Raw genomic sequence first — 43,076 nt, forward strand, 5'->3', positions numbered from 1 at the left:
TTACCTCCAGCGCTTCTTCATCATCAAGGGACGGTAAAATCCCCGGTAGGCAACGCGCCAACATGGTTTTACCAGCCCCGGGAACCCCAATAAAACTCAGGTGGTGACCCCCGGCGGCCGCAATCTCTAATGCTTTTCGAGCAAGAAAAGCTCCCCGTACCTCCTGTAAATCTGGGGGATCATCTGGGATTGCCTCTGGATACAGATTCGGCCGCGCTGGCGCTGTTGTGGCTCTAATTTGTGCGACCCGCGCCTTCATTTTTCGCATACCCAAGTAATGTAGCGCCTCTACCAGGTGCGATACTCCGATAATCTCTATTCCCTCAATCAGGGATGCCTCTGCGACCGCCTCGGAGGCCACCATTACTTTTTTGAAGCCCGCGCGGCGTGCCGCCAAAACCTGCGGCAAGATTCCTTTTACCCGATAGACCCGTCCATCCAGGCCCAGCTCCCCGCAAAACACCATTCCAGCTGCGCGTTTTTGTACCCCGGCACAGCGCGAAGCCACTACTGCCAGTGCAATCGGTAAATCGAAACCGGAGCCAGTCTTAGGTAATTCCGCGGGTGAAAGATTAACCGTTAACCGGGTAGGTTCGAAGCGCAGACCCGTAGAAGCGATCGCGGCCTCCACCCGGGAGCGGGATTCTCTAAGTGAAGCATCCGGTAATCCTACCAGCGCAAAAGCCGGTAAACCTTGGGTGTGGTGCGCCTCTACTTTAATCAGGTGGCCACTTAATCCCACCATGCCTAGGGCAAAACAAGTTCCGATTTGTGGCATTTTAAATCCCCTGACAGTGGGTAACTACCGGCACTTTTCCTCCGGAAGCATCGATCGCAATCATATCGATGCGCACTCCACCCCTTGACCGCACCTGGGGATGACTGCTGAGCCACAAGCTGACTAACTGGCGCAGGCGGCTATATTTTCCCCGCCCTATTCCCTGCTTCGCACCCCCATATTCGCGGGTAGTCCGGGTTTTTACTTCCACAAAAACTAGACGGGTAGATTGAGGATCCCGACAGATAATATCGAGTTCCCCAAAGCGACACCGCCAGTTACGCTCGATTATTTGATATCCGCTGTCCTTAAGCATGCGGGCGGCAAGCGCTTCCCCGGCCGCACCGATTTCGCGGTTTTTCGTTCCCATTCCTTAAGGATTACCCGCTAGAATCGGGAACTAAACTTTTTATTTACCGGTCAAGGAAAACCAATAACTACCTTGCCTGTGGACAAGCACACCTGCCGAGTCAGGCTCTAGCACCCCCGGTTAGGTACTTAGGTTGTCGTCTACTAAAATCAGAGCCTAAACTATTCAGCTTGTTCCGGACTGCGTATCAGATAGTCAAAAGCACTCAATGCCGCATTAGCACCGGCACCCAAGGCAATCACAATCTGCTTATGGGGGGTATTAGTACAATCCCCAGCCGCGAAAATCCCCGGCGCCGAAGTCGCGCCCCGGTTATCTACCTTGATATAGCCATCTTCCAACTCAACAGTTCCCTGCAACCAATCGGTGTTAGGAATCGATCCGATCTGCACAAAAATGCCATCCAACTGCAATTGCTGTGTCTGTCCCGCGGCGTCACGGTATTCGAGACCGGTTACGCGATGACCATCTCCCAAAACCCTGGTGGCATTGGCAGATTGGATAACTTTAGTATTAGGAAGCCCCCGGAGTCGATCAACCAGTACCTTATCGGCTTTCAGCTGGTCTGATAGGTCAATCACGGTAACTTCACGAGCTAGAGCCGCTAAATCAATCGCTGCCTCCAGCGCTGAGTTTCCGCCTCCCATCACCGCTACTTTCCGATCAGCAAATAGCGGAGCATCACAGTGGGGACAGAAAGTAACTCCTCGGTTTAAGTATTGTTCTTCCCCGGGGATGTCTAGGCGTCTAAAATTGGTTCCTACGCTGATCACTACCGCGCGCGCCCGCAGCAGAGCCCCGCCCTCGGTAGTGACTGGAATTAAGCCGTCCTCGCCGCGCTCCCCGATTTTTTCTATCCGAATTCCACTGATCTGATCCACCGCGTAATCACGCAGGTTAGCCTGGAAAGTCCCCGCTAACTCTTCCGGTTGAACGCGCTCGAGAGTAATAAGGTTCTCGATCTGCCCGCTCTCTAGGACTTGACCGCCAATCCGGTCAGCCACCATCCCGACTCGCAACTGTTTGCGCGCCGCATAAACTGCCGCGGCAGTCCCCCCAGGCCCGCCCCCGACTACGAGCACATCGAAGGGCTCCAGGGCATTCAAGCGTTTGAGTCGCAGCCCGGTCATTCCCCGCCCAATCTTGGACACAATCTGCTCGAGGGTTACCCTGCCCTGCAGGAATACTTCCCCATCTTTTATCACTGTGGGCACTGACTGCAGATGGTGATGTTCGAATTCTTCCCAGAAAGTCCCGCCATCGACAGTGGTGTGTTTAATCAGGGGATTAAGCACCGCCATCGCATTTAAGGCCTGTACCACATCTGGACAGTTCATGCAGGAAAGCGAAACGTAGGTGATGAACTCGGTGGGCTCGTCGATCTCTTTAATCGCGGCAATAATATCCGCATCTGCTTTTACCGGATGCCCGCCTACCTGTAGCAGTGCTAACACAAAGCTGTTGAACTCGGTTCCGGTCGGTACCCCCGCAAATCGTACACTGATATCGGAATCCACGCGCCGGATGGCAAAGGAAGGTTTGCGCGGATTTTCTTCCCATTTGACCTGGATTAGATCCGATAATCCCGCAATCTGGTGCAAGATTTCGGAAGTCTGCTTGGATTGTTCACTGTAGTCCAGCGAGGTAGCCAGTTCAATCGGGTATTTAATCAACCCGATAACTTGTTTTACCTGATCAAGTATCTTTTCTTCTAACATGTTTATAGCTTCCCGGACAGATCAAAAGTCGGGGTGATGGTACTTTCACCCAAATCCCAATTAGCGGGGCATACTTCATCGGGGTGATCGTAAATATACTGCGCCGCCCGCACTTTCCGCAGTAGTTCTCCCGCGCTACGCCCGACTGCGTCGGAGGTAGTCTCTACGTATTGAATAATCCCGCTGGGGTCAATCAAGAAAGTACAACGATAGGCACACCCAGACTCTTCATCTAAAGCTCCAAAACCCCGAGAAATCTTGCCAGTAGGATCAGCCACCATGGGGAAAGAAATCTTTTGAATCCGTTTTGAGCTGTTATGCCAGGCTTTATGGGAATGATGCTTATCGGTAGAAACCGAGTAGACCTCCACCCCCATCCGTTGTAGCTGGGCGTAATTGTCCGCCAGATCCTCTAGTTCGGTGGGGCAAACATAGGAAAAATCTGCCGGATAGAAGAAAACAATCGCCCATTTATCACGATAATCTTCACTGGATACATCGACAAAGGAATCATTGTAGAACGCTATCCCGGACCAGTCCGGCGCTACAGCATTAATCTTGGACACTGTCAGCCTCTTTCGCCTTTAACCATCATTAGCTGTCTAGTAGTTCTCTTATATGGTAACAGCCAGCTGCTACCCCGGTTTGGTAAATGCCGAAAGCCGACGAGGATTTTAGATAGTTATTTCCGATTCGGGCAGCTTTTCAACGTTAATATCTTTGAAAGAGTAAACCTTCACCCGATTAACAAAGCGGGAAGGACGATAAATATCCCACACCCAGGCATCTTGCAAAGTTACCTCGAAGAAAACGTCCCCACCATTGCTGTGCATCTGCACATCTACCTGGTTAGCCAGGTAGAAACGGCGATCGGTTTCCACTACGTATTTGAAGATGGAAACCACGTCACGGTATTCGCGAAACAGGGCAAGTTCCTGATGATTCTCGTACGCCTCTAGATCTTCAATGCCCAATGTCATCCCTTCTGCGTGCTGAATACTAGCGGAGGCTGCACCCGTTTTTCCCGGCGGATCCGCCAGGCTCTAGCGAAAGCTGCGGAGGATACCCCCTGCAAATGCCAACTGAGACGATGAGACGAATCAAGTCCCAATTGCGCGATTGCCTGCAGATGTTGCGCGGACGCATAGCCCTTGTTTTTTGCCCAACCATATCCGGGATCGGATAGGTCGCTCATTAGTCTATCTCGAGTCACTTTTGCTAGCACGGAGGCGGCGGCGATAACTACCGATTTACCATCACCTTTCACCACGGTGGTAACTTCCCGCGGGATTTCTGCTTGTGAGGACGCGCTTACCGCCGATGCCGACTGATCCGCATTAGCGTCCGCAAATAAATCTGTGGGAGCGGACAGATAGTCAAAACTGCCATCTAAAAGCAACAGTCGCGGAGAAAAGCCCTGTTCCCCCAGAGCTTCTAAGGCGCGAAAGGCGGCTAGCCTCAGAGCGGGGGTTAGTCCTTCTTTATCGATTTCCTCGGCACTGGCCATTCCGACTGCCCAGGCTGCTGGCCAGGCAGAAAGCTCGTCAAACATGGCTTCTCGCCGCCGGGGCGTTAACTGTTTTGAGTCGGTTAAACCGGCAGGCGGCTCTCCTTCGGTGCCATCGATGACTGCTATCCCTACCGCGAGTGGGCCGGCGATTGCTCCGCGTCCGACCTCGTCAATACCGCCAACGCAACGCATTTGTAAGGGAGGGACTGAGGCAAGTGGATCTGGTAAAACCGAGCCCTGCCCATAGCGGTTCTCAGCGTCTTTCAGCAGAGATAATTCTAGGTCGCGGGAAGGTATGGTTGCCATTTTAGGGAGCGGGCGGAACTGCCGCGAAGGCATCGGTATTTTTGATTGTCGACAGGTGGTTTAGCGGCCACATAATGGCGAATGCCCGTCCGGTGACTTGGTCCAGGGAAACGAACCCCTGGGAGGGTTCTTTCATATGGAAACGCGAATCCTCTGAATTGGAACGGTTATCGCCCATCACCCAAAGTTTTCCGGCCGGGACAGTAACATCGAATTTGATTAATGAGGGGGCGCTGCCAGGGTTGATATACCCGCTTTCGTCTACGCTAACTCCGTTAACTTTCAAGCGCCCATTGGTGTCGCAGCATTGCACTCTATCCCCGGGTAGGCCTACGATCCGTTTAACGAGGTGGTTTTGGGAGTCGTCGGGACGCAGACCTACCCAAATCAGTATTTTCCCTGGCAGAGAGGGACTCGGGGTGTCCGCATTCCGTTTCAGCCAGTTATCGTCATCTTGGAAAACGATTACGTCCCCGCGGTTAAGTTGCCGGTAGTCAGGCACTAGTTTGGAAACGATAATGCGGTCATTGATTTGCAGAGTTTGTTCCATCGAAGAGGACGGAATCTGGAAGGCTTGCAGTAAGAAAGCTTTGATTATCGCGGAGATAGCTAATGCCACGAACACCATCATTAGGGTCTCTCGCAGCACCAACCACCATTTGGAGGGGGTTTTACGCGCGCGCCGGCCACTTTTTGGGGCGGGGGAATCTGTTCCCGACATCCCTAAATCGTTTGACTCTCGCGCATCTTTCATCCGTTTATCTCCCGCCGTCAATCAACATTTCCATCATGCCATATATAGCAAATCGGCTCTGCCTACAAGCAGAGCCGATTACTAATTAGCGTTATTAGGAGTCGCGACGCTCTTTAATGCGAGCCGCTTTCCCGTGACGTTCACGCAGGTAGTAGAGTTTAGCACGCCGCACATCGCCGCGGGTTACTACCTCGAGAGATTCGATAGTCGGCGAGTTTACCGGGAAGGTACGTTCTACCCCGATCCCGAAACTAACTTTCCGCACGGTGAAAGTAGCGTTCGGCTGGTTCTTACCGTGACGGGCGATTACTACCCCCTGGAATACCTGAATACGAGTGTTTCCACCTTCGGTGACCCGCACGTTTACTTTTACGGTGTCTCCGGCGCGGAAATCAGGTAGATCCGAGCGCTGGCTCTTCTGATTAATCTCATCGATGATATTCAATGTAGTTTCCTCATATTGCTTTCGTTCCGCAGGTAACGTCAGCTATCGGGCCGGTCTAGCCGGCGTATCTAGCATTGCCAAGCGGCATTTGCGGCCCCCTGCGGCAGGTTTCGCAGCCTACTTATGCAACCTTGCTTATTGTGCCACGTTTTGTGCCCAAGACGGAACTTGGCGGGTTGTGAAATCCCTAACCGCTATGACATCTCGGTTTTCAATTCCCCCCACTAGGAAGGTGCGGCGCCCGCATTTGCGGTATCCGTGGTGGCGGTAGAACTTTAAGGCCCGCCGGTTTGACTGGTTAGTCCCTAAACCAATCTTGGTTAGATGCGGGAAGCGCTCTTGTAGGTATGCGTGGGTTACTTCGATCATGGCGCCCGCCAGCCCCGAGCCTTGCCACTGGCTATCGAGATAGCATTTAGACAGGTAGGCACAGTTTTCACCTACTGCTTTCACCAGGTTTTCTTCGGGTGGCACAAAGCCGGGGTCTCCCACCTGGGTTAGGGTGTAGCCGGCAGCTTCCCAAGGGGTTTCCTCTTGCGAGGCAGCGGGAGCTACTTCCGCCAAGATAATTACAGTACCCGGATCAGCTAGATAGGCTTTAAACGCCGCCTCATTTAGTTCTTCTTCTACAAAGCGGCTAATGGCATCTGCGGGTAAATAATCCGGGCAGGCCTGCGGGAATAGCCGCGAAGCTAGCGTCGAACAGGTGGCAGCCTCACCCAGCTGCGCCCGGCGAAAACGTACCCGCTGGCGATAGGGGGCAGGCAGGAATCCGCTAGCAGCGAGGATTTCGCGATCAGATTTTCCGAGGGCGTCGGGCGTTAGCTCCCAGATTAAATCGGGACGCCGCTGGGTAGTTAACATTAGGGACTGCTGACGGCGCCAATTATTTACTTTCTGGTGATTCCCGCTGAGCAAAACTGCAGGAATATCGAGGCCGCGCCAAGTAGCCGGCTGCGTATAGGCAGGATACTCTAACAAGCCCGACAGTTCATAGGATTCTTCCACCAAAGAACTGGGATTGCCCACAAAGCCATCCAGGAGGCGGCAGGTAGCTTCTACCAGGGCAACGGCGGCGACTTCCCCGCCGTTTAGCACATAGTCACCCAGAGAAAAAGGTAGCACCTTTACGTCCGGTAGCTGCTGGTAGTACTGGCTGACTCGCTGGTCGATGCCTTCATAGCGCCCGCAGGCCACCACCAGATGCTCGGTGTTTTCTGCTAAATCGCGCACCTGTCGTTGGGTCAGCGGAATTCCTGCAGGAGTAGGAATCGCCAGCACCGTTTTAGCGGCACCTGCCTGGTCAATTACCTGGTCGATGGCTTTGCCCCACACATCGGGTTTCATCACCATCCCCGCGCCCCCGCCCGCGGGGGCGCGGTCCACGCTGCGATGGACATCTTCGGTCCAGTCCCGCAAATCCCAAACGTGGGTTTGTAAAATCCCGCTGGAGCGGGCTTTGCCCATGAGGGAAACATCTAGGCAATCAAAGAACTGGGGAAAAATCGAAATAATATCTATCCGCATCTGGGAGCCTTTCCGCTGTCTTAAAACAGTCCCGCGGGGGCATCCACGGTAATTACCCGATTTTCCAGGTCAATTCCGGTTACTAAGGCTTTCACAAAAGGCACTTCCACTGTTTGCCCGGCACCAGTACTCACCTGCAGGCGATCTTGGAATCCCCCGATTTCTAGCCCGGTGCACTCCCCCAAGGTTTCTCCCTCGGCACTGATTACCGAAAATCCTTCTAGCTGGCTAGGTGAGTATTCCCCTTCGCGAGAGATTTCGGGGGCAAATAATTCGGTTCCTCTAATATCTTCGGCGCTCTCCCGGGTATTGATATGGGAAAAAGTTAGGCAGCAGCGGTTTTTTATTTCTCGATAGGAAGCCACCGTCCATTCTTCCCCGGTCGCGGTAGTAAGAGTTGCCCCCGCTTGGAAACGTTCGGCGGGATAGTCGGTAAAGGGACGCACTAGTACCTCTCCTTTAAGACCGCGCGCCGGACCTACCTGCCCAACTTTTACCATTTCCATGTTTTCTCCCTTAGATACATCCCTGAATATACCTGCAGATAAAGCGCGAGCCCCATGAATCTTCATGGGGCTCGCCTTTAAAAACTGTCTCTACCGGCGCGAACGACGATCCGTGTCGACTACATCAACCCGAACCGGGCCGCGAGTGGACAGCGCACCCATAACTTTGCGCAGTGCTCGCGCGGTGCGACCTCCCCGGCCGATTACGCGTCCGAGATCTTGCGGATTAACCCGCACTTCTAGCAGCTTGCCGCGCCGCATATTGCGTTCATCCACCCGCACATCGTCCGGGTGATCGACAATTCCACTAACTAGATGTTCTAGTGCATCCGCCAACATGTTTAGGCTTCCTCACTCTCGGGAGCAGCTTCTTCAGCTTCTGCGGTTTCTGCAGCTTCCTGTGCTTTAGTTTCTTCGGCTTCTTTAGCTGCTGCTTCTGCCTCAGCCTTAGCTTTTTCTTCGCTGACTTTAGCTTTGCGTTTTTGTGCCTCGTCCGCGGCGGCCTTCACGTTCTTTTCGCGAGCCTGGTCGGCGGTGAGAGTTTCTTTGGTCTTAATCCAGCTTTCAACGTTTTCTTTACCGTTGAAACGGGCAATATCCCCCGAAAGTACCAGCAATCGGCGAACTGCGTCCGAGGGCTGTGCCCCTACGCCGAGCCAGTACTGGATACGGTCAGACTTGACCTGAATAAAGGACGGTTCTTCGTTGGGGTTGTACTGTCCAACCTCTTCGATTACCCGGCCGTCACGCTTCTTGCGGCTATCCACCACTACCACCCGGTACACCGGGTAGTGAATCTTACCAACACGCTTTAAACGAATACGAACTGCCACTTTTGTGGTTTCTCCTGTTCTATTGACTGTTGAGTGCCCGCCCTTGCCGGTGGGATTCGGCCTGGATCAAGCTCTCGAGACAAGGCCGCCACACAGAGAGGGGGTGTCTTGGCCCGGTACAACTAGCTATTCTGCCAGAATTTAGCTGCTAGTTTCCACTTTAAAAGCCGGCGATTAGGCATCTTTGAGCAGTTTCACACCAGTTTTGCTTTGGGAGGCAGAAAACCTAGTAAAAAGACCCTAGTTTTTGTTTTCCCGGTGCCACGTCCTCGGCGCAGTCGGAACCCTCTCATTTAAAAGCACGCAGGAAGTGTTCTACCGCCGCCCGAGCCGTGAGGGGATCAAGATCGCGGGCACTGGCCACAAAGGCGCCTCGCAAATGCTCCGGATCTTCCCGGTTACGGGCAGTTTCATAGGTATGTACCTGCCCCCCGGCTACTCGCACTAGATGGATCCCGGCAGCCACATCCCACGGACGCATCGCGGTTCCGAAAGCCACCGCAGTATGTCCTGCCGCCACATGCGCCAGATCTAAGGCTCCGGCACCGGGAGAATGCACTGTCGCGTACGCGTTAGCCAGCTTGCCGGCCAATTGCCAAGATTTTTCCACTCGCTGAGGATCTTTATCGCGGAAGGGGAAATATCCGGTAATGATTCCTTCATTTTCAACCCGGGCACTAGCGGCACGCATCGGGGTGGCGCGCTCCCCCTCGTAGAGGGTTGCCGTATGTGCGTCGGCAATAAAAAGCTCGCGTGTATAAGGCACATAAATCACCCCGGCCACCGGTTTCCCGTCTAGTTCTACCCCGATTGAAGTGTTGAAATAGGGGATCCCGGCGGCGAAGTTGGCAGTCCCATCGATGGGGTCGACAATCCAGCGCACCCGAGATCCCAGATTTTTGACCGTCTCTTTTGCCTGAGCAAGTTCTGCTGCGCCCACTGCCTCTTTACGCTGAGAGGGCTGGGCTTGTTCCCAGGCGAATTCGTTGGTCAGAACCTGCTTAGACCCCTGGCGACGCGATTGATCCAGGCTAGCGCGCTGTACCTGCTCTAAAGTTATACTCCCGGCGCCGGCCACTTTTTCTTTATCGAGGACGTGCTCCCCGGTTTCCTCCCCCAAGATCCGGGAAGAGGGAACCGCTCTGCCCAGCAGATACTGCAACCTAGCTTCTACGTAGCGGTCATGGATAGTGACCGGATCATGAATACCAGCTTTTAAGAACACTTCTAGAGGGGCACGAAAAACTTTGCGCAGGTAAACCCCTACCTGTTGTGCTCCCTCCCCCGCAATTATCATCAATGCGTGGTCAAGGCTCATTCCCGAAGTGCTCATAACTTCCATTATTACCCTTTTTAGGCTGTTAGTCCTAGCTAACCGCAACTGCGGGGGAAAGCTCTTGCCCGAGTAACGCCACTTTTTCGGGTTTAGTTGCCCGCGCTAGGTCGCCAGCAGGGTTTGAGGAATAGCGCAGGTAGTCGGCACGCGCTCCCGGTTCAATGGCACCAATCCCCAGATAGTCGCGGGCGCGCCAGGTAGCAAAATCAATAATCTGGTGAGGGGAAACCCCTCCGCGTTCCCACAGGGAGAGTTCTCGTCCCAACTCTCCATGGGGTTGATATCCGCCAGAATCGGTACCGGGCAGCAGCTGCACTCCACTTTGGTGCAGCATTGCAAAATGTTCGCGCCGTCCTTCCCACATTTGCTGCATAGTCGCCGCATACACCGGATATTTCTTCCCCGCTTGGGCTGCGAACTGGTTAAACAGCTCCACCTGCAGCAAAGTGGGGGTAACTGGAATCCCGCGCCGGACACATTCTTGTGCCTGGTCACTATCGATCCCACTGCCATGTTCGATACAGTCAATCCCGGCGTCTAGCAGTCCCGCGATCGCTTTATGGGAAAATGCGTGCGCGGTTACCCGCGCTCCCTCTTGGTGGGCGGCCGCGATCCCCTCTTTCAAGATTTCGGTGGGCCACAGGGGATCCAAATCAGAATCTGCACCATTTGAGCGGTCAATCCAGTCGGCCACAATTTTTACCCAGCCGTCACCTTGCTGCACTTGGCTCGCCATCACCTGCGGTAAATCACTCAGATTCTCTACCTCTATCGGTAACAAGCGCATATAACGTTTAGGACGGGCGATATGGCGTCCGCAGCGAATAATCGGCGGCAGGGCGGGATTCCCCAAAATCCCGGGGGCATATTCCAGGTTTCCGCAGTCGCGAATGGCTAAAATTCCGCAGCCTCGATCTGCCTCAGCCTGCGCTAACGCTTCTTGTGGGGTAGCTATCTGTCCTACCGCCGCGAACCCAATATGGCAATGCACATCGCAAAATCCGGGCAGAAAATAGTCGCCACCAGTGCTGTTATCTTCCCTAAACGCCCCGAAGTGTCCGTCCTCGGTAATCGATAACTGCCCCCGCACCCAGCGGGGAGCCTTACTAGCTTGCTTACGGTAATAAAAATTTCCGCTCAGCAGCTTCATCGCTGCCCCAACATCCGTTTCAAGTCATCGGGTAAGTCATCCAAAGTGGGAGCAGCGGCCGGGGCGGCCGGTTGGGCAGCTCCCATCCCGAAAGCGCTGCCAGCAGCGGGCGCCGGTGCCTCCCCTTTCGTTGCTTGCTGAGCCTCCCACTGTTTTTGCTTCGCCGGGTTGCCGAACTTGCGGCGATTCTTCTTGCCTGCCTTCCGCTGCTTCTTGGTAGCTCCTCCGCGGCCACCCGGCATCCCAGGCATAGCGGGCATTCCGGGGATACCGCCTCCATTGGACATGCGTTTCATCATTTTCGAAGCCTGCGTAAACCGCTCTACCAGGCCGTTAATCTCGGTTACCGTGGTGCCGGAACCGCGCGCAATCCGGGCACGCCGCGAACCATTCAGTAGGGACAAATCGTCGCGTTCTGCCGGGGTCATGGAGTTCACAATGGCTTCGATCCGGTCAATACTCTTTTCATCGAAGGCATCCAATTGGTCTCGGTACTGATTCATGCCGGGCAGCATTCCCATCAGTTTCTTCATCGACCCCATCTTGCGGAGCTGTTGCAGCTGCGCCATAAAGTCAGTCAGGGTGAACTGGCCTTTTTGCATCTTGCGAGCCAGCGCCTCGGCCTCTTTTTGGTCATAAGTTTTTTGCGCTTGCTCAATCAGGGTGAGCATATCGCCCATATCGAGGATGCGTCCGGCCATTCTCTCGGCATGGAAACGCTCAAAATCACCCAGGTTTTCGCCGGTAGAGGCAAAAAGAATCGGTTGCCCGGTTACTCCGCGCACCGATAGCGCCGCCCCGCCACGCGCGTCACCATCAAGTTTGGAGAGCACCACCCCGGTAAAGCCCACTCCGTCACGGAAGGCAATCGAGGTTTGCACCGCGTCTTGACCCACCATTGAGTCCAATACGAAGAGGATTTCGTGGGGATTAATGGCGTCACGGATATCGCGCGCCTGCCGCATCATTTCCTCGTCAACGCCCAGGCGACCCGCAGTATCGACAATGATTACGTCATAGCCTTCGGTAATCGCCAGGTTTAATCCTGAGCGTGCTACCTCGACCGGATCGCCTTGCCCGTCCCCGGATTCGGGAGCGTGAATATCGACTCCTGCCTTCTCAGCGACGATACTTAGCTGGGTAACCGCACCGGGACGCTGCAGGTCACAGGCAGCTAGGAGGACGCGTTTGCCTTCTTCTTCGCGCAGCCACTTGCCGAGTTTGCCCGCGAGGGTGGTCTTACCGGCACCTTGTAGACCTGCCAGCATAAACACGGAGGGGCCGCGCTTGGCATAACGTAGCTGACGGGTCTCGCCCCCCAGAACCTCAACCAGTTCCTCGTGAACAATCTTGACTACCTGCTGGCCGGGATTGAGCGCTTTCGAACGCGCTGCCCCATAGGCTTTTTGCCGCACCGCTTTGGTGAACTGGCGGACTACCGGTAGCGCTACGTCAGCCTCTAATAGGGCGCGCCGAATCTCGGAGACGGTAGCGTCAACATCCGCCTCGGTCAGCAAGCCTTTAGAGCGCAGACGCTTAAAGGAATCGGCTAGGCGATCAGACAGGCTATTGAACAAAGTGGTTTCCTCCTGGAGATAGTTTCGCCGTCTAGTTTACTTCAGCAGCGCGTCTACGAAGTCCTCGGGCACGAAAGGCGCTAAATCATCTGGCCCTTCTCCCAACCCCACCAGCTTGACCGGCACAGATAGTTCGCGCTGTACGCTAACTACGATTCCGCCCCGAGCCGTTCCATCGAGCTTGGTAAGTACAATCCCACTGACATCTACCACTTCGGAGAACACTTTCGCCTGTTGCATACCGTTCTGCCCGGTAGTGGCATCTAGGACCAGCAGAGTTTCGGTGACGGGGGCGCTCTTTTCGATTACCCGTTTGACCTTGCCTAACTCGTCCATCAAGCCGGCTTTGTTTTGCAGACGTCCGGCAGTATCTACCAGCACCACATCCAGGCCTTTTTCCTTTCCATATTTGACCGCGTCAAAAGCTACCGAGGCGGGGTCGGCGCCCTCTTTATCGGAGCGCACCACTTCTACCCCGACCCGGTTTCCCCAGGTTTCTAGCTGGTCAGCGGCGGCCGCCCGGAAAGTATCGGCAGCTCCCAGCACAACTGACTTGTTTTCTGCCACCAAAATGCGGGCAATCTTGCCCACGGTAGTGGTTTTCCCAGTGCCATTTACGCCTACGGCGAGAACGATCCCCGGCTTGGTACCATCCGCCTGCTCTAGATTTAGGCTGCGATCTAGATCCGGGTTTACCAGTTCGATCAGTTTTGCGCGCAGAATTTCCCGGATCTTCTCCGGATCGGAAGTGCCCAGCACTTTCGCCTGGGTGCGCAGATCTTCCATCAGTTCATCGGTAGCGGCAATCCCCAAATCCGCCATTAGCAGGGTATCTTCTATTTCTTCCCAATCCTCAGCGCTCAGGTCTCCGCGACCGAGCACTCCGAGCAGCATTTTGCCGAAGGAACCGGATTTGGCTAGCCGGGAACGCAAGCGCTGCATTCGCCCTTGGGCGGGTTCGGGGGTTTCGAGGGCGGGCTCAGCGTTTTCCTCTTCCAGCTTGGTCGGTTGAGTTTCCTCCTTCCGTGCCGGAGCTTCGCTCGCTTGCGCGGCTGGCGCTGGTGTCGCAGCTGCTTCTGCCTGATCAGATAGCTCTTCCGGTTCCATCGCCGATACCGTTACTTCTGCAGTTTCCGCGGCCGCGTCCTCTTCAGCAAGCGTTTGCGCACTCTCTTCAGCGATAACTGCAGGTTCTTTTGCCTGGTCAGCTCCTTCACTTTCTGGCTCTGCGGTGGCGGTTACCGCTTCCTTCTCACCGGTTTCATCGGCACTAGCTTCCAGTTGTTTGGCTTTGGAGGCCTCTAGCTGCTTTTTAGCTTTCGCCGAGCGCGCTGCCAGCGCGCCGCCAGTTCCCACTAACGCCAGAACTACAACTACAACCACAATCCCGAGGGGTGTAAAAAGAAAATCCATGCCTCTATTGTCACCTATTGGCGCGCCCAGGTCATATTAGCCTGGATCCTAAAGCAGAATCCTGCTATTTAGGCAGGTAGATTGGTATTTATTCTGCGTGTACTCGCTGCCAAGTAATCTTATCTACCTGGAAGCTGTCCTCTGGGGGTAGATCATTTTCGTCCTCGGGGGTCTCACTTTCAACAGGATCCGGAGTGAACTGGCGTGCCCAGCGACGTAGAGGTTTGGCAGACTCGGAGCTATCCTGCTCCGATTTTGCGCTCTCCGAAGCTTGATTAGTTGCCGCTGACTCCGCCTGCTGTTGAGTATCAAGGGGCGAGATTGCTGCTGTCCCGCTAGGAACTACCGGGAGATAACTGGTGGCATCTTCGGGATCTTTCGTAACCGAAACCTCTACATTTTTAGGGAGGCGACGCCGCCGCGCGGGAGCGAAAGTGGGAGGTAGCTGCCCGCCAGGAACCTCATCAACTTCCGGTAAGTTCGCCGCTCCATTTGCCCGCGAGGATTCCCTCTCTGCGCGGCGCGCGCGAATCGCGCCCACTTCTTCTCCCCACATTTGCTCGGCGGCACTGCGTAAACTCTCGACTTCGGCGAGGGGATTTGCCGAATCACCGGGGGAAGCCTCGGCTAACAACGTATCTAAGCGAACCCGCTCCCCGTTATGTTCACCCCGGGAGCGATAGTCGTTTTCTTGCCAGGAGTCGGCGGACTCGCGTATCCAATTGCGAATCCCCCCACCGGGGCGACGGGTACGAACCATTACCGCTACCACCAGCACTCCGATCAACACAGCGATGCCAATGCCTACGAATAGCAAGATCAACGGTTCAGTCACGTTTCTATTATGCCCAGAGTTAAAGAATTTACCGATCTTAGCTCTTGACCGATACCAAACTGTTACCAGATTTGGGTGTGATTTTAGCTATCTCCTGGCGCTACCCGTTGGGAAATCACCCGAGAAACCCCATCACGCATAGTAACCCCGTAGAGTACATCCGCCACTTCCATCGTTCGTTTCTGGTGCGTAATGATGATCATTTGGCTTACTTCTCGCAACTGTTTAAACAGTTCCAACATCCGCGACAGATTCAAATCATCAAGGGCAGCTTCTACCTCATCCAAAATATAGAAGGGCGAAGGGCGCGCCTTGAAAATCGCGATTAAAAATGCCAGCGCCGCCAGGGAACGCTCCCCACCAGACAGCAGCGACAGGCGCTGCACATTCTTTCCGGCCGGTCGGGCGTTAACCTCTACTCCGGTAGTGAGCATATCGCTACTATCAGTCAGCTTCAGCGAACCGGTCCCGCCGGGGAACAGCCGCGCAAATACCTCGGTAAATTCTCGGGAAATATCCGTAAACGCCTGCTCAAAGGCTTCTTTTACCCGGTTATCAACTTCCCGTACCACTACCAGCAAGTCAGCTTTGGAGGTACGCAGATCTTTGAGCTGTCCCATTAAGAACTCGAAACGTTTTTCGAGGGCGCTGTGTTCCTCCAGTGCCAAGGGATTTACTTTTCCCAGCCGCGAGATCGCGCGATTAGCTTTTTCTAGCAACGCGCTCTGCTCGGCGCGATCATAGGGACGCCAAAGTCCCTCATCTTGCTCAAGGGAACTTTCGCGGCCTTGCTCCGTCTCCCTCTGCTCGGTGTCGGTATTTGGCGCCTCCTCGCTCTCGTTTTCGCCTCGTTCCGCTTCCTCTGTTTGTGAGGCAGTGGCGGCTGTTTCTTGCGCATTGGCTGCTTTGCGCGCCAGCAAATCCGGGTCGGGAACCAGCTGCTGCGGACCGAAGCTAGCGATCAACTCTTCCTCAGACAAGGCATAGCGTTCTTGGGCTTGCTGGGTTAGTTGTTCCGCGCGCACTCGATACTCTGCCGCTGCCACCTCATCGCGGCGGGAAAGATCGTTTAATTCGGTTAGTTCTTTATTCAAGCGATCAATTTCCGTGCGTAACTGCTGCGCTGCCGCCGAGGACGCTTCGCGGGCAGCATCTGCGCTCTCCCGCCAAGTTTTCGCCACTTGTGCCACCTGCGCTCCCTGGCGGGCAAAAATCTCACACCAAGAGGCTACCTGCAACATCCTTTGCGCATCTTGGGCGTGTTTGATTTCCCGCTGCTTGGCGGCAGCCAGGCGCAACTGAAAACGCTCCAAAGACTTAACCTCTCCCTGGAAGCGTTCCCGCAAATTAGTGGTGATCTGGGTGGCTGCCGCCAAAGCCAAATGGGTTTCTGCCTCTTTTTCCCGTGCCGCCAAATCTGCGGCGCGCGCCTGTTCTAAATCCTGCTCTGCTTCCTGTAAAGGAGCTAAATCTTCACTACCAGCAAAGTCACTGCAGGCTTTTTCGGCAACCGCAACCTTTTGAGCGCAGGTATCCACATCCGCCTGTGCTTGCTCGACTTCACTGGCAGACCGTTGAGCTTCACTCTCGGCTCCCCTGACTGCCGCTTCCCGAAGCGCCCGTTTTTGGGCGTGTGCAGCTGCCTGAGCATCAGCTGCCCGCAGGGTTTTCAATGCCTGGGCGCTAGCTGCCGCCGCTTGTGAAAGCTGTTGGGTGCTCGCCTGTACCTGCGCGCGGGCTTCCTCCGTCTGTTCGCGGGCATGCGCAGCAGCCTGACGCGCGAGACGGAGCTGACGCTCGACCTGGATGCGGTTAACCCCGCCACTGCCGGTGCTTCCTAAATACGCACTGATAACTGTGCCATCTGCTATCCCCACCCGCGCCTGAGGGAGCTTTCCCAGCAGGGCGCGCGCCGCCGCTAAATCCGGTGCCAAATAGCTATCTGCCAGGATTACTTTTAACGCCGGATGCAGAGCGCGCGGCGCTTCCACTGCCGCCAAAGCGGGTATCACACCCGCTATTTCCACGCTTTGCCCCTGGCCAACAGGGATCCGCTCTTGGATTCCACCATCCCCAAGCACCCAGCTCACAATCCCGGTGCTGTCTTTGACGGCTCCCAATCCGGCGTCTACTTGAGAAGCCTCCACTACTAGGGCGGCGCCGCTTGTTCCCAGTAAGGCCGCAATTGCCTTTTCCCAGCGATCAGAAACACTAATCAACGAGGCTAGCTCGCCTTGCGGTTGAGCCGCCTGGGCAAAAGCATTTTGCGCTTGGCTAGAAGAGGCCGCCAAGACTTGACGAAGACTAGTTTCACTTTCGGCTGCCGCCACCGCTTTAGCTTCACTTTCCCGCAGTTGGTCACGCGCTTTTTCCAGTTGGCTGCGCACCGCTTCTTCTGCCTGCGCCAACTCGCGATATCGGCTAGCCGCATCTGCCCCTGCATCAACCGTGTCCTCGCGGTGAGCCGCTTGTTCTTTCCGCGCCGCCGACAGTTTTTCCCGCGCCGCCTCCGCCGTCTTCTCCGCTCTTTTCAGCCGTGATTCCGCCGCCTCTAAACGGGCTTTAGCGGTTTCTAATTCTCGTTCCAGGCGGGCACTCTTTTGGGTTTTCTGCTGCGCTTCCTGCCGCAATTCCTGAGTGATGCGGGTTAGCTCCCCAACTTTTCGGGTAGTTTCTTCCCGCGCCGCCTGCGCCGCATCACCCTGTTTGCGCCGCGCCAAAGCTTCCTCATCTTTAGCGGCCAATTCGCTTTGCAGCCGCGCTAAATGTTTTTGACGCTCTGCCACGCTAGGACCAGAGGGAACCGGTTCTGGTTTTGACAGGGAAGCGGCTCGTTCCTCAGCTAACGCTCCCAATGCCCGTAGGCGTTCGGTTAGGGTGGTCAGTTGCTGCCACAGGTTCGCTGCTCGCCCTGCTAAATCACTTTGCTGCGCATCGGCGTTTAGTTGTTCTAGTTTTTCGCGCTGTTTTGCTAGATTTCCAGCTAAATCTTCGCGCTGCAGCGTCAGAGTTTGCTCGCTTTCCTGGTAGCGAGCCAGCTGCGAGCGCAGCTGCTGCAGATCATCAGCCAGGATCCGGCATCCGGCGTCGCGCGCCTGCGCCTGCAAAACCGCGGCTCGCCGGGCAGTTTTCGCTTGCCGGGCTAATGGCCCGAGTTGTTTTTGGATCTCTTGCGTTAAATCCGAAAGCCTAGAAAGCTTGTCTTCCAAGCCTTCAAGTTTACGTAGTGCCCGTTCTTTACGCCGCTGGTGTTTGAGTACCCCCGCAGCCTCTTCAATCAACGCCCGCCGCTGAGAGGGATCCGCCGATAGCACCTGGTCGAGTTTGCCCTGCCCGATAATCACGTGCATATTGCGTCCCATACCGGTATCCGATAGCAGCTCTTGGATATCTAACAACCGGCAGGCAGTGCCATTAATCGCATACTCGGAGCCGCCCTGGCGAAACAAGGTGCGGGAAATAGTAACTTCCGAATAATCAATCGGCAGTTCCCCATTAGTGTTATCAATGGTGAGTGCCACTTCTGCCCGCCCGAGGGAAGCGCGGGAACTGGTGCCCGCAAAAATAACATCCGTCATGGATCCGCCGCGCAGATTCTTGGCACCTTGCTCGCCCATCACCCAGGCGAGGGCATCAACAATATTAGATTTGCCAGAACCGTTGGGGCCGACTACACAGATAATTCCCGGAGTGAACTGCAAAGTAGTGGCGCTGGCGAAAGATTTAAATCCGCGCAGCGTCAACGACTTTACATACATCTATCTGCTCCCGCTATTTAGCGGCTTCCGGGAACCAAATTTTAATCTCGCGGGCAGCGGAGGCAATTGAATCCGATGCGTGCACCAGGTTCTGGATCTGCCCACTGTCATAGTCACGTCCGAAATCTCCGCGAATAGTTCCCGGCGCTGCCTCTGTGGGGTTAGTGGTTCCCACCAGGGAACGCACCCCTTCTACTACCCGAGTGCCCTCGATGACTGCCGCTACAATCTTCCCAGACTGCATAAAGTCAACCATGGATTCAAAGAAATGCTTACCACGATGCTCTTCGTAGTGATCCTGCAGTTCATCATCGGTAGCTTCTGCCACCCGCAACGCTACGATGGCGTAACCTTTTTGCTCAATGCGCGCCAAAATTTTTCCGACCAATCCGCGCCGATAGCCATCGGGTTTAACCAGCATCAAGGTGTATTCCTTATTCGGATCCAGTTTCAGTTCGCTCATTGCCGCCACCTTTCTTCTTTTCCCGTTCTTTTCCCCGGGATTTACTTTTCTAAGGATACCGGCAAAGGGCCGACTCCAATTCGTTTTATCAACTCTGCTGATGCTGTGTGATCGAGCGCTTCGCCAGGCTGTCCTGCTGCTTGCGGTTCTGCCTGCTGCCTGGTTGCTATTTCCTGAGACTCAGGCGCGTTAGGGGCGCTAAGTTCTGCTTCTACCGCGTCAAGAGCTCGGCGAGATTCCGCCCCCTCGGCAGCAATCCGCAGTTCCGCTCCCGGTTGTACTTTTAACCCCATCAAGGCCAGCACGCTGCCCGCGTCGATATCATTAATGGTCACCTGAGCATCAAATCCGGTAGCGATCCTCGCTAGTCGCGCAGCCGGACGCGCCGAAAGCGGCTCGGCACCCCCATACACCACGGTTCGTGGGGCGAGCGGATCCATGGCGGGAGCAGGCGGTAAAATATCGGCAGCGTCCTCGTCGGGGAAAAACTGGGCAGCCGCGCTGATTGAGCGCAATACTTCTGCCAGGTCAGCGCCTTGAGCAGCAGCTACTGCCCCCGCGGCGGTTCCTTCTATCAGCGGGCCGCGTCCTAGCCGCAAAGATCGCTCCCCTAGATCGGTGATTACTTGCTGGCATGCCAGGCGGGCGGCTCCAAAATCTGCCATCAGGATAATCGCGTCCTGTTCTGCCATTTTTTCCATTAGCTCCGACACCTTGGTAGTCACGATTTGTGAGGCCGTGCCCAGGCCTTCATCGTGGCACCCGCAGGGTTCAACAATAACCTCTGGAGCTAGCGTGGCTACCACTTCACATACTCCGCGCGCCAAGGTTTGCGATTGCGAAACGATAATAAAGGCGGTTTTCGGACGCATGGTACTTCCTCCCAGGTACAGGTATCTCCTCTAGGTTATCGCGCGGGGGGTGCGACTTAAACCTTAGATGGCTTCTCGCTCTCGCCAGTGACTATTGCTGAAATGATAACCGCTCAATCGGATGCCCCAAACGCCTGAGGTTAGGAGGCGTCCAGATCTTTGGCGACTAGCTCGGCAATCGCCGTTACTGCCTGCGGGTTTTCGCTCTCTACAGTAACTTCTGCCCCGTATTCAGCGCCTAAGGTCATGATTAGCATCATCGAAGAGGCAGTTACTGGTGCCCCTCCAGCGGTCGCAATAGTGATTTCTTCAGCGAATTCGCCAGCTTTGTCTGCGATAATCGCGGCGGGACGCACATGTAATCCCACCGGCGATCCCACTTTTACCGTCATTGAAGCCATTATTTCTGCTTTCCTTAATCTATCTGCCGTTTAAATCTATGCTTTGGCTGCTGCCGGTTTTTTGCGATTTACCTTGGCGAAGGTGATGGCCGCTGCACCCACTGCCACCCCTGCTAGCAGGGCGATAATCGCTCCCAACACATTGGTGTAGGCAAATAACACAAAGATTCCCCCATGGGGAGCGCGACAACCAACTCCTAGCGCCATTGCCAGGGCACCGGTTACCGCCCCGCCTGCCATCATTGAGGGAATTACCCGCAACGGATCAGTAGCGGCAAAGGGGATCGCGCCCTCGGAAATGAAAGAGAGTCCCAACAGCCAGGCAGCTTTGCCGCTATGTTGTTCTGCCGGTGAATATAGTTTCGGCCTTACCGTAGAGGACAGCGCCATAGCTAAGGGCGGCACCATTCCGGCCAGCATCGCTGCCGCCATAAACTGATACGCTCCATCGGTTCCTTGAGACAATCCGGCAGTTGCTACCAGGTAGGCGGCCTTATTGACCGGTCCTCCCAGATCGAAGCACATCATTAGACCGATTACTATCCCGAGGACGATCGCGGAGGAGCCGGCCAAAGAGTTCAGCCAGTGCTGTAGTCCGCTCATCAAAGCTGCCAGCGGACCTCCCAACAGTAGCAGCATTATCAGTCCAGTTAATAGTGTTGTTAGTAACGGAATAATCGCCACCGGCATTAGCCCCGCTAACCAACGCGGACACTCCACAGCAGACAGCCAGTTAGCAATAATTCCGGCCAGGATTCCAGTTACCAGCCCTCCGATGAAACCGGCTCCTATCGCTATGGAAATCGCCCCGCCAATAAAGCCAGGAGCGATCCCGGGGCGGCCGGCTAAACCGAAGGAGATATATCCCGAAAGCGCCGGCACCAGGAAACTCATTCCAGTTTGACCTATAAAAACCAGCAGCGCCCCCAGGTATAGTGCCAGGCCGGAGCGGTTGGTATGCATTTGTGCTTCCCCGAAAGGGCCAGAATCTGGCAACTTCCACAAAGAGAAATTTAGGGAAATATCTTGTGCCGGGTCGGAAACATCGTAGCCTCCCAGCAAGAATCCCAAAGCAATTAACAGGCCGCCAGCAGCCACGAAGGGAATCATATAGGAAACCCCCGCCATTACCGCCTTTTGGATTCGTTCTCCCCAATGGGGGATTTGGGCTTTCCTCGCCGGGAGCGTCGCGGATATGGGCACGCCCTGCCGAGCTTTATTTTTCGCCATCGCCTCCCGAATTAATCTTTCGGGATCATTAATAGCTGCTTTAACCCCCACATCCACTACTGGCAGCTGGGAAAAGCGCTGCGGGGACTGCACGCTCACGTCATGGGCGAAAATCGCTCCTGCTGCTCCGGCTATCAGAGCGGGATCTAGCTGGTTAAAATTTCCCGATCCTTGCGCCTCTACATGCACTGTAATCCCTAGTTCTTTGCCTTTATTGATCAGCGCATCTGCCGCCATATAGGTGTGAGCGATCCCAGTGGGACAAGACGTCACCGCCACCAGATATTCACCCTGGTCACCGGTTTTCTTTCCTTGCGGCACGGGGCCTGCCGATTCTATTGAAGAGGGCGAATTCGCGGCAGTCGGGGCAGGAGATACTGGTGTAGCCTTAGCTGTTGCCACTTGTTCGCGCTGAGTGACGGTAGCTATCGGAGAGACGGAGGGTGCTACTGTCGCCATTATTATTTGCGCTGCCTTTTCCGCAGAATCCACAGAACGTAAGGCAAAAAGGAAATCCTTATCTACCAGTTTGTGCGCTAACTTTTTCAGTAGTGTCAAATGATCTTGTCCTTGCCCTTCGCCAGCGACAATCATAAAGATCAAATCAGCCGGGCCATCTTTTGCTCCAAAAGCTACCGGCTCTTTTAACCGAGCAAAGGCGAGAGATACCGTGTTAACCGCTTGGCAGCGGCAGTGCGGAATCGCAATTCCACCAGGCATTCCGGTCGCGGACTTAGCTTCCCGAGCCAATAGGTCAGCGATCAAGGCACTCTTCTCAGCGCGTCCGCTAGCAGCAATCTTAACTGCCAGCGCTCTAATTACGCTGGTTTTGTCGGTTCCCAGGGGTTCGTCTAGACTCGCCAACTCCGGGATTATCAACCTCTCGTCTTCCATGGTTCTCCTATTAAGTTAGGCAACTTCAAAGGCTCAGCCTGCTAATTCTATTTAATAGTTCCCCCAACAGTTAAGTATTTTTGCGGCCTTTTGGTTTTTAGGCTTTTATGGGCTGTTTCCACATCAGCGTGGCAGTTTCGGTGATTCTCTTGTTAAATGCATCCAGACGTGTAACACTGTGATCGTTATGAGGCCTGGGCGAGGAGAGAAGTTGTCCGCAGCAGATACAATATATGGAACTCCGGTAGTTAATGGTCTAGCCTACGGGCAGGTCGCCTGGGTAAGCCATTTTGAGATCCCCAACTTACCTGCCTCTAAAATCCCGCTAGCTCAGCGTAAAGCTGAGGTCGATCGCTACCTTAAAGCTGCTAACACAGTATCCGAACGCCTGCTGACGCGCGCAAAATCCACAGTCGGCACCGCGTCGGATATTTTAGCAGCTCAAGCTGAACTCTCCCGCGACCCTGGGTTCAAGAAGATGGTGGTTCAGTCAATCAATAAAGGCACCCCCGCCCCAAGCGCCGTGATCACTACCACCGACATGTTTTGCGCCATGTTTGAAAAAGCCGGCAGGTTAATGGCAGAACGTACCACTGACTTAAACGATCTGTGCATGCGGGTAGTAGCAGAATTACTGGGGGAACCAGAACCGGGAATACCCCATCTTGGCGAGCCCTCGGTACTCTTCGCCGATGATCTTGCACCTGCTGACACCGCGGGACTTAATCCGGAAAAAATCTTGGCTTTAGTTACGGAACAGGGCGGTCCTACCTCTCATACTTCAATTATTGCCCGCCAACTGGGGATCCCCTGTATTGTGGCGGTGCGCAGACTCCACCAGATTCCCCAGGGAGAGCAAGTATTTGTAGACGCCTCTCTGGGATCGATTACTACCGGCGCCAACCCGGAGGAAGCCCGCCAAAAAGTAGCAGCTAACCTGCGCTCACGTGCCGAGATCCGCCACTGGCAAGGTCCCGCCCGCCTTGCCAGTGGCGAGGAGGTAGAGCTACTCGCCAATGTGCAAGACGGTCCAGGTGCCCAGAAAGCAGCTGAAGCTTATGCGCAGGGAGTAGGACTTTTCCGCACCGAACTTTGTTTCCTGGATTCCACGAAAGAGCCTACTTGCGCCGAGCAGGCAGAGAAGTATTCGCGAGTGTTTGCAGCTTTCCCAGATCAGAAAGTAGTTACCCGCACTTTGGATGCCGGATCGGATAAACCGATTTCTTGGGCCACTTTAGAGGAGGAAGCTAACCCTGCTCTGGGAGTGCGGGGACTGCGCACTACCGGGATCGATGAAGACCTCTTTACCCGACAATTAGATGCAATCGCACAGGCATCACGTGGTCATCAAGGAAAAAACTGGGTGATGGTGCCGATGGTCTCTACCTTGTCGGAGGCAAAATGGGTGGCGAAGCTGATTCGAGAGCGGGGACTTACTGCCGGAATTATGGTGGAAGTTCCGGCAGCCGCGATCATGATTGACCAGTTCCTAGCGGAAGTTGATTTCGTTTCTATCGGCACCAATGACCTTAGCCAGTATGTGATGGCTGCCGATAGGATGAACGCTAATCTGGCAACCTACACTGATCCGTGGCAACCGGCAGTTTTGACGTTGATTTCCCGCGTAGCTGCCACCGGGGTACGCCTGCAAAAACCGGTAGGGGTATGCGGGGAGGCGGCGGCTGACCCTATTTTGGCGTGCGTACTCATAGGGATGGGGGTCACCTCCCTATCGATGGCGACTTCGGCCATTCCCTCAGTGGGCTCCCAATTGGGACAGGTTACGAAAGAGCAATGCGAGCGTGCCGCCCAGGACATTTTAACGGCACAAGATAGTGGGGATGCCCGGAACATTGCCCGCCGCGCCCTCGGGATTAACTAATAGCTGCTGCCAAAACGCTACTGGCCACGTTAACTCCTAATAGCCCCAATAAAACGGCCGGAATCTGAAGCTAAAAAACTTGCGCCCCGGCTCTTCACCGGGGCGCAACTAACTTATTTTTAGTGCTTATATTTTTCGAACCAGGATCTTAACCGGTTTAATATCCGGCAGGCGCGGTGCCGATAGAAAGGTATTGCCCCTCCCCCAGATCGACAATATCGCCTGCTTGCAGCTGTACCGGTTGCGCCGGTTCAATCGGGTAGATTTGTCCACCGCGACGCAAACGAGTGCCATTTACCGATTCCAAATCCTTTAGGGAGGGATTTCCGCCCTCGTCTATATAGAGCAAACAGTGGGTACGGGAAATCTGTTTAGCAGGACTGGGCACGGTCATAGTTTGAGCTTGCGGATAGGTGGAAGTAGCCGCATCAGGGCGGCGCCCCACCACAATCGCGTCCTCTAAAATCATGGACTGTCCCTGCCCGGAAGTAACCGTATAGCGGGGAGCTGGCTGGTAAGCCTCCTGCCCGCCATATTGAGCTTGCATCCCGTATTGCCCCTGTCCATAGCCTGCTTGCCCGTATGGTTGTTGATATTGTCCCGGTTCATATCCGCCTTGCTGATAGCCAGGTTGATCATATTCGCTCTGCGGGAAGGCCGGACTGCCCTGGGGAGGATAACCCGGATACTGGGGAGCCGAGGGCTGCTCGCCATAGGGATTAGAGTAGGCAGCATTAGCCTGCTGACCATAGGGGTCGGGGGTGCTTGGTTCCGGCACCCCGGATTCTGTCTGGGGCGCTCCATAAATCCCGCTGGGCGGCACATAACCTGCATTCGCTGCACCCGACTGGTTCGGGTAGTACTGGTAGGGGTCGTTATCCATTGATTTACCTCCATTACCAACCGGCAATTTTCCGCTCTCTATTGGCACCAGTCTACCCCAGGAGAGGTTTTTCCATCTAAGCTAACCGCAAAAACCTTTACGCACCATTTACTCCCCTGGGGGTGGAGAGTTATTTTCGGTTCGCTAACCGTATGACTGCCCGCGTCCTTACCATCTTGGATTACCTGCACCTGGTAGGAGGCCGGACTATCGCCTGCGCCTGGTTTCCACGTCAAGGTGATTTGTCCATCGGCGACAGGTTTTCCTTCCAGCACGGTGACCGGGGATATTTCGGAAACAATTCCGTCCTCCGCCGAGGCAGTTATTAAGGGTTCTGCAGAGCTGGACGCAGTTTTAACCGCACTGGTATCCGCTTTGAAATAGTAGGAAACCCCGACGGCAGTTCCCGCTATCAGCACCAGCGCGCCAATAAGTGCCAGCAGAATCCGGCGCCACCCCAGGCGGGAGGCAGGTAATAGGGAACGGGACAGCGCCGCGCTCGAGTGGCTGCCCACAATCAAAGGACTATCTGCCTGCCCCGACTCTTTTCCCGGCGTGGATTCTTGGGAGGAGGAGGCGTCCTTGAGGCGGGTAGCATCCGGATCAGTAGTAGCGAGCGACAATGTTGGGTTATCGCTGGCAATATCCATACTGGTCAGCGGGAGAGACAGCCCGCGTTGTAGTTCTTGGAGCGCCGCACCAAATTGCGCGGCACTTTCGGGACGCTCAGCCGGATCACCCTGCAATGCCCAGGCTAGAATCTCGCGCAAAGGAGAGATCAACTGGGGGGCATCCAGGGGCGCAGCCGAATGTAAAACCCGCTGAGTTAGAGCCGCTACCGAGTTATCGCCTCCGGGAATCTCGAAAGGGCTGTAACCGGTAACAAGCGAATGCATAGTGGCTGCCAGGGAATAAATATCACTGGTGGCAGCGGCCAAAGAGTTCTCATCGTGTTGTTCGGGAGGCGCCCAGGGCACCGACAGCCCTAAAACATCCCGGTGAGCTAGGGGTTTTCCCAGCGGCAAGGCTAAACCAAAATCTGATAACACCGGGGTGGAAAACTCTGAAATCAGGACATTTGCCGGTTTCACGTCCCGGTGCGCGAGCCCGGCTCGATGCACCGTTTCTAAGGCTCCGGCCAAGCGAATAGTAGTATCTAAGGACTGTGCAAGTGAAAGCGGCTGGCGGCGCACTCGCTGCGACAAATTTGCCACCGGGCAGTACTGCAACACTAAATAGGGACGCCCATCTGGAAGCTTCCCGGTTTGAAATAAAGACAGGATCGCCGGGTGAGCACAGGTAGCAGCCAGAGCATCGGCCTCGGTAGTGAAGACTTGGCGTCCTTCCCTACTGCCTAGTTCCCGCAGGACTTTGACTGCTACCTGGCGTTCGGGACGTTTTTGTTTATAGAGATAAACGTCGGCAAATCCGCCCCTACCCAGCAATGATTGCACGCTAAATCCCGGGATTTTAGGGGGTGTGTGGGTCATCATCATCCCCTTTCCGTAACCGAGTTTCCTCCGCATTCTGGGGCGAGGACGCCCGGCGGGTATAGTCTAGCGCCTGCGCAGGCCACGCTGGAGGCTCCGGGGGCCGGGAAGCCGGCAGCCGGGGAGGCTGCGGCAAGCCAACTTTACCGAGGCGAGTGGCTTCCGAAAATGCGTCTCCTGCCGCCGGGGCTGGGGTAGTTTCTTCGCTACTGCCGGGCGCCAAGGGAGTACGCAACTGCTGATATTCCTGTTCAGTCAGCCCCAAAGATAGGCTCGGTAGCGAAACCTCCTTGCGGGGAGTTAACACTTTCTCCACCCCGGGGATTTTCCCTAGCTTTTTAGCAAAACTACTGCGAATAAACCGGTAATAAAGCGAGGACGGCCGAATTGCCGCCACCAGCGCTTTCCCTCTCCCAGCTGCCGTTTTCCAGCTGTCGGTAAGGTTTTTAACTAGCTGCCACGCCCAATCGGAATCAATTTCGCTATCGCTGCTAGGACTGTAATCCAAGTAATCAGCGATCCCGGCCAGCTCTCGCGCCCCTGACTGCGGCTTCGCCTGGCTGATAGTCCCCAAATAGCTATCGATTATCCAGGCGGCTTCTTGCCGAGTAGCTCCCGCGGGGAGCCTAATTCCGCGATCTCGGAAACGATCAACTATTTCTTCCCAAGCTCCTTTCAAACGATCTTGGGGTTCTTTAGCCCGCCGCCTCCTGCGGGAGCGACACCACTTAGCTAAGAGAGTTAGCAAGATGGGAGAAAGCAATAGCAGCAGCCAACCACCATATTTGGCCACTTGCACCAGCGCTGCCAGAAATTGCATTCCCGTGGAATGATTATCGGCATGCGCTTGTTTTTCCACATGCGGTAACACCGGTGGAGTAGCCGGTGGAGGCGGGGGCTGCAACACCTGGGGTTTGGGAACCGATTTGGGTTGCGGCTGATCGGTACGAGGTACGCGATCGCGCGGAGGCGTAGGGTCAAAGGGGACCCACCCGACCTCTTTAAATTTCACTTCCACCCAGGCGTGAACGTTATCCCCTTTAAGTTTCAGGTTCCCGCCCGCCTTTTTATCACCCGGATAGGCTCCCAGCACCACTCGCGCCGGAGCCCCAAAAGCGCGCACCATCAAGGCCATAGCTACCGCGTATTGTTCATCATCACCGATCAGTTCTTGCCCCTGGAAAAACTGGCTCATCCGGGCGGCGCGATGCCCAGGGCGAGAAAGACCATCGGAACCATCGGAAAAGAAACCTTGCCCTGATAAGTAGGACTCTACATTGCGCACCTTTTGCAAGGGACTGGTCGCCCGGGCAGTTAACTGGTTGTTAAGTTCCGTAATTTCTACCGGTAACGCTTCATCTTTGCCTTGCGGAATGGGATCAAACTCTAGGCCAGACATCCTCGCATCGCTAGGAATACGCTCCTTTGCGAAACTTACCCGATAGGAAAGCCCCTCAGGGTTAGCGGTAAAAGCCGAGCGCAGAGAGGTAGAATAGTAAACCACCGGTTTGGGCTGGGTTGCGAATTTTAGTGATTGTGCATTACCTAGCAGCGGAACCCAAGGTTGGTCATAGTTGACCAGTTTAACTTCGGCTTTACTGTCAGCGGACACCCCTTTATCTAGAATCGAATCCACCTGCACGAACTGCGCATTTAACTGGGGATCAATTTTGAAAACGGTACCGTCATAGGCATTCATAGTGGCAAAACGCATCCTAGTACCCGCCGGATAGTTTTTTACTTCCGCAATAGTTTTGTCTTTCCAGTCGCGGGAAAGATGCCTAAAAGAGGCTAACGGGGAAATAAAATCTTCTAGTTCCACCGGGGGGAGGACGTGGCTGCGCAACACTTCCCGGTTTCCCCGCTCGGTAACCCCCGCTAAAGATGCCGAAGCTAGAGAAATAATTAGGGTAACTGCCACCATCGCCAGCGGACGGATAAAGCGATTTTTCTTGCTCGCTCCCGCCAGGTTCACTGCCCGCCTTCGCGCCTTGGCCGCGGCCTCGCTAACCAGCCCGCACCACAGCAATGCGAGGAAGAAATAGGCGGCTCCCGCCCAACGAGCTACCGGGACTAACTGGGACCCCCAGGCGATCGCTACCACTAGACAAATAGTGGCAGGTATTAATGCTACCCAAGGTCGACGCGAAGCTGCGGCTAACCCCGCCAAAAGCGCGGTAATGAGACAGATTAAGAAAGGTAACACCGCGGCTCCTCCGGCTGCGCTTAGCGGCAAGGGAGCCGTAAGAGTATCTCGCCAGCAGGTCACCGCGGAAGTAACTAGCACTTGCAGCCCCGATAGGGTGGGATAAAACTTTCGCCCCAAGGGGTCGGTAGCCGCCAAAGTGGGGCCAAACAGTAAAAATACCCCTAACATCAAGATTAAAGTGGAGAATACCCCCAGGCACCAACGGCGACTAACCAGCGCAACTAGGCAGCCTAAAACCGCTCCGCTACCGGCAGCTATTAGCCCGATAAAACCCAAGAACGGTAAAGAAAACAGGTAACACGGAACGATTAGGAGCAGCAGGGAGCTCAGACCTACCAGCTGGGATCTTTTCACGTTAGACTCACCCCATTTAATGCCCGTGGTAGCTGTGAGAGCTCCCCAATATTTAACAGTCTGCGGGAGGTGGCTCCCCGGCGAGTAAAGGTAGCGCCGGCATCAGCTCGGATACCGGTAGTAGCCATATCGACTGCCGGTAGCAAACAGATTTGTTGCATCCGACGCATAGTTACTCCCGGCCCGGTGATCAAGGAACACACCGAGGCTTGCGCTTCATGGGCTAGCGCCCAACGCACCAAGTGGCGATAGTCTTGAGCGCCCTCAACGAGTTGCACTTCAGTTAGGAAATCTAGGACGGTGCGAGCAGTTGCCGCTTTCAATACGGTTTTTCCCGCATAAAGGGTCAGGGGCTGTCCATTGGAAAGGGAGGAAACTGCCAGAGAAGCCGCCGCCTCTACCGCTAATTCAAAGTCTGCTTCCCCATAGTTTTCGCGATTCAAATCCAGCACAATCAGATGGTGGGAGCGGCGGGTCTCTAGGTATTGTCGCATCATTAACTGGCCGGTGTGGGCAGACATTTTCCAGTGAATATGCCTACGGTCATCCCCGCTTTCATAGGGACGCAAGGCATGAAATATCGCATCGGAACTGGTTATTACCTGCGAGCTTGCCCCTTCCATATCTCGGGAATAGCCACTTAGTGTCCCCAGAGCGGAAGTGAAGTTGGGATATACATAAACGTCTTGAGATTCCGGCCAGGATCGCACCCGGCGAATCAAACCTAAAATATCTTCTCGCACTGTACGGGGCGGGCCGACCACAATCTTTTCACGCCGTCTCGTTTGTAATTGAAACTCCCGGGTGAAACTCTTGCCAGAACGCAAACTAGGTACCGCTATATCGGCTTGTTCTGTTCCCAATGGCAGTTCTATTTTCAGGCCGCGCACCCGGCGGCGCCCCTGGTTAGTCGCTACCGCGCGCCCTAGCAGCTCTTGTCCTTTGCGGAGCCGGTCTTGCTCTACCGTTACCCGCAAAGCCAGCTCGCCCCCGCCCCAGGTCTGCGCTATCGCCGCCAGCAGTGCTAATAATGCAGCAAACATTATCGCCGCAGCTTCCGCCCAATCCCAAGCCCAGTAGGCACCCAGGCTAGCTAATCCTCCCGATAGAACTAGCCACCCCAAAGCGGTAAGCGGAATTTTGCGCACGGCGGTAAGAGGAACCCGCGAGCGCGCCTGTTTCCAGGCTTTATTTCCGCTTTTCAGCGCATCTTTTAACGCGGTAGTGGTGGTTTCGGAAACTTTCATTATTTTAGGCCTGCGAATCCACTGGCGCAGGTACCTCGTTCAGCGCCCTCTCAACTACGCTTTGTGCGGTAGCTCCTTCGAAGAGGGCGTCGGAGTCCATAATAATTCGGTGCGCCCAAACCGGTACTGCCAGCGTCTTGATATCATCGGGCAACACATAGTGGCGCCCTTGGGAAGCGGCCCACACTTTGGCCATCCGCATCATCCCGATTGTCGCCCGGGTCGAAACCCCCAAATTCACCGCATCATCTAAGCGGGTAGCTTCCGCGAGTTGCTGCACATACCGGGTAATCTGCCCATCTACGTAATTTCGCAGTCCTAGTTGTTCCCAGGTAGCGATTTCCTCAGATTCAACTACCGGTTTTAGATCTTTAGATAGATCCGGCTGGGCAGCACCGGAAAGGATTTTGATCGCGGTTTCCTGGTCGGGATAGCCTAGGGAAATCTTAATCAGGAAGCGGTCTAGCTGAGCTTCGGGAAGCTTATAGGTGCCTGCCTGCTCTACCGGGTTTTGGGTGGCGATTACCAGGAATGGCGATTCCACCGGGTGCACCACTCCGTCTACGCTGACTTGCCGCTCTTCCATCACCTCTAGCAGGGCAGATTGGGTTTTGGGACTGGCCCGGTTGATTTCGTCGGCGAGGACGATATTGGCGAAAATCGGTCCGGCATGGAAATCCCATGCTTTAGTTTTCTGGTCATAGACGGTTACCCCGGTTATATCAGTGGGCAACATATCGGGAGTGAACTGGATGCGAGAATGGGTAGCATCGACAGAGGCGGCGAGGGCGCGCGCCAGGGCGGTTTTCCCAGTTCCGGGCGCATCCTCTAGCAGGACATGTCCGCCTGCTAGGAAAGCTGCTAACACTAGGCGCACCTGGTGCCCTTTGCCGAGTATCGCCTGATCAACATTTTCGGCTATCTGCGCGAAACGGGTAGCAAACTCAGCGGCTTCGGCCGGTTTCAGGATCATATTGCGATCTCCTTTTCGGTTTCCCGGGCAGGTAAATCTTGCCCGACAAGACTAGTTTTTAGGTATTTATTGCCTCCGAGATTTCCTCCGAGGGCGTTTAGCGGCAACTGGGAATCTGCATACCGCCAGCAATCGCCACCTGTGGTTGGGAACACTGGCAGCTCTATTAGGGGTGTCAGGTGCGGCCAGAGCGGCTTTGAGACCGGCATCAACGGGGTGAGCTGGTACCAATTTTGCAGGTAGGACACTGATTCTATCGGATCATTATCACCGGGGTCTGCACTACCGGGATCGGGGGTAGCCTGCAGGGTCGCCACCTCCACATTGTTTCTACTCAGCCGAGTTCCTTCCGGAACTAACTTCAGATCTGCCGTAATTGTCCAGGTCTGCCCCGGTTTCAAATCTTTGAGCATAATCACCCAGCCAGATTCGTCAACCATCTGGGTTTGATACTGATAGTCTGCCAGAGCTGATCCTCCGGATTCTTTCCCCGATACCGAAAGCTCCAAGGAGCTGCTATCCCAGGTATCCAAGCCGGAAACGTCTACTTCTATTACCGTTCCGGTCTGGGTTCTACTGCTTTCCAGCTCTCTCATATCGGTAATTTGGGGACTCTTTTGTGCTCCGAGATTTGCACTTAGCGGCTTATAGGGACCTTTGTTATATTTAAAATCGCAGTTGTATTCGACTTTCAGCCCGGTTCGTGCCCGCGGATCAGTAAATTGGAAAGTTCCATCGTCTGCTACTGGGTTTCCCGCTACCCTGGTGGGTCTACAGCTTCCGTCATCTCCGACAGGGGTATTCACCCCATTTAAATACACTCTGGCAAGTTTTGATCCCGCGCGCTCTAAAGTAGCACTAACTACACTTTCGTTGAAGGAAGCAAAAGTTTCGAATCGGCCAGTACCCGCCGGCCCCGCCTTGGTGTTGACCGCGATAACGGTGAAAGCGTGTTCTCCGCCAGTAAGGTCTTTAACCTCTAACTTGGTGCCTTTAACTTCCTGGGGACTGCCTCCCGCGACCGTAACCACATAGTGATCAATGGGAGAACCTCCATTAGTACTGGGCGCTTCCCAGGTTAGGGTCGCGGTTCCAGCTGTCTTGCCGATGGCGCCTTGCAGGTTTGTGGGGGCACCAGGAGTAACCTCTACCTCTATCGCCGGAGACGCCCCCGAGGGCTTAGAATCTCCCACTCGGTTGGTGGCAACTACGGTAAAGCTATGAGATTTCCCCGGTTCCAAGCCCGGAAAATCTACTAGTGTTGCCCGGGAAGTAACCGTTTTCCCAGAAACCGAATCAGTAACTTTGTAACTAGTAATAGGAGTGCCGTTAGCGGCAGGGGCGATCCAGCTAATGGTGGCGGTAGTGGACTCGCTGATGGTGGCGCTGACTGCCGTAGGAGCATCGGGCACAGACAAAACCCGGATCCGGGCGGTACCGGTTACCTGACGATCTGGATCACCACTGGCATCTTGCAAAGTAAAGGAAACCACCAAGTCTCCTTTAAAACTTGCGGCCGGGATAACTTCCAGGTGAGTTCCAGACGCAGAAGCCTGTCCGGCTCCTTGCACTATGCTCGGTGACCCCACGGTTTTCAAGGGTCTTCCAGGATACGGGTTCGTAGCATAGCGACTTAAATCAATACTGACGCTCTTGCCGGATTCGCCCTCTAAATCAATCGCGGTTACCTGGATCAAAGGACGAGTGGAGCTGACTACCCGCACCGGGATTTTCCCGATAGTAGGCCCAGAGCCGTCCTCTACCGTGACTTCTATATAGCCGGCATCTCCCTTAGCTTTGCCCGCTTCGGCTGAAACTGAAAGCTGGCTGCCCCGCAAAGATGCCTGAATACCTACGGGAAGCGCTCCCAGGCGGTAGCGCATTTTTGCGGGGTCGTCCCCATCTTCGTCGCTAACCATATCCGCCAAGTTGACAGTAACCGCGTCGTCACCAGCAGCTACTTCTATGCGCGTAGGGGTAAAAACTGGCGGGCGATTACTGGAGGGTTTGACCTCGATAGGCAAAGTTAAAGAGGCACTCAGTGCGGAGGAATCGTTGGATTTGCCGTCACTGACCTGCATTACCAGGGAAGTTTTCCCGAAAAACTCAGGGTTAATACTTACTTGGAAGGAATCGTCTCCGGACATTTTGACTCCGCCTGTAAACCCGGCACCCAAGGTGATGGCTTTGGCGGAATGAATATGCGGGGTGCGTGCCTTGCGAGTAATCACATAAGACGCTAAATCAACAGTTAAGGTCTCGCCGGATTTAGCTTTTACGGGGATAGTGTCGGGATCGATATAGGGTTTTTGTTCGGAAACTCCGGGGACATTAACTATAGCGTTAGCGCTTAACCCGTCCTGGTCAGTGACAGTATAGAGCACCAATTGACGCTGCGAGGGCGCGGGAATCACTAGCTTTTTGCCCTTGACGGTCACTCCATTTTGCTGACAACTAACCGTCAGCGCAGCTCCATCCCCGTCAGGGTCAATATCATTGGCGAGGACGTCCACTTCGATAGGCTCGCCCACTTTTCTTCCTGCTTCTTTCGCGGTAACGAGGTCATCGGCGGCCTCGGGGGCTTGCAAAGGGGCAAAGGGGTCTACTTGCACGGTAGCAATGGAGGTATCCTGTCCGCCGCGTCCATCATCGATGGAATATTCAATCCCGTAAGAATCAGCTTTCTTGGGGGTGGTCAACACTACCGCGTTTTCGCGAGCAGCCACTTGCAGACTGTCCCCCGGACTTTGTAGCGATGCGGCAATCAGGCTAACCCCGTCACCATCAGGGTCGGTATCGTTAGCGGTTACTGCCACCGCTAGGGGACGGTTCGGCCGTACTCGCACCTGGTCCGGGTTAGCCTGTGGATTTTGGTTAAGTTTGGCGGCGGGAGCTACCCCTACTTGCACCCGGGCGGTTCCTTGTTTACCGAAGCGATCTTCGACGATATAGGTGAAAGTATCGGTTCCGATTTTCCCTGATATTGGCTGATAGTTGAGCCAACTGGAGCCAATATCAACTATCCCCATCTTGGGGGCATCGGCAATCCCCACTAGGGATACTGAGTCTCCATCGGGATCGATATTGGTCAGCTCTACTGGAATCCGGACGGCTTGCCCCGAAATTGCCCGCCCGGTGACTACTCGCGGTTCAGGGGCAGAGTTATCGGAGGCATTTGCCGGTTTTATTTCTACACTAACCCGCGCACTAGCTTGGTTCTGATTGGTGTCCCTCACCGTATAGGTGGCGTTATATTTTCCGGCTTTTTTCGCCAGGAAACGTACCTGGTTTCCGGTGACGAAGAACTTTCCGGCTTCCGGTGGAGTGGAGGTGGTTAGTTTCGGGTCGACTTTTAGGGTCAATCCCACCGGGGAGCGGTCATTGGCCAGCACATCTACGGTGGCCACATCCCCTACTCTCCCTTTGGCCTCATCTGGTTTCGCGGTGGGGGGCGTAGTTGCCGACTGAGTGGTTACCGGAATAACCGTAACTACCCCTTCGGCGCTTTCATGCCCATTCGACACCTGGTATTTTAAAGTTTCGGCTTTGGTGAGTCCGCGCGGAGCCGTAATGTTTAACAGCGAATGATCCATCACGGTTGCCCGCAGTGGCGAGGACGCCCCCACGGTGACCGCCTGGGTGACCAGCACTTCTCCCGCTGGATCGGAATCGTTGGCGAGCACATCGGTTAATACCTGCCCGCCTACCGGCAGTACCGCCATATCATCTTCTACCACCGGTTTTCCGCGTTTTCCAGAGGAGGCGACGTCAACTCGAATAACTCCGGTGGCGGTAGCTGGCCCATCGGAGACCGTATAGGTCAAGTAGTAGATTCCTTCTTGATCCGAACGGAAGGAGAGCGTTCCGCCCGCCAAATCCGGAGTCACTTGCGGCCCGGTTTGTTCAATATTTACCCCTGCCAGGGTTAAGGGGTCGCCATTGGCATCGGTGTCATTAGCCAGGGGTCGAATAGTGATGGTGGTTCCGGCTCTAGCGAACGCGATATCTCCGTTAGCTTCCGGAGGCACGTTTCCAGCGGCACGTACATCCACTATCACGCGCCCTGGAATTTCTTGCCGCCCATCGGAGACCAGTACTTTTACTTCTTTTTTCCCCACCCCACTGGCCTGGTTGCGGATTACCAAGGTGCCTTCTTGCCGGTATTCCACCTGGTTATCTCCGTTAGAGGAAGCACCCGACAAAAATACCGGGTCTCCATCGGGATCCGAAAATGCCGGGAGCGCGTTGTACTCGATTTGCTTTCCGGATTCGACTACTACCGTGGGTACCCGTTTTTGAACTGGCGCGGAGTTTTTTGGCTCCGGGGTGACATTCACGGTTACATTGGCGGTATCGACACCTCCGCGACCATCCTTCGCCTGGTAGGTAAATTTAATAGTTCCGGAGGCGGCGGCTGGCAGTTCTATGCGCAGCGCTGCTCCTGAGCGTACGGGTTTTACTTCACCTTGGCTTACCTGTCCTAGCACTTCGGCGGTTAGTAAATCTCCATCGGTATCAGAATCGTTTTCCAATACCGGTATCGTAGTTATTTTCCCTGGTCGCGCCCCAAAACTATCGTCACGTGCCACCGGCGGGGTGTTTTCTTTTTGCCGATCTTTTTGCGCTATCTGTTCGGTTATCTGGGGAGAATCTTCTCGTTCTTCCTCTTTTTTCAACATGGTAGAGATCTCGTCCCAGTTATCTACCAGTTCCATGTTTTTGTCAGCTAACCATACTGCCCCATCGGTGGTGTCATTTAGCACCACTAGATCACGGTTCTTGCGAAACACCGGGGTCTTGGCGGTTTTCAGTCGCTCGAGTTCTTGGGTGGGGCGATAAACCTTTCCAGCGCATTCACGCACAAATTTTCCGCTCCCCGCCCAGGCTCCATACACGCACTGAGCTTTTACTGCTGGCCTAGCTGGTTTACCCGCGCTGCCTCCGGAAGGAATCTCCCGGGTAGATCCGCTATTTAGATCCACTTTTATCAATTTGTCTTGGTCTGCCAGCAGTGCGTAGGGCTTTGCCGGCCCGGATTCTTGCAGCGCCAACTGAGAACCGGCCACTTTTATTCTTTTTCCACTGGGCAGGAAAAGTACCCCTTGGGAACTATCGAAGGCTACTGCTTGTTTGCCAATTCCTGCCACTTGTAACTGCGCATTAACTGGAATTTGCGGTATTTCTATCCGTTCATCTTTCCAGAGTTTTCCCTCTTTGGTAACGGTGACTAGTTCTTTGGTGGTTGGGGAAGCCAGGAAGAACGCTCCAGAGTCCCCGCCTGCTAACTGGGCTCCCCGCAGGGATCGCACGGTAGCCTTAGCTCGAGTGCGCTCTTGGGACAATATGTCTTCGCCGCTCCAAAGTAGGCCGGCTTCCGGGTCTAGGATCGCCAAGTTTGTCCCCGATTGGGCTATCTGCTCACCTTTATCCAGGGAAGAGGAAGTCTCCAGACGCACCTTCTTAGGGTCAATTTTGGCGACTTCGCTGGCGGCCTGGTTCTGGAAATTTACATTTTCGCCCGCCTGAGTGACGTCAAAATCTCCCGCTTTGGATCGCACCGCCCCATCCAGGGTGCGCGCCGGAAAGTTCAAGTGTCCCACTAGATGCTGGGATTGATTGGTTACCCAAATTCCGCCATCATTTAAATCCACCTGCGCCCGAGTAATACCGGGGTGCTGCCAGGCAAGATAGACAAGTACTAGGCTGAGCACAGTTACTACCGCCAGGGATACTTTACGCATCCGTGCCCGCACTTGCGCGTTCTTTTGCCTACGCGCGCGAAAACTGGAGTACCCGGTGGTACTGATTTGTCGGACACTCGAGTCACTGTGGCCGCCCTGCTCACGGGAAGTTCCTCGTAAGCCTGAAAGGCTTCTGCCCGCTCTGGCCACGCCTCGCCCTCTTTCTATTACCGGCTTGCCAGGCGAGCCGCTGTGCCTGCAACCATAGTCGGCGCACCAGCTGTCGCTTACTGACGAAGCAACTTACCTGCAAGTGAATATCCATTAATGATTGTACTAAATTCGCGGGCGCTTGCGCCGCTGGTATCCAATTTTTAGGTGGCGCTATCAGTCTCCGCTTGTCTTTTCTCTTGACTGCCTGAGAAAGACTAAGACACCTGATATTTAGGACATCGCAGACCGTAATATAGGTGCTAGTGGTTATTTTTAGCGGTTGTATTCCCCACCTCATCAACATAAAATGAAACCATGCTAATGAAGAAAAAAGTTTCCTCCGTTTTTCAGTTCCTAGCTACTCTCGCCACCCTTGCAGTGATTGTGGCGCTAGGGTCAACCAATCCGGCAGCAGCCGAAGACGTAACCACCTGGGACGACCTGGTAGCTAAAGCCAATTCCCTCACTTCCGGGCAGCATGAGCTGACGGTTACCGGGAACCTCACCTTGGATGAGCAGGCAAAACCACTGGTAGTTTCCGAGGGCGCAGAGCTAACCCTTAAGGGGGCGGGCACAATAACCGGCTCTAACTTACCGGCAGTGGAAGTTAAATCCGGCGGGAAACTGAACCTGGCGGGCCCCTCCTTCATCAAAACGCAGTTCACGGTAAACGGAGACCTAAACTTTAGCGCCGGTTCTATTCACGATTCCGACCCTGCCGGCCCGGTCATCTTTGTTAATGGTGGCACTTTCACCATGAGTGACACCGCCGACTTCTCTAAGAACACCACTCCAGAAAAGAAGGTAGCTAACGCTACTACTCCCGAAGGTGTCGATATCCAAAAACTAGCCCCCATCACCGTCTATAACGGGACGGCCACTATCAATGGTGGAACCATTAAGGCAAATCAAGGCCTCCAGAAAGGCGGAGCTCTGGGAGTTTGGGGTAGTAAAGAAAAACCTGCCTACCTAATCATTAAGGACGGCGAATTTGCTGAGAACAGCGTTCAGCATTCAAGACTTAACGGCTTTGGCGGTGCCTTCTTTAGTGAAAACGCCAATGTGAACATCTCCGGCGGAAATATCCATCACAACTTCACCGAGCGCGGAGGCGCGCTATTTGCCGCAAACAGTACACTGACGGTGAATGGTGTAAACCTACATGATAATCAGGCTAGCCACGAATACGGCGGTCAAGGCGGCGCCCTTTATTTAGATAGATCCAAGACTCAGATTTCGGGCGGTACTTTCAAAAACAACAGTGCTTTAGGAAATGATTATTCTTTCCATGCGAACGGTCCGGGCGGAGCTATCTACGCAGATGGAGGCAACATTACCATCAATGGCGGATCGTTCACCGGCAATACTGCGGGTTCCTCCGGAGGCGCTATCGCCTTTGGTGGTAAAGCGGAAGCGACAATTAACGCCGCTTATTTCTCGGAGAACAAATCCGCAGGCTTTTACGGTGGTGGTGCCATCTACAACGATAGTTCCACAAAACTAACAATTAATAATGCGTTGGTTAGAAATAATTCCTTTAAGAATTTGATACTTATCGGAGCTGGAAATCACCCACCCAGTGTCCAAGGTGGCGGGGTTTGGAATTGCCCTACTGGCCACACCACCTTGAACATCACTCAGGGAGCAGCTCTTTTCGAAAATAGGACAGCCGATGTGGAGAAGAGCAAGGAGTACAAGGGAGCCGGTGACGACTTTGCCAGCGTCACTGAGCATTCTGCTGGCGAGCCTCCGGAGGGGAAACCCGTTTCCATTAGCCCTCGGATGCTAGGAGGCGGGCAGCGCCTCTGGTATCAGGATGGATCTATTTATGGAAAACACCTCGACTGGGATCCTCCACGCGAGCCTCGCTATAAAGATAGCGGCGAGGGCAAACTCATGCCTTATGACACGGCGATCAATGAAAACAAAGCTTTCAAGTCGGTTCCCAGTGAAGATTCTAAGAAACTCGCTGAGAAACTCGCCCGAGTAGTGATCGAAAATAATACTGCTACTGGTGTAGGCATCAGTGGCGGAGGGATAGCCAATAATGGTCAGCTGTTCTTCGGCACCTCAGACAGGTGGAAACTCCAGGTCAAGAAGGCATGGGAAGGCGATGACCCACAGCAGCGTCCCACGAAGATTAACCTTGATATTTTGGTTGGCGGTTTCCAGGTTGACCAGGTAGAACTGAGCAAAGAAAACAACTGGACAGCCGCGGTCGAAAACTTCCCCGATCCCGATACCCTGATTGATGCCAAGACCGGGAAGAAACTACCGATCACCTTCAGAGAACATGACGGAAACGGCAAACAGCTAGATGGCTACCAGTTGGCAGTAACCGATGAGTCCAAAGACGAAGCCACCAATACCTACACAGTCTCGGTAGTCAACAAAATGACCACCGAGGTGGAAGTAACCAAGAAGTGGGCAAACCCGGATGGCACTTGCGCCGCGGCCACCCAAATCGAGGTAAAGCTGCTAGCAAACGGGCAGGACACTGGGAAGAAACTACTGCTAACTGCCGCTAACTCTTGGGAAGGCAAATTCACCGACCTGCCAAAGTATATTGACGGTAAACTCGCTGAATACACCATTTCCGAGGTAGAGGTAAAAGGATACCGCAGTGAAATTATGGGAGATGCTACCGGAGGGTTCTTGATTACTAACAAGTGTACGGTTCCGCCCTCGGACATCACTCCCCCGCCTCCATCGCAAACTACCCCACCTAGCACCACTACCCCGCCTCCACCAGGAGACACCCCTCCGCCCCCGCACAGCAAGACTCCCCCGCTGCCTCCTACCGGCTCTGAAATCAGCGTCGCCTTGGGGCTAGGGATCTTGGCGCTAGCAAGCGGAGTAGTCATGATGCGCCGCCGCGTCGCCAAGCAATAAATAGACACGCGGATACGGTAAGTCATTTAGGTCTTAGCCTTCACCGGTAAAGACCCCTAAAGTGACTCCCGCACTCTCGCAAAAGTAGCGGCTATCTAAGGGAAATCCCTAGGTAGCCGCTACTTAGTTTTCTTCCCGGACTGAATTTAACCGTTACCGGTACTACCGGGTATCACTGGGGCTGGTCAAGTTTAGTCACTTTCACCGGCACTTTAATCGCCCTCCCCAGGCGACTAAACGCTCCACAGTGTCGAGATAGGCATTGCCCACAGCCCCGGTCCCATCGGTAGGGATTCTTTTCCGGCATACAGCAGGATTCCACAGCGAAACTTATTACCGGCTAACTTTTGTAAGTGACGCAATCCAGAAAAATCTTTGCCCTGCAAACTGACTGCCGCCTTGACCTCTACCCCTACTACCTCGCGACTGCGTGACTCCATAACCAAATCGACCTCTTTCCCGGTAGAGTCCCGGAAGTGGAACAAGTTAAAAGGTACCGCTGACCACTCTCGTTGTTTCAAAAGTTCAGTGGCTACGAAAGATTCCAGTAGCCCACCGGTAAAGGAACTGGAAATCTGCATTTCTAGAGACTCGGCATCTACCCCTACCGAGCTGGCAGCCATCGCAGGATCTTGCAGGAAAACTTTTGGCTTCGAAATCACTCGCCTGGTTAGATTAGTACCCCAAGCTGGTAATACATCAATCAAGAACACGTCCTTTAAAGCATTAAGATACCCGGGAAGGCTGCGCTCTGGAATGTTCAGCTCCCTGCCAACGTGCGCCGCAACAAATTCTGAGGATCCCTGCGAGGCAATTTTTCTCAGCAAGAGGCGCAGTCGATCCGGATACTGAATCCCGTACAATTCGGTAGCATCCTTGGTTAATACCCGTTCCACATACGCTTGAACCCAGCGGTCACGCCGCCGAGGAGTAGCCTCGGCGATTTCGGGGAAAGAGGATTCGGTAACCAGGCTTAAATAGTCACCGCGTTCCAGGTCGGACGCTGGTATTAGAGGGTGCGAATTCCAGGCATTTGCCGCAAAATCTTCTTTAAAACCCACGCGTTCTCCCCGGCTAAAACCGCGTAAAAGTAGAGTTTCCGCCCGCCCTGCTAGCGATTCCTCCGCTCCTTTCAGATTCATCAGGTTTGAAGACCCGGTGATAATGAACCGTCCAGGCCGACGATTTTCATCAACTGCTGCCTTGATTGCACGAAAAAGTGCTGGCACTCGTTGGATTTCGTCGATTGCCACGGTTCCTTCCGGGAACTGGCGCACAAAACCGTCAGGATCCGCCTGTGCGGCCTGTAAGGTCGCGGCGTTATCCAAGTTGAGTAAGCGATGACTCCGATTTTGTAGCAGTTGAGTTACTAGGGTGCTCTTGCCCACCTGGCGAGCACCCGATACTGTCAGCACTGGAGTGTCACTTAAAATTTCTTCAGCTAACACTCTTGCATTTCGTGGAATCATATCGGCAACCATGAAACGATTTTAGCACGTTATTGAGATTTAGACGGCATTTCATTGCGGTTTTACAGTCAATCCGTTGCGGTTTTGCAGTGTATCTGTTGCGGTTTTACAGGGCAGCCACTGCGGTTCTACAACGGGCGCAAATATCCCTTCGCCCTCCCCAGGCAACTAAAGCACCATTTAATCCGCCTCTTAGTCTCGCGCGGGAGGGCGATTTTGCACCTGGAGGGCGACAACGTCACCCTCACACTACCGCTGCCACCAGCACGGAAAGATTTGGAAAAACGCTACCCAATCCGGAAAGCCGCGAGGAACAAAGCAAGAGCCTCTAACCCCCGGGCGATAAGCCCTGGTTGGCATCGACAGCGCACTTATCTGAGGGGACTTGATACATGTGTTACGCGATCCTCGACCGGTAGTAGGATTGGGCTCCCTGTCTGCTCATTCCGAGCAGTCCACCGATTGCTTGCCAGGTCATTCCGGCTTGCCGGGCTTTAGCGACTGCTTGGGTGAGTTCCATTTCGGCTCGTTCTTTACGGTCTCTAGCTACCTGGATATCGCGAAAGGCGTCAGCGTCCCAGATTCCCTTGGCAGATTTCATGGTTTCTTCCGGGGCGGTTTGAGTGAACTTGGCGGCGTATTCTTCGTCGGTGAGTTTAGTGTCGGTAATCATGAGTGCTCCTTACTGAAAGAATTTGGTTCTAGCGGTCATGGCGTGAAAGCAGTCTCCGTCCCGGTTGGTAAGGACTTCGATTATGTGTCCATCGGGGGTAGGGCCCAGAAACAGGGTTACTCCCTAGTCAAGGTCGAGGATGCGCCAGGCGTTGCGGATAGCGTGGGTGATTTCGGCTTGCGTGTATCCATGTTTGAAAGCACTCGCCTTAAACCTCACAAAGCAAGTTTACTTGACAAGCTCGCGTGCGTCAAGAAATCTGGGCTAAGTAACATATTTTGTGTCTTTATTTTGGTGTTTTTGCTGGTGGTATTGCGTAATTTGGGGTTTGGTTAGCTTTTTGGGCTTATTTTGCGACCATGAAGCGTCCCAGGTTTTGTTCCGCTTCTTATGTGGGTGCTAGTTGTTTAGAGTGGGTTTGATTGTATCGGGTT

At 54.4% G+C, this 43,076-nt stretch carries 32 protein-coding genes (1 of these 32 only partly in view); 2 read left to right on the plus strand and 30 right to left on the minus strand.

The genetic code is table 11. The annotated features are described in order from the left end of the window. From L0M99_RS05615 to L0M99_RS05720, 22 genes are all read right to left on the minus strand, one after another. Nucleotides 1-778: the 5' portion of a YifB family Mg chelatase-like AAA ATPase gene (locus L0M99_RS05615; protein ID WP_238128036.1), read on the minus strand. The gene continues 776 nt to the left of window position 1, outside the view; only the first 778 of its 1,554 coding nucleotides appear in the window; it begins with the start codon at nucleotides 776-778; its stop codon lies beyond the left edge, outside the window. A 1-nt stretch (nucleotide 779) separates the two neighbouring features. Then, on the minus strand, nucleotides 780-1,148 hold the full coding sequence (locus L0M99_RS05620) for a YraN family protein (protein WP_024059201.1): 369 nt from the start codon (nucleotides 1,146-1,148) through the stop codon (nucleotides 780-782). A 161-nt stretch (nucleotides 1,149-1,309) separates the two neighbouring features. Then, nucleotides 1,310-2,866 (minus strand): alkyl hydroperoxide reductase subunit F, encoded by a 1,557-nt coding sequence (ahpF, locus tag L0M99_RS05625; protein WP_238128037.1) that lies wholly within the window; start codon nucleotides 2,864-2,866, stop codon nucleotides 1,310-1,312. 2 nt (nucleotides 2,867-2,868) lie between these two features. Further along, entirely contained in the window at nucleotides 2,869-3,432 is a 564-nt protein-coding gene (locus L0M99_RS05630; RefSeq protein ID WP_024059203.1) for a redoxin domain-containing protein, read from the minus strand. Nucleotides 3,433-3,540: 108 nt separating this feature from the next. After that, entirely contained in the window at nucleotides 3,541-3,846 is a 306-nt protein-coding gene (locus tag L0M99_RS05635) for a DUF2469 domain-containing protein (protein ID WP_024059204.1), read from the minus strand. Then, nucleotides 3,843-4,682, minus strand: coding sequence for a ribonuclease HII (locus L0M99_RS05640; RefSeq protein WP_238128038.1), 840 nt, complete (start codon nucleotides 4,680-4,682; stop codon nucleotides 3,843-3,845). The genes L0M99_RS05635 and L0M99_RS05640 overlap by 4 nt, the downstream gene beginning before the upstream one ends. Nucleotide 4,683: 1 nt before the next feature. After that, nucleotides 4,684-5,436, minus strand: coding sequence for a signal peptidase I (lepB, locus tag L0M99_RS05645; protein WP_024059206.1), 753 nt, complete (start codon nucleotides 5,434-5,436; stop codon nucleotides 4,684-4,686). 94 nt (nucleotides 5,437-5,530) lie between these two features. Next, on the minus strand, nucleotides 5,531-5,881 hold the full coding sequence (rplS, locus tag L0M99_RS05650; protein ID WP_024059207.1) for a 50S ribosomal protein L19: 351 nt from the start codon (nucleotides 5,879-5,881) through the stop codon (nucleotides 5,531-5,533). Between the two features lie 135 nt (nucleotides 5,882-6,016). Next, on the minus strand, nucleotides 6,017-7,408 hold the full coding sequence (gene trmD, locus L0M99_RS05655) for a tRNA (guanosine(37)-N1)-methyltransferase TrmD (RefSeq protein WP_238128039.1): 1,392 nt from the start codon (nucleotides 7,406-7,408) through the stop codon (nucleotides 6,017-6,019). A gap of 20 nt (nucleotides 7,409-7,428) precedes the next feature. After that, nucleotides 7,429-7,914 (minus strand): ribosome maturation factor RimM, encoded by a 486-nt coding sequence (gene rimM / locus L0M99_RS05660; protein ID WP_238128040.1) that lies wholly within the window; start codon nucleotides 7,912-7,914, stop codon nucleotides 7,429-7,431. A 90-nt stretch (nucleotides 7,915-8,004) separates the two neighbouring features. Continuing rightward, a complete protein-coding gene (locus L0M99_RS05665; protein WP_022864074.1) occupies nucleotides 8,005-8,253 on the minus strand; it encodes an RNA-binding protein in 249 nt (82 codons plus the stop codon). Between the two features lie 2 nt (nucleotides 8,254-8,255). Beyond that, nucleotides 8,256-8,747 (minus strand): 30S ribosomal protein S16, encoded by a 492-nt coding sequence (rpsP, locus tag L0M99_RS05670; RefSeq protein WP_238128041.1) that lies wholly within the window; start codon nucleotides 8,745-8,747, stop codon nucleotides 8,256-8,258. Between the two features lie 289 nt (nucleotides 8,748-9,036). Beyond that, complete coding sequence (locus L0M99_RS05675) at nucleotides 9,037-10,080, minus strand: inositol monophosphatase family protein (RefSeq protein ID WP_238128042.1); 1,044 nt, start codon at nucleotides 10,078-10,080, stop codon at nucleotides 9,037-9,039. Nucleotides 10,081-10,114: 34 nt separating this feature from the next. Continuing rightward, nucleotides 10,115-11,233: an amidohydrolase family protein gene (locus L0M99_RS05680; protein ID WP_238128043.1), complete on the minus strand. Its 1,119-nt coding sequence runs from the start codon at nucleotides 11,231-11,233 to the stop codon at nucleotides 10,115-10,117. Continuing rightward, nucleotides 11,230-12,810, minus strand: a complete 1,581-nt coding sequence (ffh, locus tag L0M99_RS05685; protein ID WP_238128044.1) for a signal recognition particle protein — start codon at nucleotides 12,808-12,810, stop codon at nucleotides 11,230-11,232. The genes L0M99_RS05680 and ffh overlap by 4 nt, the downstream gene beginning before the upstream one ends. Nucleotides 12,811-12,846: 36 nt before the next feature. After that, on the minus strand, nucleotides 12,847-13,917 hold the full coding sequence (gene ftsY, locus L0M99_RS05690) for a signal recognition particle-docking protein FtsY (RefSeq protein ID WP_425304309.1): 1,071 nt from the start codon (nucleotides 13,915-13,917) through the stop codon (nucleotides 12,847-12,849). 394 nt (nucleotides 13,918-14,311) lie between these two features. Then, nucleotides 14,312-15,058, minus strand: coding sequence for a hypothetical protein (locus L0M99_RS05695; protein ID WP_238128046.1), 747 nt, complete (start codon nucleotides 15,056-15,058; stop codon nucleotides 14,312-14,314). An 83-nt stretch (nucleotides 15,059-15,141) separates the two neighbouring features. Continuing rightward, nucleotides 15,142-18,816, minus strand: coding sequence for a chromosome segregation protein SMC (gene smc / locus L0M99_RS05700; RefSeq protein ID WP_238128047.1), 3,675 nt, complete (start codon nucleotides 18,814-18,816; stop codon nucleotides 15,142-15,144). A 13-nt stretch (nucleotides 18,817-18,829) separates the two neighbouring features. Further along, nucleotides 18,830-19,279, minus strand: coding sequence for a nucleoside-diphosphate kinase (gene ndk, locus L0M99_RS05705; protein WP_238128048.1), 450 nt, complete (start codon nucleotides 19,277-19,279; stop codon nucleotides 18,830-18,832). A gap of 41 nt (nucleotides 19,280-19,320) precedes the next feature. After that, nucleotides 19,321-20,151 (minus strand): HPr family phosphocarrier protein, encoded by an 831-nt coding sequence (locus L0M99_RS05710; RefSeq protein WP_238128049.1) that lies wholly within the window; start codon nucleotides 20,149-20,151, stop codon nucleotides 19,321-19,323. A gap of 140 nt (nucleotides 20,152-20,291) precedes the next feature. After that, nucleotides 20,292-20,552 (minus strand): HPr family phosphocarrier protein, encoded by a 261-nt coding sequence (locus L0M99_RS05715; RefSeq protein WP_024059220.1) that lies wholly within the window; start codon nucleotides 20,550-20,552, stop codon nucleotides 20,292-20,294. 36 nt (nucleotides 20,553-20,588) lie between these two features. Beyond that, nucleotides 20,589-22,676 carry a PTS fructose transporter subunit IIABC gene (locus tag L0M99_RS05720; RefSeq protein WP_024059221.1) on the minus strand — a complete coding sequence of 696 codons (2,088 nt, stop codon included), beginning with the start codon at nucleotides 22,674-22,676 and terminating at the stop codon, nucleotides 20,589-20,591. Between the two features lie 211 nt (nucleotides 22,677-22,887). Here L0M99_RS05720 and ptsP point away from each other — a divergent pair, with 211 nt between their 5' ends. Next, complete coding sequence (gene ptsP, locus L0M99_RS05725; protein ID WP_024059222.1) at nucleotides 22,888-24,558, plus strand: phosphoenolpyruvate--protein phosphotransferase; 1,671 nt, start codon at nucleotides 22,888-22,890, stop codon at nucleotides 24,556-24,558. A gap of 157 nt (nucleotides 24,559-24,715) precedes the next feature. On the opposite strand, the gene L0M99_RS05730 is transcribed toward ptsP, so the two are convergent. Genes L0M99_RS05730 through L0M99_RS05755 form a run of 6 tightly spaced genes read right to left on the minus strand, consistent with a single transcriptional unit; the run spans nucleotide 24,716 to nucleotide 37,467 of the window. Then, nucleotides 24,716-25,441, minus strand: a complete 726-nt coding sequence (locus L0M99_RS05730) for an FHA domain-containing protein (protein WP_024059223.1) — start codon at nucleotides 25,439-25,441, stop codon at nucleotides 24,716-24,718. A 38-nt stretch (nucleotides 25,442-25,479) separates the two neighbouring features. Then, nucleotides 25,480-26,931 (minus strand): protein kinase domain-containing protein, encoded by a 1,452-nt coding sequence (locus L0M99_RS05735; protein ID WP_238128050.1) that lies wholly within the window; start codon nucleotides 26,929-26,931, stop codon nucleotides 25,480-25,482. Continuing rightward, nucleotides 26,912-29,494 (minus strand): transglutaminaseTgpA domain-containing protein, encoded by a 2,583-nt coding sequence (locus L0M99_RS05740; protein WP_238128051.1) that lies wholly within the window; start codon nucleotides 29,492-29,494, stop codon nucleotides 26,912-26,914. The genes L0M99_RS05735 and L0M99_RS05740 overlap by 20 nt, the downstream gene beginning before the upstream one ends. Next, nucleotides 29,491-30,741 (minus strand): DUF58 domain-containing protein, encoded by a 1,251-nt coding sequence (locus L0M99_RS05745; protein WP_238128052.1) that lies wholly within the window; start codon nucleotides 30,739-30,741, stop codon nucleotides 29,491-29,493. Before L0M99_RS05745 ends, L0M99_RS05740 begins: the two co-directional genes overlap by 4 nt. A gap of 4 nt (nucleotides 30,742-30,745) precedes the next feature. Beyond that, nucleotides 30,746-31,714, minus strand: coding sequence for an AAA family ATPase (locus L0M99_RS05750; protein WP_238128053.1), 969 nt, complete (start codon nucleotides 31,712-31,714; stop codon nucleotides 30,746-30,748). Continuing rightward, nucleotides 31,711-37,467, minus strand: a complete 5,757-nt coding sequence (locus L0M99_RS05755; RefSeq protein ID WP_238128054.1) for an Ig-like domain-containing protein — start codon at nucleotides 37,465-37,467, stop codon at nucleotides 31,711-31,713. The genes L0M99_RS05750 and L0M99_RS05755 overlap by 4 nt, the downstream gene beginning before the upstream one ends. 456 nt (nucleotides 37,468-37,923) lie before the next feature. Between L0M99_RS05755 and L0M99_RS05760 the strand changes: the two genes are divergently transcribed. Then, nucleotides 37,924-40,500, plus strand: a complete 2,577-nt coding sequence (locus L0M99_RS05760; RefSeq protein WP_238128055.1) for a Cna B-type domain-containing protein — start codon at nucleotides 37,924-37,926, stop codon at nucleotides 40,498-40,500. A gap of 233 nt (nucleotides 40,501-40,733) precedes the next feature. Here L0M99_RS05760 and L0M99_RS05765 read toward each other — a convergent pair whose 3' ends face one another. Together L0M99_RS05765 and L0M99_RS05770 are read right to left on the minus strand one after the other, a co-directional pair. Next, nucleotides 40,734-41,981 carry an ATP-binding protein gene (locus L0M99_RS05765; protein ID WP_238128056.1) on the minus strand — a complete coding sequence of 416 codons (1,248 nt, stop codon included), beginning with the start codon at nucleotides 41,979-41,981 and terminating at the stop codon, nucleotides 40,734-40,736. Nucleotides 41,982-42,366: 385 nt separating this feature from the next. Then, nucleotides 42,367-42,642, minus strand: coding sequence for a hypothetical protein (locus L0M99_RS05770; protein WP_024059234.1), 276 nt, complete (start codon nucleotides 42,640-42,642; stop codon nucleotides 42,367-42,369). Between the last annotated feature and the right edge of the window lie 434 nt (nucleotides 42,643-43,076).

The sequence above is a fragment of the Varibaculum cambriense genome (assembly GCF_022133705.1).
In the GTDB taxonomy this organism is placed as follows: domain Bacteria; phylum Actinomycetota; class Actinomycetes; order Actinomycetales; family Actinomycetaceae; genus Varibaculum; species Varibaculum cambriense_A.

What these genes read in the sequence shown, in the direction of transcription:
- L0M99_RS05760 (WP_238128055.1), top strand. Translation starts at nt 37,924, where the DNA reads ATGCTAATGAAGAAAAAAGTTTCCTCCGTTTTTCAGTTCCTAGCTACT.
- L0M99_RS05745 (WP_238128052.1), bottom strand. Translation starts at nt 30,741, where the DNA reads ATGAAAGTTTCCGAAACCACCACTACCGCGTTAAAAGATGCGCTGAAA.
- L0M99_RS05635 (WP_024059204.1), bottom strand. Translation starts at nt 3,846, where the DNA reads ATGACATTGGGCATTGAAGATCTAGAGGCGTACGAGAATCATCAGGAA.
- L0M99_RS05735 (WP_238128050.1), bottom strand. Translation starts at nt 26,931, where the DNA reads ATGACCCACACACCCCCTAAAATCCCGGGATTTAGCGTGCAATCATTG.
- ftsY (WP_425304309.1), bottom strand. Translation starts at nt 13,917, where the DNA reads ATGGAACCGGAAGAGCTATCTGATCAGGCAGAAGCAGCTGCGACACCA.
- ndk (WP_238128048.1), bottom strand. Translation starts at nt 19,279, where the DNA reads ATGAGCGAACTGAAACTGGATCCGAATAAGGAATACACCTTGATGCTG.
- smc (WP_238128047.1), bottom strand. Translation starts at nt 18,816, where the DNA reads ATGTATGTAAAGTCGTTGACGCTGCGCGGATTTAAATCTTTCGCCAGC.
- L0M99_RS05715 (WP_024059220.1), bottom strand. Translation starts at nt 20,552, where the DNA reads ATGGCTTCAATGACGGTAAAAGTGGGATCGCCGGTGGGATTACATGTG.
- L0M99_RS05730 (WP_024059223.1), bottom strand. Translation starts at nt 25,441, where the DNA reads ATGGATAACGACCCCTACCAGTACTACCCGAACCAGTCGGGTGCAGCG.
- L0M99_RS05710 (WP_238128049.1), bottom strand. Translation starts at nt 20,151, where the DNA reads ATGCGTCCGAAAACCGCCTTTATTATCGTTTCGCAATCGCAAACCTTG.
- ahpF (WP_238128037.1), bottom strand. Translation starts at nt 2,866, where the DNA reads ATGTTAGAAGAAAAGATACTTGATCAGGTAAAACAAGTTATCGGGTTG.
- L0M99_RS05620 (WP_024059201.1), bottom strand. Translation starts at nt 1,148, where the DNA reads ATGGGAACGAAAAACCGCGAAATCGGTGCGGCCGGGGAAGCGCTTGCC.
- L0M99_RS05720 (WP_024059221.1), bottom strand. Translation starts at nt 22,676, where the DNA reads ATGGAAGACGAGAGGTTGATAATCCCGGAGTTGGCGAGTCTAGACGAA.
- L0M99_RS05770 (WP_024059234.1), bottom strand. Translation starts at nt 42,642, where the DNA reads ATGATTACCGACACTAAACTCACCGACGAAGAATACGCCGCCAAGTTC.
- trmD (WP_238128039.1), bottom strand. Translation starts at nt 7,408, where the DNA reads ATGCGGATAGATATTATTTCGATTTTTCCCCAGTTCTTTGATTGCCTA.
- L0M99_RS05680 (WP_238128043.1), bottom strand. Translation starts at nt 11,233, where the DNA reads ATGAAGCTGCTGAGCGGAAATTTTTATTACCGTAAGCAAGCTAGTAAG.
- L0M99_RS05750 (WP_238128053.1), bottom strand. Translation starts at nt 31,714, where the DNA reads ATGATCCTGAAACCGGCCGAAGCCGCTGAGTTTGCTACCCGTTTCGCG.
- rimM (WP_238128040.1), bottom strand. Translation starts at nt 7,914, where the DNA reads ATGGAAATGGTAAAAGTTGGGCAGGTAGGTCCGGCGCGCGGTCTTAAA.
- L0M99_RS05640 (WP_238128038.1), bottom strand. Translation starts at nt 4,682, where the DNA reads ATGGCAACCATACCTTCCCGCGACCTAGAATTATCTCTGCTGAAAGAC.
- L0M99_RS05765 (WP_238128056.1), bottom strand. Translation starts at nt 41,981, where the DNA reads ATGGTTGCCGATATGATTCCACGAAATGCAAGAGTGTTAGCTGAAGAA.
- lepB (WP_024059206.1), bottom strand. Translation starts at nt 5,436, where the DNA reads ATGAAAGATGCGCGAGAGTCAAACGATTTAGGGATGTCGGGAACAGAT.
- L0M99_RS05675 (WP_238128042.1), bottom strand. Translation starts at nt 10,080, where the DNA reads ATGAGCACTTCGGGAATGAGCCTTGACCACGCATTGATGATAATTGCG.
- L0M99_RS05665 (WP_022864074.1), bottom strand. Translation starts at nt 8,253, where the DNA reads ATGTTGGCGGATGCACTAGAACATCTAGTTAGTGGAATTGTCGATCAC.